Below are 55,405 nucleotides of genomic sequence, written 5' to 3' on the forward strand. Positions count from 1 at the left end.
GCTGAGGCGCTTGGTGGAGGTCACGGCATAGGCCTTGATCTTGCCGCCTTCGATCTGCGAGCTGGTGTTGGTGGTCTGGTCGCACATGATGTCGACCTGACCGCCGATCAGGTCCGTCATGGCCGGGCCGGTGCCCTTGTACGGCACGGTGGTCATGTCGATCTTGATGGTGCTCTGGAACAGCAGGCCGCACAGATGGGAGGCCGAGCCCAGGCCCGCATTGGCCAGGTTGACCTTCTCCTTGTTGGCGGCGATCCACTTGGCCAGCTCGCCGTAGTTCGCGGCGGCCATGGTGGGCTTGGCCACCAGGGTCATGGGCACCTCGTTGATCAGGCCCAGGTATTCGAAGTCGTCCAGGGTCTTGTACTGCAGGTTGCGGTAGAGGGCCGGCGAGGTCGCCATGCCGATGTGGTGCAGCAGCACGGTGTAGCCGTCCGGCGCGGCCTTGGCCACCTTGGTGGCGCCGAGGGTGCCGCCGGCGCCGCCGACGTTCTCGATCACCAGCGTGGCATTGAGCGTCTTGCGCAGGGACTCCGCGAGGTCGCGGGCCACCTTGTCGGTGGGGCCACCGGCCGAGAAGGGCACGACGATGGTGATGGGCTTCTCGGGGTACTCAGCCCGGGCGGCCAGGGGCAGCGCCATCAGGCTGGCAAGGGTGATCATGCCGAGGGCAGTCGGACGGGTTCGCATGGCTGTCTCCTTTGTTGTGGCCAGGGGCAGCGACATGCTAGTTGAGCCGCTGCTGATCCGCACATCGGAAACTACGAATGTGGGCACCTAGTGCACACAAGCGACGGCCGGATGCCCGCCGCGGGTCCCTCAGTCGAACTTGCGCCGGTCCTCGATCACCCGGCCGTCATTGGGCAGGCTGCCGGGCGGCACAAACTGCACTTCGCCGCGCAGCTTGGTGACGTCGCGCAGGGCCGAGACCAGCAGATCCGCCAGGCCTTCCGGCACGCTGGCCAGCTCCACTTCCAGGCGCATGCGGTCCTGGGCCAGCTCACCCTCCACCACCAGGCGGCCGCGGCCCAGCATGGGGAAGCGCTTGAGCACCTCGCTCACCTGACCGGCGTGCACGAACATGCCACGCACCTTGGCGCTCTGGTCCGCTCGGCCCATCCAGCCCTTGATGCGGGCATTGGTGCGGCCCGTGGGGCAGGCGCCGGGCATCAGGGCGGAGAGATCGCCCGTGCCGAAGCGGATCAGCGGATAGTCCGGGTTCAGCGTGGTCACCACCACCTCGCCCACCTCGCCCTCGGCCACCGGATCCCCGGTGCCCGGGCGCACGATCTCGACGATCACGCCCTCGTCCAGCACCAGGCCTTCGCGGGCCGGGGTCTCGTAGGCGATCAGGCCCAGATCGGCCGTGGCATAGCACTGGTAGCCGGCGATGCCGCGCTCCAGCAGCCAGTCACGCAAGGCCGAGGGGAAGGCCTCGCCGCTGAGCAGGGCCTTGCGCAGGGACAGGGTCTGGCCGGCCTCGGCAGCCTTCTCCACGAGGATCTTGAGGAAGCTGGGCGTGCCGATGTAGCCGGTGGGCCGCAGCTCGGCCATGGCCTGCAGCTGCAGCTCGGTGTTACCCACGCCGCCCGGGAAGACCGTGCAGCCCAGCGCGTGCGCGCCGCCTTCCATCATGGAGCCGGCCGGGGTCAGGTGGTAGCTGAAGCAGTTGTGCAGCAGCTCCCCGCCGCGCAGGCCGGCGGCATGCAGGGCGCGGGCCATGCGCCAGTAGTCGGGCCTCGCTCCCTCAGGCTCGTAGATCGTGCCGGGCGACTGGAACACCCGCCGCGCCGCGCCCCAGCCGATGGCCGAGAAGCCCCCGAAGGCATCGCCGCCCCCGGCGCGCACCGACTGCTGGCGCGCCAGCAGCTCGGACTTGCGCGTGACCGGCAGCCGGGCCAGGGCCGCACGGGAATCGATGCGGGCGGCGTCAACGCCGGCCAGCAGTTCCGCAAAGGCCCTCGTGTTCGCCTGCGCCTGCGCCACCTGCCGCGGCAGGGCCGCCATCAGCGCCGCCTCGCGCAGCTGCGGGTCGCGGGCCTCCAGGGCATCGTAGAACTCACTCATCGGCATCACTCCAGCCAGAGAGGTTTTTCTTCACCAGGGCCAGGAAGTCGCGCAGCTGCGCGCTGTCCTTGACCGTCTTCTCGATCCATTCGGGCGTGCGCGCCGGCCGCTTCACGATCGCCACCTTCAGCGTCGAGCCGTCCACCGCCGCCCGGGCGATGGCCGTGCCGCGCCGCTCGAAGCGCCCTTCCCGCTCCGTCAGCCCCAGCTCACGCAGGTCCCGCCGCAGCTTCTGCAGCGCCTCGTCCGGCTTGAAGGCCGGCAGAGCAAAACCCCAGTTCCCATCGCTCATGGCCTCTCACCTCATGAATTGGCTCGCCGCGTCGTCATACACAAAGAGCGCCCGGCCCAGCCGGCGCTCGCCCCACGCGACGCCCGAGGATCCGGCTTTGCCGGTCCTTCGGGCGTGCCCCCTTGAGGGGGCCGGCGAAGCCGGTAGGGGGTGGTTCACGAATCCCCAGTCGTTGTCGCTACTCATTGCATGCCCCGATTGATCGAGTGACGCCCGAGGATCCGGCTTCGCCGGTCCTTCGGGAGTGCCCCCTTGAGGGGGCGGCCGAAGGCCGTAGGGGGTGGGTCATGCCAACCAGCGCTTGCGCCGCTTGTAGCTCTTGACGTCCTTGAAGCTCTTGCGGTCCCCGCCGCCCATGCCCAGGTAGAACTCCTTGACGTCCTCGTTCTCGCGCAGGTCCTTCGCCTCGCCGTCCATCACCACACGCCCGTTCTCCAGGATGTAGCCGTAGTCGGCGTAGCGCAGGGCCATGTTGGTGTTCTGCTCGGCCAGCAGGAAGGTGGTGCCCTCCTTGCTGTTGAGGTCCTTCACGATCTCGAAGACCTCTTCGACGATCTGCGGCGCCAGGCCCATGGAGGGCTCGTCCAGCAGCACCATCTTCGGATTGGCCATCAGCGCGCGGCCGATGGCGCACATCTGCTGCTCGCCGCCCGAGGTGTAGGCCGCCTGGCTGGTGCGGCGGGTCTTGAGGCGGGGGAAGTAGTTGTAGACCTTCTCCAGCGTCTGCTGCACCGCGGCCTTGCCGTCGCGGCGCGTGTAGGCGCCGGTCATCAGGTTCTCCTCGATGCTCAGGTGGGCGAAGCAGTGCCGCCCCTCCATCACCTGCACCACGCCGCGGTTGACCATGTCGGCGGTGGAGAGCTTCTCGATGCGTTCGCCGCGCAGCTCGATCGAGCCCTTGGTCACCTCGCCCCGCTCACCCTCCAGCAGGTTGGAGACGGCGCGCAGCGTGGTCGTCTTGCCCGCGCCATTGCCGCCCAGGAGGGCCACAATGCCGCCCTCCTTCACCTGCAGCGACACGCCCTTCAGCACGAGGATCACATGGTTGTAGATCACCTCGATGCCGTTGACGTTCAGAAGCACATTGCTCATAGCTGGCCTTTCACTCGGCACGATTCACTCGAGACAGCACCGCCCGCGATGCTGTGTCCAGCCCCCGCAGGAAGTTCCCCGCCCCGCGGGGGCGGGGACAGGGGTGGGGTCACTGTGCCCCGCCCTCCTGGAGGGCGGGGATGGGGTGGGAGCTCACAGGAACTCCGGCCCCGCCGGAAGGCAGCCAGTCCGATCAGGACTGGCAGTCTTCCGGCGTCCTGCGCTGCATCTTCTTCTCGGCCGCGTACTTGTCCGCCGTGCTCTTCACCAGCGGCTTGATGATCTGCTCATCCGCCTGGTACCAGTCGCCGACGAAGTTCCACTTCTTGCCATCCCAGGTATGCACGCGGGCCCAGTTGGCGCCCATGTGGTCGGCGCAGGAAGTCGAGACCGGACGCATCACGCCGGCCAGGCCCAGGGCGTCGAGCTTCTTCTGGTCCAGGGCCAGGTTCTCCAGACCCCAGCGGACCTGCTCGCCCGTCATGACCTTGCCCTTGCCGAAGCGCTCCTGCGCGCGGCGCACGCCTTCCACGCCCATGGCCGCGGACAGCAGGCCGCGCATGTACAGCACCTGGCCGACTTCTTCCTTCGGGCCCGTGCCCTGGCCCTTGCCGTGCAGCTCCTTGAGGATGTCCTGCGCGACCTTGGACTGCGGCTCGGCACCATGCTGCATGGTCACGGCGCTGTAGCCCTTGGCGCCCTCGCCCACGTCCTTGACGTCAGGCTCGGCACCGGCCCACCAGACGCCGTACATCTTCTCGCGCGGATAGCCGGTGGCCTGCGCCTCCTTCAGCGCGGTGGAGTTCATCACGCCCCAGCCCCACAGGAAGACGAAGTCCGGCCGGCTCTGGCGCACCTGCAGCCAGGTGGCCTTCTGCTCCACGCCCGGCGCCGTCACCGGCAGCAGCTGCAGCTCGAAGCCGTGCAGCTTGGCGCGCTCCTGCAGCAGCGGGATCGGCTCCTTGCCATAGGGGCTGTCGTGGTAGACCAGGGCGATCTTCTTGCCCTTGATCTTGTCCCAGCCGCCTTCCTTCTTGACCACGTGCTGCAGCAGCACGTCGGCGGCCACCCAGTAGGTGCCCAGCAGCGGGAAGTTCCACTTGAAGACGCCGCCGTCCTGGCTCTCGCTGCGGCCGTAGCCGGCGGTGATCAGGGGGATCTTGTCCACGGGCGCCTTCTCGGTCAGCGCGAAGGTGGCGCCGGTCGAGAGCGGCTGGAACAGCGTCGCGCCCTTGCCCTTGAGACGCTCATAGCACTCCACCGAACGGTCGGTGGCATAGCCCGTCTCGCACTCCTCGAAGGTGATCTTGACGCCGTTGATGCCGCCCTTGGCATTGATCAGCTTCAGGTAGTCCACATAGCCATTGGCCCAGGGCGTGCCGTTGGGCGCGTAGGCGCCGGTGCGGTACACCAGCACGGGGAAGAACTGTTCCTTGGCATCAGCGGCAGCCACCGAGGTGGACAGCCCGGCCAGACATGCCGACACGACGGTGGCGGCGATTGCAAGCGACTTCAGTTTCAACATGGTGCCTGTCTCCTTGGCGTTTGCACTCGTGGTGCTGTTTTGAAACGGTGTGATCAATGGGGGAAGGGCCAGAGGCGCAGCTTCTCTTTCGCGGTGGCCCACAGGCGCGCGATGCCGTGCGGCTCGACGATCAGGAAGAAGACGATCAGCGCGCCGAAGATCATGAACTCCAGGTGCGCCGCCGTCTCGGTGCCCAACGGGATGCCCAGCCAGTGCGGGATCTGGTTCAGCAGGATGGGCAGCACGATGATGAAGGCCGCGCCGAAGAAGGCGCCGGAGATCGAGCCCAGGCCGCCGATGATCACCATGAACAGGAGCTGGAAGCTGCGGTCGATGGAGAAGGCGGCCGGCTCCCAGGATCCCAGGTGCACGAAGCCCCACAGCGCGCCGGCCACGCCCACGATGAAGCTGGACACCGCGAAGGCGCTGAGCTTGGCGTAGACCGGGCGGATGCCGATCACGCTGGCGGCCACGTCCATGTCGCGCATGGCCATCCATTCGCGGCCCACGGCCGAGCGCACCAGGTTCTTGGTCAGCAGCGCGAACAGCGCCAGCACGCTGAGGCAGAAGAGGTACTTCTGCACCGGCGTCTCGATGGGCAGGCCGAAGACCTGCAGGTCAGAGACCGAGACATTGCCCGAGGTGGAGTCATGCGTGAACCACTTGATGCGCAGGAAGGCCCAGTCGCAGAAGAACTGCGCCGCCAGCGTCGCCACGGCCAGGTAGAGACCGCGGATGCGCAGCGAGGGGATGCCGAAGAACACGCCGACCAGCGTGGCGCAGAAGCCGCCGCCCAGCAGCGAGAGGATCAGGGGCAGGCCCTCCAGCCGCACATGGAAGTTGTAGGCCGCATAGGCGCCCACGGCCATGAAGGCGCCTGTGCCCAGCGAGATCTGCCCGCAGTAGCCCACCAGCACGTTCAGGCCCAGGGCGGCGAGGGAGAGGATCAGGAAGGGGATCAGGATGGCGCGGAACAGGTATTCCGAGGCCAGCAGCGGCACACCGACGAAGGCCAGGGCCAGCAGCAGCACGATGAAGATGGCGTCCTGGCGGATGGGAAAGATCTGGCTGTCGGCGCTGTAGCTCGTCTTGAACTGGCCGTTCTCGCGGTAGAGCATGGGTGTCTCCTGCTTTCTTGTTCTGGTCGCTCAGACGCGGTCGATGATCTTCTCGCCGAAGAGGCCCTGCGGACGCACCAGCAGGAAGACGAGGGCCAGCACATAGGCAAACCAGATCTCGATGCCGCCGCCCAGCATGGGGCCGAGGTAGACCTCCGAGACCTTCTCGCCCACGCCGATCAGAAGCCCGCCGATGATGGCGCCCGGCACCGAGGTCAGGCCGCCCAGGATCACCACCGGTAGCGCCTTCAGCGCCACCAGCGAGAGCGAGAACTGCACGCCCAGCTTGGAGCCCCAGATGATGCCGGCCACCAGCGCGACAAAGCCCGCCACGCTCCACACGATGATCCAGATGCGCGACAGCGGGATGCCGATGGACTGCGCCGCCTGGTGGTCATCCGCCACCGCACGCAGCGCGCGGCCCGTGGCCGTCTTCTGGAAGAACAGGGCCAGCAGCGCGACGAGGCCCGCCGCGATCAGCGCGGCCACCAGGTCTTCCTGATTGACCAGCACGCCGCCCTCGAAGGTTTTCTCGAAGAGGAAGAGCGGGTCCTTGGGCAGGCCGATGTCGATCTTGTAGATGTCCGAGCCGAACAGGGTCTGGCCCAGGCCCTCGAGAAAGTAGGTGATGCCCAGCGTGGCCATCAAGAGCGTGATGCCTTCCTGGTTCACGAGCTTGCCCAGCACGAAGCGCTCGATGGCCCAGGCCACCGCCACCATCACCGCGCAGGCCGCGGCAAAGGCCAGCACATTGGCCAGCACGGGGTTGTCGAAGCCCAGCCACTTCGGGATCCATTCCGAGAAGCGGGCCATGGCCAGGGCCGCGAACAGCACCATGGCACCTTGCGCGAAGTTGAAGACCCCCGAGGCCTTGAAGATCAGCACGAAGCCCAGGGCGATCAGGGAGTACAGCATGCCCGTCATCAGGCCGCCGAACACGGTTTCAAGGAGGAATCCCATCGCTGTGGTCCTTCAGTGCGAGGTGCCCAGATAGGCACGGATCACGTCTTCGTTGGCGCGGACTTCATCGGGAATGCCATCCCCGATCTTCTTGCCGTAGTCCAGCACCACCACGCGGTCGGAGATGTCCATCACCACGCCCATGTCGTGCTCGATCAGTACGATGGTCGTGCCGAACTCGTCGTTCACGTCCAGGATGAAGCGGCACATGTCCTGCTTCTCCTCCACGTTCATGCCGGCCATGGGCTCGTCCAGCAGCAGCACCTGCGGCTCCATGGCCAGGGCGCGGCCCAGGTCCACGCGCTTTTGCAGGCCGTAGGGCAGGCGGCCCACCGGCGTCTTGCGGAAGGGCTGGATCTCGAGGAAGTCGATGATGCGCTCGACCTTCTCGCGCTGCGCCACCTCCTCCGCCTCCGCCTTGCTGAAGCCGAAGGGATTGCGGAAGGCCTGCTGGAAGAGGTTGCTCTTCATGTGGAGGGTGCGGCCGGCCATGATGTTGTCCAGCACGCTCATGCCCTTGAAGAGCGCGAGGTTCTGGAAGGTGCGGGCGATGCCCATCTCCGCCACCTGGCGCGAGTTCATGTGCTTGAAGGTCTGGCCCTTGAAGCTGATCTGCCCCTGCGTGGGGTGGTAGACCCCGTTGATGCAGTTGAGCATGGAACTCTTGCCCGCGCCGTTGGGGCCGATGATGGAACGGATCTCGTGCTCGCGGACGTTGAAGCTGATGTCGGTCAGGGCCTTCACCCCGCCGAAGGCCAGGGAGATGTTCTTGACCTCCAGGATCACGTCGCCGATCTTCTTGCTGCTGCTCGTGCTCATGCCTTGTGCTTTCGTGACTGGGCGTGATCAGGCCGCGCGGCCCACGGCCGGGAAGGTCCGGGTGTCGGCAATCTTCAGGTCCGCCGAGACCTTGCCGCTGCGGCCGTCCTCGAACTTCACCGCCGTCTCGATGAACTGGCTCGTGCGGCCCTCGTAGAGCGCGTCGATCAGCACGCCGTACTTCTCGGCGATGGCGCCGCGGCGGACCTTGCGGGTGCGCGTCAGTTCGCCGTCGTCGGCGTCCAGCTCCTTGTGCAGGATCAGGAAGCGGGTGATCTGGCTGCCGGCCAGCAGCGCGTCCTGCGCGAGGTCGGCATTGACCTGCTCCACGCAGCCCTTGATCAGCTCGTAGACCTCGGGCTTGGCCGCCAGGTCGGTGTAGCCGGCATAGGGCAGGTTGCGGCGCTCGGCCCAGTTGCCCACGGCCTCGAAGTCGATGTTGATGAAGGCGCAGACGCGGTCGCGGCGGTCGCCGAAGGCCACGGCCTCCTTGATGTGCGAGAAGAACTTGAGCTTGTTCTCCACGTACTTGGGCGCAAACATCGCGCCGTCGTTGGCGCCGCCCACGATGCGGCCGACGTCCTTGGCGCGGTCGATGATCTTCAGGTGCCCCTGGGCATCGATGAAGCCGGCATCGCCCGTGTGGTACCAGCCCTCGGGCGTCAGCACCTCGGCGGTGGCAGCCTCGTTCTTGTAGTAGCCCTTGAGCAGGCCGGGCGACTTCACGAGGATCTCGCCCGACTCGGCCAGCTTGATCTCCACGCCGTCGATGGGCACGCCCACCGTGTCGGCCCGCGCCTCGTGGTCGGGCTGCAGGCACACGAAGACGGCGGTCTCGGTGGAGCCGTAGAGCTGCTTGAGGTTGATGCCGATGGAGCGGTAGAAGCTGAAGAGGTCAGGCCCGATGGCCTCGCCCGCCGTGTAGGCCACCCGCACGCGCGAGAAGCCCAGCGTGTTGCGCAGCGGGCCGTAGATCAGCACGTCGCCCAGGGCGTACTTGAGGCGGTCCAGCAGGCCCACGGGCTTGCCGTCCATCAGCGTGGGGCCCACGCGCCGCGCCAGCTTCATGGCCTGATGGAAGAGCCCGCGCTTGAGCGCCGAGGCGTCCTCCATGCGGATCATCACCGTGGTCAGCAGGCCCTCGAAGACCCGCGGCGGCGCGAAGTAGTAGGTGGGGCCGATCTCCTTGAGGTCGATGGACACCGTGCTGGCGGACTCCGGGCAGTTCACCACATAGCCGCAGGCCAGCCACTGCGCGTAGCTGAAGATGTTCTGGCCGATCCAGGCGGGCGGCAGGTAGGCCAGCACTTCCTCGTGCGGGCCGAGCTTGTCGAAACGGGCGCCGGCCTGGGCGCGGTCGATCAGCGTGGCGTGGGTGTGGACCACCCCCTTGGGATTGCCCGTGGTGCCGGAGGTGAAGAACATGGCCGCCACGTCCGCGGACTGGCCGGCCTCCACCCACTGGTCGAAGAGCTGCGGATGGGCGCGGGCTTCCGCCTCGCCGGCGGCGATCAGCGCGTCCAGCGGGTTGAGGCCGTGTTCATCGTAGTTGCGCAGGCCGCGCGGGTCGTCGAACCAGATGTGGCGCAGCTGCGGGCACTGCTCGCGGATCTCCAGCAGCTTGTCCACCTGCTCCTGGTCCTCGACGATGGCATAGGCCACCTCGGCATTGTTGAGCGGGTAGACGAACTCGGCGGCCACCGCGTCCTGGTACAGCGGCACGGGGATGGCGCCCAGGCTCTGGGCCGCCAACATGCTGGCATAGAGCCGTGGCCGGTTCTCACCCACCACCACCAGGTGCTGGCCGCGCTCCACGCCCGCCTGGTGCAGGCCGTGGGCCAGGGCCTTCACCATCTCGGCGAGCTGGCGCCAGCTGAAGCTTTGCCAGATGCCGTATTCCTTCTCGCGCAGGGCCGCGTCTTCAGGACGCTGCTGGGCGTGGGCCAGCAAGAGCCGGGGAAAGGTCGTCGCCGCAGAACTGCTCACCTTTGTCTCCTGGTATCCGGGTCGTCGCCTGGATGGCGCTCGCCCGACTTTGTTGGCAGCAATGCTAGACCTTTACTTTGACGTCGTGTTGTCGTTGGAACGACATTTGAGAGAAATCACACCGGGCGTTTTCCCGGGGGCGCAGATCACGGTCGCGTCAGGCTCCTGTCATGCGCAGCGGCGATGAATACGGGACCATGCGCACCAGCCCTCTGCACGACCTGCCCCCGCCGGCCACCCTCCCGCAACACCTGACCCTGCGCCAGCGCGCCCGCGCCGCCAGCGCCAGCGAACTGGCGGCCATTCCCTGGCTGCGGGTGCTGGACGAGGAGCACCGGCAGCTGGCCATCGCCCACCTGCAGATCGGCGAGGCCGAGGTGGGCGAGCGGGTCTGCCGCATCGGCAAGCCGGCCAACTTCTGGTTCGGCGTGGTCGACGGCCTGCTGAAGATGAGCAATGACGACGCCGCCGCGCAGTCCATCACCTTCACCGGCGTGCCGCCCGGCGGCTGGTTCGGCGAGGGCACCCTGCTCAAGCGCGAGGTCTACCGCTACAACATCCAGGCCCTGCGCAAGAGCACCGTGGCCGGCCTGCCCATCGAGACCTTCCACACCCTGCTCGAGACCAGCCTGGCCTTCAACCGCTTCGTGCTGAACCAGCTCAACGAGCGGCTGGGGCAGTTCATCGCGGCCCGCGAGATCGACCGCATCTCCGATCCCGACCTGCGCGTGGCCCGCAACCTCGCCGCCCTCTTCAACCCCCTGCTCTACCCCGGCGTGGGCGGCATGCTGCGCATCACCCAGCAAGAGCTGGCGCGACTGGTGGGCCTCTCGCGCCAGCGGGTCAACGAGGCCTTGAAGCACCTGCAGGAGGCCCAGCTGATCGCGGTGGACTACGGCGGCCTGCGCGTGCTGGACCTCGATGGCCTGAGGCGCTACCGGCCCTGATCTGACACCGGCCAGGGTCCGATGGGTGGAGGCCTGCTTCGGCTTCCAGACCCGCCGCCTAGCTCACCAGGTGAGCACCACACCAGGACGCCACCGACCCTCGCCTGACATCTCCGAAGCTCACCGGATGCACAGGCGACGCATGGCCTCCAGGTGCAAGGCCTTCAAGGGCTCGAAGACCTCCTGGCAGCGCGCATAGGGCTGCACCTCGCCATCGCCCAGGTCATCCCGCCGCGCGCTCATGCAGGCCTTGCGCAGGGGCGCATGCGCCAGGAACTGGCCCTGCTGGTGCATCAGCTCGGCGCCCAGATAGCCCACGCCCTGCATGAAGGTCTTGCGCCGGGCCAGGCCCTCGGCGTCCAGCGGCAGCCCTTCCGCATAGGCCTGCGGGCTGAGGCGGCCCAGGCGCCGCATCACGGTCGGCCCGATGTCGATGTGCGAGCTCACGTGCCCGGTCTCGAAGGGCAGCTCGCGGCCGCCGTCGTAGATCAGCAGGGGCACGCGGCTGGACACGCCCGCCAGCCAGCCCGCGGGGATGCCCTCGTATTCCGCCTGCGTCCGCAGGCCGTGGTCGCCGGTCACCAGCAGCAGCGTCTGTTGCAGGCGCCCGGCCTGCTGCAGCTGCGCGACGATCTCATGCAGCCAGGCCATCTGCAGCCGCCCCAGCGCCTGCGCCCGCTCCGCCAGGCTCACCGGGCCGGCCCGCGCCAGCAGGTCCGGCCAGGGTCCGTGGCCGATCTGCGGCGCGAACACGGCCACGTAGGGCCGGCCCTGGCCGCGCCAGGCTTTCATGTCCTGCAGCAGCTGCTCCAGGGCCTGCTGGTCCAGGATCGCCTTGGCTGGCAGGGAGGCCACGCTGCCCGCAAAGATACGGCGCTGAATGCGCGCCAGCCGCTCCTGCGCCCGCGCCTGGCTGCCGGCATCGTTCGCGGCGATGTAGCGTGTACTCAGGCCCAGGCGTTCGAGCATCAGGCCGTCGCTCTCGAAGCTGTCCGGCGAAGGGGCGTAGTGCCGGGTGGCGTAACCGGCCCTGCGCAGCTCGTCGACCCAGCCCAGGGCCTGGGACTCGCGGCACTTCAGCCACTGCCGGCGCCCCTCGGGATACAAGGCCGACAGCACAGAGAAGGTGGCGTCGCTGGTGTAGGGGTAGCTGGCGTAATGGCGGCGGGCCAGCCAGGCCTGGCGGGACCAGCTGCGCAGCAGCGGGTCCTCGGCCATCAGCGCCTGCAGGTCGAAGAATTCGGCCGGGGCCGTTTCCATGATGAAGAGGATCACGTCGCGCGCCGCGACAGGCGCATTGGCCGCCACGGGGTGTGGTGCGGGGGGTGGCGCGGGGTGTGGCGAACGTGCCGTCGAGTCGGCCTGGGGATGGACTGCAGGCAGGGCTGGCTGAGGGGGCCGCGCGCCCGCTGCCTCGGGTGCTTGCTCCGTGCAGGGGGCATCCACCATGGCACAGAAGGCCTCCTGCAGCTGCGCCTGGCTGTGCCCCCGGTACTGATGCATCTGCGGGTCCGGCAGCATGGCCGAGAGGGCACGCGCCAGGGCCGCTGACGATTGAGGGTAGGCCGTCACCGGCTGCAGAAAGGCCAGCAGCACGGCCATCGACAACCCGATCGCCATGCTGGTGGCCGCCCAGGCCGCCGAGCGCCTGCGCAGGCGGGGCGGCCAGCGCCAGCGTCCGCTGTCCAGCCACAGCAGGAGCAGCATGAGGCCCGCCGTGCTGGCGAGGATCTTCAGCCAGGTGCGCGGGGTCACGTAGTACTGGATGATGTCGGGATCATCCCGGGCCCAGGCGAGGGCCTCGGCAATCATGTCCCAGTTGAGCAGGGTGCTCACGTTGGCGAAGGCCGCCATGTCGGCGTGCAGCAGCATCACATAGGCCAGCAGCAGCGCCGCCAGCACGGGGCGCAGGCCCGGCAGCTGCCGCTGGGCCGCCATGACACCCGCCAGCAGCGGAATCAGCAGCAGGCCCCAGGCGATGTCGGCGCCATAGAGGCCCAGCACCTCCCAGGGGCTGAAGTCCTCGACCTGCCGGTGCAGCACCCGCGCCAGCAGCGTGAGCCCCGTGAGGTGCTGGAGCTGCAGGTGCTTGAACAGCAGCCATCCCAGGCCTGCGAGGAAGAAAGCCCCGGCATAGGCCAGGAAACTACGCCAGCGAAAGCTCGCGGCCAGCTTGGACATCCACATAGAAACACTCGATCACGGCCGCCGGATGGCGCCTCCCGGGCCCAGACGGCCCCGCGGCCATGCGCTTGCCCGACCGTCCTGTTGGGACGGCCGGCTCACGCAGCCCGCGCGAGGGGGCCCTCAGGGCTCCGGCCTGTGACCGTGAGCCGATCGGCCCAGCCCGGCGCGCAGGGTACGTCCATGTGCAGCGCGACGCGAGGGGCAGGCCCGCTTTTGAGCCCTGACATTAACCCCTTGGCACAAAGAAGCAAACGCCCTCACAGCTCGTATTCAAAAAGCCAGAAATTGTCGAGGCGCTGGTAGCGGGTATGGCGGGCCACGCCGGCCACCAGGGCCTGGAGCTCCGCCTGCGTGGGGAAGTTCTTCAGCACGCGATGCACGCTGCCGTCGCGCAGCGGGCGGTGCTGGTAGGTGTTGCCGCGGGCGTCGGTCTCGGCGATGGGAAAGTCCTGGCACTGGCGCTCGTGGTTGTCGATCCAGAGCACGCGGGCGCCGGCATTCAGCCGCCCATGCAGGGAGGCCACAAAGGCCTCGCGCGCCTCCACCGGCACGTGGGAGAACCACAGGCCGGCAAAGGCGGCATCGAACTGCCCCAGGTGCGGGGGCAGCGCGTAGGCGTCAGCCTGTTCGAACTGCACCGCCTGCACGCCCGGGCGCTGGCGCGCGAAGGACAGCGGCTCGGCGGTGTAGTCCGTGGCCACCATGCGCAGCGCTGCAGGGGCCAGGTCTTGCGTCCAGTAGCCCGTGCCACAGGCGATCTCCAGCAGCGAGCGCCCCCCGAGGCGCTCCGGCAGGTGCTGGCGCAGATAGGCGATGTCCGCGGCCCGTTCCGGCTTCAGGTAGACGGCGTCGTAGTAGGGCGCGCGGCCGGCGTAGTAGGCCTGCATCTCGGCCGAGGCGTGACTCATGCTTGCTCTCCTCCCTCAAAGCGGGGCCTCACCGGTCCCGTGCGTTGTGCGTTGTGCGTTGTGCGTTGTGTGTTGTGCGTTGTGCTTCGTTCGCTGACTGCTGACTGCGCACGCGCTGCCTGCCATCTGCAAGCTGCGGTCCAGCTTCAGGCGCCCGCTCATGCTCATGCTCATGCTCGTGGCCAGTCCAAGTCCAAGTCCAAGTCCAAGTCCAGCTCAGCTCAGCTCAGCTCAGCTCAGCTCAGCTCAGCTCAGCTCAGCTCAGCTCAGCGCTGATCATGCGCTGCCAGCTGTCTGACTGCTGCATGCCCGTCCTCGTGCCCGTGCTCGCGCGCTGAAGGCAGCGTGCCCGGTCCCGTATGGCCGTATGGGCGGCCTGTCGCGTATGGCCGTCTGGCCGGCCGGTCGCTTGTCGAAGGGCTTGCTGCCTGCTGCGCGCTCGCGCCGGGTGTCCGCTCGCGCCGCAGGCGCAGGTGAGGCGCCAGGGGCTTGCTGCGGCCTGCCCGTGCGGGGCCTTGCGCACGCCCGGGCGCGGAGGCTAGCGGTCCCGGGGCTTGCAGCAATGTCCGGCGGCGCGCTGTTCCAGGTAGCAGCCCTCGTTCATCTCGTAGATCAGGCTGGCCGCCTGGCCGGGCACGTCCCCCCAGGCGCCGATGAGGCGAAGGCCGGCTCGCTCCAGGGTCCGGCGCGCAGGCTGGTTGGCTGGCCGCACCACGGACAGCACCTCGGCTTCATGCAGCTGCTCAAAAGCCAGGGCCAGGGCGGAGCAGGAGGTCTCGGCCGCATAGCCCTGCCCCCAGGCCTGGGGACGGAAGCGGAAGTGCAGATTCATCGCCTGCTGGCCATCGATGCGCTTGCGCATGATGCCGCCAACGCCCAGGACCTCCTGCGGCCGCTCGCGCCGGCAGACCAGCCAGTAGCCGAAGCCGTGGTGCTGCCAGTGCAGCAGCCAGCGCTCCAGTTCGGCCTCCATGTCGGCCAGCGCGTGCAGGCAGCCGGCCGGGTTGTAGCGATGGGTGGCTGGATCGGCATGGAATTCATGCAGGGCGGGCAGATCGGCCGCCTCGGGGGCACGCAGCCAGAGCCGCTCGGTCAGGCGCTCCGCCGGCCCCAGCGAGGCCAGGGACGCCGGGCCGCCCAATGAAAAATCGCCCCCCGGCTGAGACCGGGTGACAGGCGCGGCTGCGGCAACAGGGGCCGCAGCCCAGGCAGCGGGAACGGCAGGAACGGCAGTGGACACGCAGAAATCCTTGGGCTGAGTCATGGCTTCAGTCCCCCTCCAGCCTTTTTCGGGTTTTCCCTGATTATGCAAGTCTGCCCCTTTCCCGGTGGGCAACCCAGGACTTCAATCCCCCAAATTCTTGGGGGATTGGTCCTGCTCAGTACGCCTTGCGTACAAGCACACCCATCTGGACATCCTGCCGCCAGCTTCTATACTGGTTTTTTATACAGTATTGCTTGCCTCCCCATGTCTGCCGCCCCGCCCTCCCTCGCCCGCGCTGCCCTGCTGGACCATCCGCTGCTGCGGGACGGGCGGCTGTGGCAGGCGGGCAGCCTGGGGCGCTGCCAGAGCCGCACCTTCAGCAGCGGTTTTGCAGCCCTGGATGCCGAGTTGCCTGGCGGTGGCTGGCCCAGCCAGTCCCTGTGCGAAGTCCTGCAGCCGGCCGGCCAGCATGCCGAATGGCGCCTGCTGGCCCCGGCACTGCGCAGGCTTTTTGCGGCCGCCTCCGGCGAAGAATCCCTGGGCTGCCGCTCGACAGGCCACAGCGCCACGCTCGGCAGCTCAAGGGGCAGCCCGGCCACCGGCGGCAGCTCTCCGGCGATGCCCCCCATCCTGCTGATCGCACCGCCCTTCGTGCCCCATGGCCCGGGTCTGCTGGACCTGGGCCTGGAAGCGGCGCAATGGGTGTGGATCAAAGCCACCCCCGAGCCGGAGGACATGGGCACGCAGGGGTGGCCGGAGAAGCGATGGGAGCAGCGGGGGGAGAGGCGGGAGGACCCGCTGGGGAGGTATCCGGGGGCCGATCAAGGAGCGCATCAAGAAGGCCATCGAGGACTGCCTCGGGGCGTGCATCAGGGCACATGGCAAGGGGGACATCAGCCAGAAGCTCAGGCAGCACATCAGCCAGCACATCAGCCGGCACGTCAGGCGCCCCATCTCGCGTCCTATGAGCGCTGGAATGAGGCACTGCATGGGGGACTGCATGCGGAGGTGCATGAGGCGCTGCGTCAGCGGCCTCCCCTGGGGGCACCGCTGGCGGCATTGCAGAGATCCCAGCAAGTACCTCAGCAAATGCCGAAGCAGGGATCGCGGCAGCGCTCTCTGCAGGGGGCGTATCGCGGGTCGCCTGCGGTCAGACATTCGAGGGCTCAGCAGACGCTGCATGAGGCCTTGTGGGTAGCCGAGCAGGCCATCAAGTCCCAGGCGGCCGGTGCGGTGCTGGCCTGGTTGGACGGCGCCCAGCCTGAGCAGATCCGGCGCCTGCAGGCCGCGGCCCTGAACTCGCCCGTGCCCATTTTCCTGATGCGGCCGGACAGCGCCGCGACCCAGTCTTCCGCGGCCCCCCTGCGCCTGCGCCTGAGCCAGCCCGCCGCCTCGCGAGGGCTGGCCCCGGGTCTGCTGGAGGTCCTGCTGATCAAGCGCCGCGGACCGGCCATGATCCAGCCCCTGCAACTGCACAGCCTGCCTCCACGCCTGCAGCAGAGCCTGCCAGCCCGCTTGCGCCAGGGCGTGGCACCGCCGCAGCCGCCCGCCCAGGCCGGCGAGCCGACCCGGACGCAGCAGGCACCAGGCCGCCTCTCACCACTGGCCCGGTCTTCGACGCCAGAGGTGGAAGCATGAGCCCGCCAAGCCACCTCCGGGGGCTCGTGCTTGATACGCCTGCGGCAGAGCGCGTGCCTACCCCTTCCCCGAACAAACGCCAGGGGGACAGGCCTGATGCACGAGGCAGAGGTTTGGCAGCCCATGGGCAGGCTCACGCGCCGGGTGGCTGCCGCGGGCCCCTGCCCGAGGCACAAAGTGCAGAGGGCACGCCTGCCCATGCGCCGCATGCGTGTCAGGAGGTCAGGTCTGAGGCGCCAAGCAATGGCTTGGCAGCCCATGGGCAGGCTCACGCGCCGGGTGGCTGCCGCGGGCCCCTGCCCGAGGCACAAGGTGCAGAGGGCACGCCTGCCCATGCGCCGCATGCGTGTCAGGAGGTCAGGGCTGAGGCACCAAGCAATGGCTTGGCAGCCCATGGGCAGGCTCACGCGCCGGGTGGCTGCCGCGGGCCCCTGCCCGAGGCACAAGGTGCAGAGAGCGCGCCTGCCCATGCGCCGCATGCGTGTCAGGAGGTCAGGGCTGAGGCACCAAGCAATGGCTTGGCAGCCCATGGGCAGGCTCACGCGCAGGTCGACTCGCAGATCCATCTGCAGGTCCATCTGCAGGCCCGCTCGCAGATTCACTTGCAGGGTCACCTGCCGGGCTGCTCCCCGGAGCTTGCACTTGTGTCGCCTGGTGTACAGAGCGAGAAAGACGCCCAGGAATGCCCGCGAGTCAGTCCCGGTGTGATCAGTCCCGGTGTGATCAGCCCCGGGTTGATGCCCCGCCCTCATGCGGCGCCGGCCTCGAGCGCCCCGCATTGGCTGGCCCTGCGCCCCCGGACCGATTCCACGCAGACGGACGCCCCGGGGGCCGGCTCTCCACGGGCTGATGGCGCGCAGGTCGGATCGGGCCAGCCCAGCCCTCAGCAGCAGCTGGCCTGGTGGGCGCTGCAGTTCACCCCCCGGGTCTGCCTGCTGGAGGAGGCAGTGCTGCTGGAGGTGTCCAGCTGCTTGCGCCTGTTCGGCGGCTTGCGAAACCTGCATGAGCGCATCCAGCGCGAGGGTCGAGCCCTGGGTTTGCTGCCTGCCGCTCCACCTCCGACTTCCACCCCTTCCGGCGCTTCCGCCCTTGCTGCCTTGCCCCCCGAGCTCCCAGCCATGGCCTGGGCGCCCAACGCCCTCGCGGCCCTGGCCTTGCTGCGCGGCGGACGGCGCAATGGCCTGACACGCCCGCTGCATCCCTTGCTGGATGCCCTGCCCCTGTCCTGCCTCAGCGCCGTGCAGGTGCAGTCGCCCATGCTGGCGCGGCTGGGATGCCGACGCCTGGGGGATGTCCGGCGCCTGCCACGGGCCGGCCTGGCGCGGCGCTTCGGGGCCGAGCTGCTGCTGGCCCTGGACCGGGCCTATGGCGATCTGCAGCAGGCCCATGACTGGGTCCGGCTGCCCGAACGTTTCGAGGCCCGGCTGGAGCTGCCCTGGCGCCTGGACGACGCCCCCGCCCTGATGCCGCATGCCGAGAGCCTGCTGCGCAGCTGCTGCGCCTGGCTCAGCGGCCATCATGCCGGCCTGAGCAGCCTGCGACTGGGCTGGCAGCATGACGCCATGCGGGCCCGCGACTGCCCACCCGGTGGCGAGCTGCTCCTGCGCAGCGCCGAGCTCACCCGCAGCTTCGAGCACCTGCAAGGCCTTCTGCGCGAGCATCTGGCCCGGCTGACCCTGCCTGCCCCTGTGGCTGAATTGCGGCTCTGGGTGGAGCACATCGAGCCCTTGCGGCCGCCCAATGCCGCCCTGCGCCTGGATGAGCACGCCCGCGCTCCTGCCCGCGAGCCCCTGAGCCTGCTGCTTCAGCGCTGCGCCGTGCGATTGGGACCCAGCCAGGTCTGCCAGAGCCGGCTGCAGGCCGATGCCCGCCCCGAAGCCATGCAGGCCTGGGCTCCCTGGGGCGAAGACCCCACTGCCCCGGCCGCCCCGACGGCCCCGACAGCCCCGAACAAGGCGTCCAGGACAGGCCGGACGCCCTTGCCCGGCAGGAGCGTTGCCGCTGGCAGCGCGGGCATGCTGGGCAGCCCGGCGTCCGCCTGGCCGGGCCCCCAGCCCAGCTGGCTGCTGGATCCTCCCTTGCGCCTCTCGAGCTCGCAGGAGCGCCCCTTCTACCAGGGGGAACTGCAGCTGCTGCTGGGCCCGCAGCGGGTGGAAAGTGGCTGGTGGGGCTGGCCGGGCCAGGCCCTGCTCCCTGAGCGCGGCAGCTCTGCCCCTCAGGTCCAGCGGGACTACTACCTGGCCCGCAATCCCCAGGGGCAGCTGCTGTGGATCTTTCGTACGCGGGAAGGCCTGGCCTCGCGGTCGGCCGGCGCCGGCAAGCCCGCCCAGGAGGATCCGGACGCCACGATGCACTGGTATCTGCAAGGCCTCTTTGCCTGAGGTGCACCTGCCATGCCCTCCATCCCTCATGCGCACGAAGAGGACGGTGCCCACCCTCCGGGCAGCCACAAGTCCCAGCGCCCTCTGCCGCCGGCCCTGCAGCGCATGCTGCAGGGCGCCAACACGCCGGGCACCGCGGGGCGCTCGGGCGAGGCTCGGCCCGGGGCACGCGTGCTGCCAGGCTATGCCGAGCTGCAATGCCTGAGCAACTTCAGCTTTCTGCGCGGCGCCTCGGACCCCGAGGAGCTGGTGCTGCGCGCCCAGCAGCTGGGCTATCGCGCCCTGGCGCTGGCGGACGAATGCTCGCTGGCCGGCGTGGTGAGGGCCCATGTGGCCCTGAAGAAGCTCGTCGGCCAGCTTCGCGAGGAGGCGCCGGAGCTGGACCCCGAGCTGGAGGTGGTGCAGCTGATCATCGGCAGCCAGTTTCGGGTGAGATGGCCGGGGACTGCGCAGGACCCTGCGCAGCAGAGTGGGCAGGCGCGCCCCCAGAGCAGTGCACAGAGCAGCGCACAGACCGATGAACAGCCCGATGAACAGCCGGGCGCGAAGGCAGAGCAGGCGGAGCAGGACGAAGACGCCCGGCCGTCCGCCTCTGCGATCGGAGGACGCTCCCCTGCACCGGGAGAAGACCCGGAACCCGGCTTCCAGCTGGTGCTGCTGGCCCGCCACCGTGAAGGTTATGGGCAGCTCAGCGAGTTCATCACCCGGCTGCGCCGGGCCTCTCCTGTCAAGGGCCGCTACCGCCTGGACTGGCCGCTGCTGCGGGAGACCCTGGCAAGCGGACAGCTTGGCGGCTGTCTGGCCCTGCTGCTGCCGGACCGCCGGCTGGAGGCGCCCGACGAACTGATCGAGCAGGCCCGAGCCCTGCAGGCTGCCTGCGCGCCGGGCCAGCTGTGGCTGGGCCTGTGCCTGCTGCGCGAGCTGTCCGACGAGGCCTGGCTGCAGCTGCTGCGCGAGATGAGCGCGCACCTGGCCCTGCCCCTGGCGGCCTGCGGCGACGTGCATTTCCATGTGCGCTCCCGCAAGCCCCTGCAGGACGTGATGACGGCCACCCGGCTCAACCGCCCACTGCATGCCTGCGGAGGAGCCCTCCATCCGCAGGCGGAACGCCATCTGCGCAGCCGCCTGCGCCTGGGCCAGATCTACCCGGCCGACACCCTGGCGGAGACCCTGCAGATCGCCTCCCTGTGTCATTTTTCGCTGGACGAGCTGCGTTACCAGTACCCCGAAGAAGTGGTGCCGGCCGGCTATACGGCCCAGAGCTGGCTGCGCAAGATGACCTACGACGGCATGCACAGACGCTGGCCCCAGGGCGTGCCGCCCGAGCACCGCCAGACCATCGAGGACGAGCTGACTCTCATCTGCGAGCTGGGCTATGAGCACTACTTCCTCACCGTGGCGGACATCGTCCGCTTTGCCCGCTCCCGCAAGATCCTCTGCCAGGGCCGGGGCTCGGCAGCCAACAGCCTGGTCTGCTACAGCCTGTACATCACCAGCATCGGCCCCGAGCGCGGCAAGCTCCTCTTCGGCCGCTTCATCAGCCGTGAGCGCAACGAGCCGCCGGACATCGACGTCGACTTCGAGCACGAACGCCGCGAGGAAGTCATCCAGTACCTCTATGAGCGCTACGGCCGGGACCGCGCCGCGCTGACCGCTGTGGTGATCCGCTACCGCGCCCGCAGCGCCCTGCGCGATGTGGGCCGTGCCCTGGGCGTTGAGGAGGCCCTGGTCGAGCGCCTGGCCAAGGACCACTCCGGCTGGGCCCAGGAGATCCTGCCCGAAGACAGGCTGCAGGCCCTGCAGCAGGAGATCCTGGAGCGCCAGGGCCGGGACCTCGTGCAGGAGCTGCCCCTTCGTCAGCTGATCGTGCTGGCCCGGCAGCTGATGGGCATGCCCCGCCACCTGAGCCAGCACGTGGGCGGCTTCGTGCTGACGCAGGGCCGGCTCTCGCGTCTGGTGCCCATCGAGAACGCCACCATGCCCGGTCGCAGCGTCATCGAGTGGGACAAGGACGACCTCGATGCCCTCAACCTGCTCAAGGTGGATGTGCTGGCCCTGGGCATGCTCTCGGCCCTGCGCCGCTGTTTCGCGCTGGTCAATGGCCTGCGCGAGGAGTACCGCGACCACCCGCTGGAGCTGGCCCGCATCCCCGAGGGTGACGAGGCCACCTACGACATGATCTGCAGGGCTGACACCGTCGGCACTTTCCAGATCGAGAGCCGGGCCCAGATGTCCATGCTTCCGCGCCTGAGGCCACGCTGCTTCTACGACCTGGTGGTGGAGGTGGCCATCGTGCGACCCGGGCCCATCGAGGGCGGCATGGTCCACCCTTATCTTGAGAACCGTCGCAAGGGCAAGGATGGCATCCGCTATCCGAAGGAGGCCTTGAAGGAAGCCCTGGAGCGCACCTATGGAATCCCCATCTTCCAGGAGCAGGTGATGCAGGTGGCCATGATCGCCGCGGGGTTCACGCCAGGCGAGGCGGATCAGCTGCGGCGCGCCATGGCAGCCTGGAAGCGCCCCGGCGACCTGGCCCAGTTCCATGCGCGCATCCTGAGCGGCATGCGGGCGCGGGGCTATGAGGACGAGTTCGCCGAGGCCATCTTCCGTCAGATCCAGGGGTTTGCGTCCTACGGCTTTCCGGAGTCGCATGCGGCGAGCTTCGCCCTGCTGACCTATGCCAGCTGCTGGTTCAAGAGGCATGAGCCCGCGGTCTTTCTGTGTGCCCTGCTCAACTCGCAGCCTCTGGGTTTCTACACGCCGGCGCAGCTGGTGCAGGATGCGCGGCGCCATGGCATCGAGGTGCGGGCGGCAGATGTGAACCTGAGTGACTGGGACTGCAGCCTGGAAACCACCCCCCGTGCCGGTGAGCGCGAGCGCAGCTGGATGCAGGGCGAGGCGCCCCCGCTCGCGCCGGACCACGCCCGCCCCTTCGAACACACCCGCCCCCAGCCCGCCGTGCGCCTGGGCCTGCGCCTGGTGTACGGGCTCAGTGAGGAGACGGGACGGCGCATCGTGGCCTGCCGGGAAGGGTGGGCGGTGCCGGCGGCCGCCCCTGCCTGGCATGCCCGCAGCCAGGGAGTGGCCGCCCCGGGACCGGGGGCACTCCCTTCGCCGCCAGTGCCGCCAGTGCCGCCAATACCTCAAGCACCCGCACCTTATCGAGATGCGCAAGACCTGGCCCTGCGGGCGCGCCTGGATGCGCGCGAGATGCAGCTGCTGGCCGCGGCCGACGCCCTGCACAGCCTGGCCGGCCACCGCCGTCAGCAGATCTGGGAAGCGAGCGCACAGGGGCGCACACCGGCCCTGCTGCAGGACGCCCCCATCCATGAGCCGCCCCTGCAGCTGAGCCTGGCCCCCGAGGGTGAGGAGCTGCTGTGGGATTACCGCTCCCTGGGCCTCAGCCTGCGCCGCCATCCGCTGGCCCTGCTGCGCGGGCGCCTGCAGGCGCATGGCCTGCGCAGTTCGGCCCAGCTGGCCCAGGTGCCCCATGGCCGGCGGGTCCGTACCGGCGGCCTGGTGACGGTGCGCCAGAAGCCCCAGACCGCAAAGGGCACGCTCTTCGTCAGCCTGGAAGACGAGCACGGCAGCATTCAGGTCATCGTCTGGGCAGATGTCTATGCCCGGCATCGCAGCACCATCCTGGCCGCCCGGCTGCTGGCAGTGCACGGCCGATGGCAGCGCAGCCGCGAAGGCATCTGCAACCTGCTGGCCGAGAGCTTCGAGGACCTCAGCCCCTGGCTGGGGCGCATGGCAGACGAAGCGGGGAGCCGGGATTTCCGATAGCGCCCTGCCCGGTCGGGGCCGACCCGGGGAAGCTGGGGCAGGCCCGGCATCCCCGACGCGCGGGTGAGCGCTGCCGGTGGCAACGACATCAGGGCCTGCACCTGCACCTGCACCTGCACCTGCAGCGGCAGAGGCAGCCTCATCGACATCGACATCGACATCGACACCGACACCGACGTCAACGTCAAAAAAGGTCATGGCACCAGCAGGCGGGGAGGTGATCGCCGAGGGCATCATGGCGATGCCTTGGAATCACCGGCCTCCTGCCCTGTCGTGGCCAGTACATGGGTGTAGACCAGGGTGGTCCGGACATCTCGATGGCCCAGGAGCGCCTGGAGGCTGCGGACATCATGACCGGCCTGCAGCCGGTGCAGGGCGAAGGCATGGCGCAGCGCCTGTGAAGAGCAGGGCGTGGGGATGCCGGCCCGCCGGGCCGCATGGGCGATGGCACGCTGCACAGCGCCTTCCAGCACCGGATGGCGGCGCACCTCGCCACTGCGGGACTCAACCAGCAGCCGGCTGCCGGGGAACACCCACTGCCACCCCAGAGAGCGAGAGGCCGTGGGGTGACTGGCGGCCAGCGCCTGGGGCAGGGGCACCTGGCCATAGCCGGCGGCCAGGTCCTGCTCATGCAGGGCCTGCACCTGGTTGAGCTGGGCCTGCAGGGCCGGCACCAGCGCCTCCGGCATGACCGTGAGGCGGTCCCTGCCTGCCGGGTCCTCGCGCACGAGCAGCTCGCAGCGGCTGAAATCCAGGTCCTGTACGCGCAGCCTGAGGGCCTCCCGCAGACGCAGCCCACTGCCGTACAGCAGGGCAGCAATGAGCCAGAGCTGGCCATGCAGCTCGCCCAGCAGGGCTTGCACCTCGGAGATCGACAGGGCCATGGGCAGGCGCTGCCGGGCCTGATCCCGCACCAGCTCACTGAGCCAGGGGGCCTCAAGCCTGAGCACCTGCCCGTACAGGAAGATCAGCGCCGCCCGGGCCTGGTATTGCGTGGACGGGGCGGCCTTGCGCTCCAAGGCCAGATGCGTCAGGAAGGCCGCCACCGCCCTGGCATCCAGCTCGGCGGGATGGCGCTGGCCATGGAAGAGGATGAAGCGGCGGGCCCAGTCCACATAGGCCCGCTCGGTGCGAAAGGCGTAGTGGCGCAGACGCAGCGTCTCGCGCATCTGGTCCAGCGCCTGCATGGCAGGGCTGGCCTGCTGCCGGGCCAGGTGCAGGGGAAAGCCGCGAGCCCGGGCCGAGGCCTCACGGGGGGACAGACCCTCGACGCACTGGGACTCGGCGGCGACCTTGCAATGGTTAGATTCCATGCGGCGGAATCTAGACAGCATAAGAAGCCGCGGCATCCACCATCCGGTGGGCCCAGCGTCCAACGGAAGCGCCCCCATTCCTGACGATGGCCCGGCCACTTATCAATGCCACAGTCCGTGACCTCAACCAGGCAAGCAAAAAAGGCGCTCCTTTGCAAGACTATTCTTCAGGCATTCAGTGCGTGCCCACCGGTGCGCGGGCGGCCGGCAGCCCGGAGCTACGCCCCTGCATCAACGTGGCCTTCATGGAGCATCTGTTCCGGCAGATCCCCAGCCTCCCGTGCGCGTCTTGCTGGCAGCTGCCGCCAGCACCGACGCCATTCCGCCCCCCCATTGAGGATGCGCTCAGCGCCCCTTCAACCCTCTCTCACGTGAGGCAGGCATTAGACTGCGCCCATCGCCCTGCCCGCCTAGCCGCATCGCCCCGCACCGCACCACACGGTCCCTGCGACGCTGCTGCGCCGGACCGGCACCAAGACCATCACCGGCATGCCCGAGGGCGGCAGGCATGCCTGGGAGGAGAAGACCATGAACCCACCAAACCTGGGCCCCGCAGTACGACAAGGCCTGCAGCACCGGCTGCTCTGCGGCGGACTGCTCCTGGCCTTCCTGCCGGTCCACGTGCTCAGCTTCCACATCGAAGGGTCGGCCCTCCACCTGCTGCCCATCCTGGCTTGTCTGCTGATGTCGGCCCTGGGGTTTCTGGCGCCCCTCATCCTCACCGAAGGCTTCAACAGACCCATGCCCTCGAGCCAGCATCTGGCCTTGTGCTCGGTCGCGGTCCAGCGGGTGCTGATGCTTGCAGCCGCCCTGCTGATGATGGCGCCTTCCCTGAAGAGGGCGCTGGGTGCGGCCTGAGCGGATGATGCGCGCTGGACGACCTGGGCGATCTGAGCGGCCTGGACGATCTGGGCGGCCTGGGCGGCCTGGACGATCTGGGCGGCCTGGACGACATGTCCCACCTGGGCGGCCCGAGCAGTCCATGCGCTCGCGGGCGCTGCCCGGCCTGCCCTGCGCCGAGGCCACGGACCGCACCGGCCCTGACGGTCCGCGTTCCCGGACCGGCGGTGGCCGTCATCGCTGAGTTGCGCATGGCACTGATCGAACACAGCACGCTCATTGCCGCGCCCATCGCGGAGGTCTATCGCATCTCGCAGGACTATGCGGTGCGCTATGAGTGGGACCCCTTCCCTGAACGCATCGAGCTCGTTGCGGCGTCCGCTGGATCAGCTGGGGCGGCTGGGGCGGCTGGCTCGGCTGGATCGGCTGGATCGGCTGAAACAGCCGGGGCGGCTGGACCTGCTGAACCTGCTGAACCTGCTGAACCTGCTGAACCTGCGGACCCTGTTGGATCTACAGGATCTACAGGACCTTCTGGGCCTGCTAGACCTTCTGGACGTGCAGGACCTGCTGAACCTGTTGGATCTGCTGGATCTACAGGACCTGCTGGGGCGGCTGTACCTGCTGGGGCGGCTGTACCTGCTGGGGCGGCTGGCGAGGTCGCCGTCGGCAGCGAGGTCCTGATCCGATCGAAGTTGGGCATGGGCATGCGGGTGGCCTTCGTGCAGCTCCAGCCGCCGACCCGCGCCGCGGTGAAGATGGTCCAGGGGCCGTGGTTCCTGGAGAAGTTCGCCGGCTCCTGGGTCTTCAAGGCGCAGTCGGCGGACATCACGCTGGCACGGTTCCGCTACACCGTCGTCGCGCGGCCCGGGCTGCTGCGCGGCCTGATCGAGCCGCTGGCGGCGCTGTACTTCTCGCGGGTCGTCGAGAAACGGCTTGCGGGCCTCAAGGCCTTCTGCGAACGGCCGGCTTGCCTCCCGACCTCTCATGAACGCGCCTGATCTTCCTGCCCTCCAGCCCCCATGCCAATCACACCCCAGCCCCCCGGCTACCAGACGCCCCTCAGCGCCGAGGGCCTGCAGGCGGCCGTTCCCGCCCGGCGCAGCCTCCTGGCCCTGCTCTTCCTGGTGATCTGGCTTGGCGGCTGGTGCTTTGGCGAGGTGCAGGCCATCGAGCAGCTGCGCCAGCCCTCCGACAAGCCACCCACCGCCGTCCTGCTCCTGTGGCTGGCCGGCTGGACGGTGGGCGCCCTGGGCATCATGCTGGGGCAGTTCCCCGGCCGGGAGCGGCTGACGGTCGATGCCATGGCACTGGCCCATCGCATCGAGATCTTCGGCCTGGGCCTCACGCGGCGCTATGCCGGGGCCGAGATCAAGGCCCCGCGGGCGTCGCCGGCCGGCAGCCTGGCGCAGTACCAGGCCTGGCGGCCCGCGCTCATGGGCCCGACCCGTGACGCATTAGCCTTCCACTGCGGCGCCAGGACCATCCGCCTGGCCCCGGGCTGGACGAGGCCGAGGCCCGTGAACTGGCGGTCCAACTGGCGGTCCAACTGGCGGTCCAACTGGCCGCCCGCCTGCCCCCGGCCGCACGCGCTGGCTGGAGGCCACATCACCTCCGCCTGCGGCCGCGACCGCGAGACAAGACCTGACCCCGAAGGAGCATCGACACCATGGGCATCTGCTGCAGCCTCTACGCCCTATCCCCCGAGCAGCTGGCGCGGCTGCGCGCCGATCCGCCCCTGATCTGGCGGCTTCTGGAGCCCGACGACGCGAGCCCCTACCTTGCAGAAGTAGCGCCCCCGAAGCGGGTCTCCTGGCTGCAGCGGCTCCTGGGCCGGGCCCAGACGCCCGCCGCGCCTGCAGTGGCGGTGCCGGAATTTCCGGGGCATGAGCGGCTGGAGGCCGACCTGGACAAGTCCTGGGACGGCCTGCGGCACTGCATCGGCCGCTGCGCCCCGGACGCGCCGGACCTCTTCGCCGGAGACGGCCCCATCGGCCGCATCGAGGTGGGCTATGGCCCCGCCCTGGCCGTCGACAGCGACACCGTGGCCCGCTATGCCGCCTTGCTGGAGGGTGTCGGCGAGGAGGGTCTGCGGCGGCAGCTCCAGTCCTCGGACTTCAAGGACGTCTACCTCGGCGATCTCTGGCGTCGGCAGGGGGCAGACGTCGAAGACTATCTGCTGGAGAATTTCCGTGAGCTCCTCGGCTTCCTGCGGCAGGCCGCTGCACAAGGTCAGGCCGCCGTGATCTGCTACACCTAGCAGCACCCACCCCAGGCCGGGGAGCGACACCCCCACAGGAGCCTTCATGCCATCCTCCCTCATCCGGCCCATCCCGCTCGCAGCGCTGGCCCTTGCCGCCGCCTGCGCCGCCCTGCCCGCCCGGGCGCAGTCCGTCCATGACATGGCCTGGCTGGCCGGCTGCTGGCGCGGGCATGGCGGCGAGGCCGGCACGGTGGAGCACTGGCTGGCGCCGGCGGGCGGCACCATGCTGGGCATGAGCCGGACGGTCAGGCAGGGCAAGACCGTGGAGTTCGAGTTCATGCAGCTGCGGCAGCTGCCGGACGGCACCCTGGCGCTCATGCCCCAGCCCTCGGGCAGGCCCGCGACGGTCTTCCGGCTGCTGAGCAGCGGCCCTCGGGAGGCCGTCTTCGAGAACCCGACGCACGATTTCCCCCAGCGCATCGCCTACGCACGGCAGGAGGATTCCCGCCTTCTCGCCAGCATCGAGGGCCTGCGCAACGGGGCACCGCGCCGGATCGAGTTCGCCTTCTCGCGGGTGGTCTGCGAGGATGCCGCCAGCCAGCCCTGAGCCCGGTGCAGCGCCCCTCCTCACCGCGACCCTGCTGGCGCCCGCAGCCCAGGCCCTCGCCCCCCGGCGCCCCCTGCGCCTGGCGCTGGCGGCGGTGCTGTGCCTGCCGCTCGGCCTGCTGGCCCTGGCGGGCTGTCTCACGTCCACAGTGCAATGCCCCTCCAGCGGTGCCCTGCTGTACCCGGCCTGCGAGAACGCTGGGGATGGCAACGGCGGCGCACCCCTTGGCATCGCACTGCTGGCCTGCTGGCCTGGATGGTCCCGTGCTGACCGGCAGGGCGCTGTGCCGGCGCTTGCGGGCACCGTTCGCGACGCCACCCGGCAGGAGAACACATGGAGCCCCCATGGAGCCCCCATGGAGCGGCCATTGAACCTGCAGGGCGCAGGCCTGGGGCCCGCAGGCTGCTCCGGCTCGACCCGCCCGGGCACCGGCGCTGCAGGCCAAGCAGGCAGGGCCGAGGACCGGCGCCCTCCGCCCGGCCCTGCACACGGCAGGTGCTTGCGCCCGCGGCCCCGCTTCTGGCATCCTGCGCTGCGGCGAACGTCGGGTTCGCCATCACGCGGGCAAGACCTGGCACCCGCCGCCTGCCCTGCGGCCCATGACCGGTGGCGGTCCAGTGCAGGATTCAGTGCATCGTCAGCGCAGTTTCAGCGCAAGGTCAGCGCAAGTGCCAACACAAGGGAGACGCCATGTCCGGAGGAAACTGGAAGGAGCTGTTCCACGCGGCCTGCAGCGGGGATCTGGCCCTGGTCGGCTATCACACCCGCAACGGGGTGGACCTCAACTACGCCCATCCGGAGTTCCTCGGCACGCCGCTGGTGGCCTGCATCCTGGCCGGGCAGGAGGAGGTGGCGCTGTACCTGCTCGAACAGGGCGCCGACCCTCGGCTGCGTTCCGAGTTTGACGGCGCCACGCCGCTGCAGGCGGCCCGCCGGGCCGGCCTGGCCGGCGTGGAGCAGCGCCTGCTGGCGATGGGCGTGCAGGAAGACCCGCCCGCAGCGCCCGCCCGCCAGGGCTTCGGCCGCTGGCTGCTGCGCCGGGCCGGCCTGGCGGCCTAGGCTGGCACGACCTGTCTGCAAAGGCTGGCGGGGCTGCCGCCGGAACCAGGCACGCAAGACCTGACCCTCCCTGGGCGGGACCGCCGCCCCTTCTCTCCACGAGCTCTCGATCCAGGAGGCCCCCTTGAGACACCTCGCCGTGATGATGCTGTGGGCCGCCGCCACCGGGCTGGCGCATGGCCAGGGGGAACCGGTGGTCGGCCTGCCTTGCGAGGGCTGCGCGTCCGTGTTCGTCGGCATGCCGGCGCAACTGGGCGCCCGGGCCCGCATCGCCCCGGCCGACGAGCCGGGCGCGCCCATGGTCATCACCGGCCGCGTGTTCAACCGCAAGGGCGAGGCGCAGGCGGGCGTGGTGATCTATGCCTACCAGACCGACAGCCGGGGCCGGTACCCCGAGCCGGCCGGAGCCCCGGACTTCGAGACCCGCCGGCAGGGCCGCCTGCGCGCCTGGGTGCAGTCTGATGCCGCGGGGCGCTACACCTTCGACACCATCCGGCCCGGCAGCTACCCGGGAGAAGACGTGCCCGAGCACATTCATCTCCATGTGCTCGAGCGCGGCTGCGCCACCTACTACATCGACGACCTGATGTTCACGGACGATCCCAAGCTCACACCCAGGCAGGCCCGCCGCATGACCCGGGACCGGGGCGGCTCGGGGCTCTCGCGCCCGCTCATGAAGGCGGGCGTCTGGCAGGTGAGCCGGGACATCCACCTCGGCCGCAACATCCCCGGCGACCCGGCCTGCGGCGCCTAGCCCAGCCCCTCTTGCAAGGAGCCCCCATGTTCGACCATGTCAAGTTCGGTGTCAGCGACTACGCGGCCAGCAAGGCCTTCTTCCTTCAGGCCCTCGCGCCGCTGGGCATTGCCGCCGTCGGCGAGGGCGTTCCCAGCTACGGGATCGAACTGTGCCAGGCGGGCAGCGAGGCCTCGCTATGCCTGCACCTGAGCCAGGACAAGCCGGCGCCCCTGCACCTGGCCTTCAGCGCCGCCAGCCGCGAGCAGGTCGACGCCTTCTACCGCGCGGCGCTCGCCGCCGGTGGCCGGGACAACGGCCCGCCCGGCCTGCGCCCGCACTACCACGCGGGCTACTACGCCGCCTTCGTCATCGGCCCGGACGGGCACAACATCGAGGCCGTGTTCCACGAGCGCGGGGCGGCCTGAAGGCCTGGGGCGGGCGCCGCGTGAACAGGCCCTAGGTCCGCGTGATGGACACCCCGCCGTCGACCAGCAGGGCCGTGCCCGTGGTGAAGGAGGAGGCCTCCGAGGCCAGGTACAGCACTGTGCCGGCGATCTCCTGGGGTGTCGCCAGGCGCTTCAGCGCGTGCAGGCTGCCGACCTGCCGGCGCTTGTCCTCGGTGTCCGCGAGCTGCCGGCCCATGGGCGTGTCCGTGCCGCCGGGCAGGAGGGCGTTGACGCGGATGCCCTGCCCGCCGAACTCCGCGGCCAGCGCCTGCGTCAGGCCCAGCAGGCCGGACTTGCTCGCAGCATAGGCCGCCATGCCGGGGAAGCCCACCGTGTAGCCGACGAAGGTCGAGGTGAAGATCACCGAGCCCTTCCCCCGCCTCAGCATCGCGGGGATCTGGTGCTTGGCCGCCAGGAAGGCGCTGCTGAGGTTGATGGCCAGGGTCTCGTCCCAGGCCTCGCGGGTGATCGCGGGGCTCTCGCCCATCGCGCCCAGGGTGCCGGCGTTGTTGAAGGCGATGTCCAGGCCGCCGAAGGCCGACACCGCCTGGTCGACCAGGGCCTGCGCATAGGCCTCGTCCTGCACATCGCCGGCCAGGGCATGGGCCTGCCCGCCGGCCTGGCGGATCTGCTCGGCCACCGCCTCCAGCCGCTCCCGGCTGCGCGCTCCCAGGACCAGGTGCGCGCCCGCCCCGGACAGGGCCAGGGCCGCGGCCCGGCCTATGCCCGAACTCGCACCCGTCACCAGGGCCACCTTGCCTGCCAGACATGCCATCGTTCACTCCTTTGATCTTGATTGAGGCAGGCCATGCTCGCCGCGGGCGTCGCCCGGCGCATTCCGTTTCTTGCGACCGGGGCAGGCAGTCGGGCGGCTATCATCCCCGGCCGGACCTGCGCCCCTCCCCCTGGGCTGACGCAGCCGCCTTGGTCATCGACAGGAGCCCCCGGATGTTGCACAAACGCTCAAGCCCCGCGGACCGGCCGGCCGCTTCCCGCACCGTTCAATGCCCTGCGGCCTGGCTGGGCCTTGCACTGCTGCTGTGCGCCGTGCAGGGCGCCCAGGCCGCAGACCGCCCCGGCTTCGCGCTGAGCTTCCACCCCGTGGGCAGCTCGGCCTTTGACGGGCCGCCGAAGATCGGCGAGCCGGGCTTCATCCCGCCCGTGGCCCTGACCATCGTGGCGCCCCAGGATGCCCGCTGCCTGGCCCGCAAGCCCGTGGGCGAGTACGAGGCCCTGATCGAGGCCGACGGCCGCGTGGCCGGCGTGCACTCGCACCATGAGCCCGTCGAGGGCGATGCCTGCGAGAAGAGCCAGCTCTTCCCCTACATCCGCCAGTGGCGCTTCGCCCCGGCCACCTGGGAGGGCAAGCCCATTCCGGTCTATCTCTGGATCGGCATCGAGGGCTCGGTCGAGTCCGTCCAGCCCAGGCGTCCGGCGCGGCGCTGAGCCCGTCGTGGAAACGACAAGGCCCCGGGCAGCACACTGCCCGGGGCCCCGACGCTCCTCTTCCTCTGCAGGCCTTGCTGGCCTGTCCTGGGATCAGTACTTGTAGCTGGCGTTCACGTAGAAGGTGCGGCCCAGCGGGTTGGCATAGCGCGCATCAAAGCCGATCTGGTTGCCGCCGCCGGAGGTGCGCAGCGAGAAGGGCGGCGCCTGGTCCAGCACATTGCGGATGCCCACGGTCAGCGCGGTGGACTTCAGCAGCTGCATGCGGGTCTGCCAGTCCAGCGTGCCGTAGGACTCCACGTCGCGGATCACCGTGGCGTAGGCGCCCAGGCTGCCGTCGGCATTGACCACGCGCACCTTGCCGTCCGCGGCGGACTGCTCCTTGTCGTGGTAGCCGCTGCGCCAGTTCCAGGTGGCGGTGTGGCTGAACATGCCATGGCTCAGCGTGGCGCTGGCGCGCTGGATCACGCGGAAGGTCACGGTGTTGTAGGCGGAGAAGCGGCCCACCGAGTTCTCCACCGTGCCCGCGCCGTCGTCGATCTCCGACTTGAGCATGTAGGTGCCCGACCAGCTCAGCGCCAGGCGGCCCAGGCCTTCGAGCTTGCGGGCATAGGCCAGCTCCCAGTCCACGCCGCTGAAGCGCGAGCTGCCGAGGTTGTAGCTGGGCAGCAGCACGGCCAGCTTGTCCGAGCCCCGGGCCGGGTCGTAGACGGTGCGGATCAGGCTGTCATAGGCCGTGGGGTTGCCGAAGACCAGGGACTCGGGGAGCGCGACGATCTGGTGCTTCATCTTGACCGCCCAGTAGTCCAGGCCGGCGCTGAGGCCCTTGACGGGCTCGACCTTGAGGCCCAGGGTCATGTTGCGGGACTCCTCCGGCTTCAGGCCGTTGGCGCCCGACAGCGGATTGCCACCGCTGAGCAGGTCGTACTGCGTCGTGCCCTCGCAGTTGACGGCCCGCGGGTCCGGTGCCTTGACCGGGCAAGGATAGGAGCCGCTGGTGTTGGTGCCGCCCGAGATGGCCTGGGTGATCAGGTCCATCTCCGGCACCTTGAAGCCCGTGCCGTAGGAACCGCGGACCAGCACGCTGTCCTGCGGCTGGAACTTGAAGGCCAGCTTGTAGGTCGCCTTGCTGTTGGCATTGCCCTGCTTGGCCGGCGCTGCGAGCTTGCCCTGGTCGTCCAGCACGATGTTGTTCTGCACGGCGCTGTAGTCGTCATAGCGCAGCGCGGCCGTGGTCTCCAGGGTCTTGGTGAGCGGCAGGGCCAGCTCGGCGAAGAGGCCCCAGTTGCGGCGGCTGGCCTCGATGGGCAGGGCACCGGTGCCGCGACCGAAGGCTGTGTCGGTGCCACTGTGCAGGGCATTGGGGCCCATGGCCAGGGCGCTGGGGTCGTAGTCGTACTTCCGGCGCGTCAGGTCGCCGCCGGCGCCCAGCATGGCCGGGCCTGCGGGCATGCGGAACAGCTCGCCGGACAGGCGCGCGCCCACCGTGTCCAGCGCGGTGCGGGTGCTGTCGTTGCGCTCCTTCAGGATGCAAGGGGCGAAGGCGCTGGCATTGCCGCCCACCGGCGCGAAGGGGTTGAACTTGCCGCTGTCCAGCAGCGCGTTGTAGCAGCTCTGGCGCAGGTAGCCGCCGTCGTAGTAGGTGTCGGCGCGGCTGGTGGAATGCACATAGCTGGCGCTGTAGTCGAAGTCGCGGAAGACGCCCTCCACGCCCACGGCCAGGTGGCGTGCGTCGGTCTTGAAGAGGTCCGAGCGGCCGCCGGCGTCGCTGAAGCGGTTGTTGGTCGTGGCCTTGCTGACGTTGGCGGGGTCGATGCCCAGCTTGGCCAGATGGGGCTGGACGTTGGCGGCGTACAGCGGATCGCTGAGGCTCAGCCCGATGGCCTGGGCCACCGGCGCATGGCGCTCCTTCAGCTCGAACTTGGAGGCCACGGCCTCGAAGAAGGCGCTGGTGTTCTCGTTGATCTTGACCGTGCCCGACGCGAACAGGCTGTCGCGCTTGGTGGAGGGCTGCAGCTGCACGGTGGCGGCGTAGTCGAACTGGCAGGCCTGGTCCAGGCCCACGGTGGCCAGCACGGTGTTGGGGCCGCACTTGCCGTTCTTGAGGTAGTCCGGCGAGAAGGTCAGCGCGCTGATGGCGCTGCCGCCCGGGCCGGTGATCGGGTTCTTCAGGCCCAGGGTCACCGAGGACGGCGCCGTGTTGCGGGCGGACTCGTACAGCGTGTAGGTCTTGCCCTCATGCGTGAAGGGCACCACGCCGGACCTGGCGAAGTCGCGGTCGGCCGCATTGAGCTCGTTCTGGCGCTCGTGGGCAAAGGCCAGCAGCACGTTGTAGCCGTCGACCGGATAGTCGCCAAAGCCCTTGCTGAGGTTGACGCTGCTGGAGCGGCCGCCGTGCTTCTGCGGCACCGAGACGGAAGCCTCCAGCACCAGGTTGGTCTGGTTCTTCTTCAGGATGAAGTTGACGACACCGGCCACGGCGTCCGAGCCGTACAGGGCCGAGGCGCCGTCCGTCAGCACTTCCACCCGCTCGATGGCGGCCAGGGGGATGCTGGAGAGGTTGACCGCGGAACCGGCGTTGTAGGCGGCCAGGCGGCGGCCATTGAGCAGCACCAGGGTGTAGGCGGCGCCGATGTTGTGCAGCGAGGCGTTCTGCACGCCGCCGGGGCCGTCCCCGTTGACGGAGGCGGACGACGTCTGGAAGCCCTGCATGGCGGGCAGGGCCTGGATCAGGTCCTCCACATTGCGGGCGCCCGAGCGCTCGATGTCGGCACGGGTGAGCGTCTGTACCGGTAGCGCACCCTCGTTGGCAATGCGCTTGATCGAAGAGCCCGTGACCTCCACGCGCTCCAGCGTTTCCTGGGCGAGCACCCCTCCGGTGGCGGCCACCCCCAGCGAGAGGAGGACGGCCTTCGTGATCAGATTTTTTTTCAAGATTGCACCTGTGTTGCACCCTGTGGTGCAGCGGTTGTTGGGCGGCGGAACGAGGGGTCCCGGCCTTGGAGCCCTGCGTGTCCCGGTGGTTCCGCCGACCTTGGCTTGGGCTTGGCTGCACAGGGACGATCTTGTATATCGTTTGTGCTTTCGTAATATATTTAATGTCGACTAACAAGATGGATAGGTGTTTTCAGCAGGACAAGCCGGGAGGCTCCGTGCTAATCGCCCGCGCGCGGTGGGCTCGGGCAGGTCGGTGGCACACTGGCCGCACTTGCAGGGAGGAACGATGAACGGCATGTGGATCGAGCTTGGGGCGGCAGTCCTGGGCCTGCTGGCGCTTCACGCGCTGTGGCAGCAATGGCAGCTGCGCGGGCTGCGCCGCCAGGGCCTCTATCCCGCCCGAGGCCAGGCGAAGCCGGCGGACGTGCAGCGCCTCGTCCAGGCCGGAGAGCGGCTGCTGGCCATGCGCTGCCATCGCGAGCTGTACGGCAGCAGCCTGCGCGAGGCCCGCGACGCGGTGCAGGCCTTGAGCGAGAACCTCGCGGCGCCCGGCATCCTGGAGACCGCCCCGCTGCAGCTGCGCCCCGGCAGCTCGGCCGAGTTCGAGAAGGCCTTCGCCCAGGCCCAGGCGCTGATCGCCGCCATGCCCGGCTACCGCGGCCACGAGCTGCAACGCTGCCTGGAGCGACCCGACCACTACCTGCTGCTCGTGCGCTGGGACAGCGTGGCCCACCACGAGCAGGGCTTCCGCCAGTCGCCCGAGTACCAGCAGTGGCGCGCCCTGCTGCACCATTTCTACGAGCCCTTCCCCACCGTGCTGCACTACGAGGCCGTGCCGGCCTGCACGGCGCCCCTACCCACCTGAAGCGGTGGTCCCCCCCTCCGAACAGCCCTCATGCCCCGATACATCGCCCTCCTGCGCGGCGTCAGCCCGCAGAACGCCAGGATGCCCGTGCTCAAGGCCTGCCTGGAAGACGCCGGCTACACCGAGGTCCGCACCCTGCTGTCCAGCGGCAATGTGGTCTTCGACGCTCGTGCCACGCCCCTGCCCACGCTGGAGAAGCGCCTGGAGAAGGTCATCGAGGCCGGCATGGGCCGGCACTTCCCGGTGATCCTGCGCCGCCAGGACCAGCTGCAGGCCTGGCTGGACGCCGACCCCTTCGCCGGCCACGCCCTGCCGGCGGACGCCAAGCGCATCGTCACCTTCCTGCGCCAGCCGCCCGAGGCGCCGCCGGCCCTGCCTCTGGTGGCGGAAGGCGTGCGCATCCTGGCGCTCAGCGAGACCCAGGTCGTCAGCGCCTACCAGCCCCATGAGGACGGCCCGCTCTTCATGCGGCGCCTGGAGCAGCTCTTCGGCCGCGAGATCACCACCCGCACGCTGGACACGGTGAAGAAGTGCCTCAAGGCATGAAGGCCTGACGCCATGAAGCGCCCCGTGCCATGCCTGCTCCCGGGCCTCCTGCTGGCCGGCGCCGCCTGCGCGCAGCCCACGGAGGGCGGAGCCCTGCGCAACTGGTTCGACGATCCCTTCCTCGCTCTCAGCCGGGACCAGGCCGGCTGCCCCGAGCCCGCCGGCCCGCGTGTCAGCGAGGCCGAACGGCGCACCCAGGCCCACCGCCGGGCGGAGAAGGGCACGACCTGCTGGCTGGCCGGCGAGCCGGACTGTGCGCAGTCCAGCGCCTACCGCTATGACGCGGGCATTGCCGACGCCATCCGGGCAGACGCCACGCTCGGCGCAACGCTGGCGGGCAGCAGTGTCTGGATCACGGTGCAGGGCCGGGTCGTCTATGCCGAGGGCTGCGTGCGGGATGCGGCCCAGGCCGAGGCCCTGGAGCGCCGGCTGCGCGCCCTGCCCCATGTGCAGCAGGTGATCCCCCTGCTGCGCCTGCAGGCCGGCCAGCCACCGCCCTATCGCGTCTTCCCCGGCCGCTGAGGTCCGGCAGGCGCGCGGGGCTTCAAGCCCCTTCTTGCAGCGAAGCGCGGCGGGGTCCACACTGGCCCTCGTCCGTCCCCAAGGAGCAGCTCATGGCCCTTACGCATGTCATCGCCGGCCAGCCCGTGCCCATCCAGCCCCTGGGCCCCCGCCTGCAGGGCGCCAAGACCAGCGCGCTGTTCAAGTCCCAGGATCTGGAGCTGATCCACCTGGTGCTGCTGCAGGGCAAGTCCCTGCCGCCGCACAAGGTGGCCGGTGAGATCACCATCCATTGCCTGGAAGGCCGGCTGGAGGTCAGCGTGGACGGCCACAGCCAGGTGCTGGCGCCCGGCCAGCTGCTCTTCCTGCAGCGCAATGCCCTGCATGGCGTCACCGCGCTGGAGGATGCCTCCGGCCTGGTGACCATCGCACTGCGCAGCGGCAGCTGAAGCCCGCCGCTCCCTGACTTGCGGCGCCCGCGCCGCCGCCCGGGCACAATGCGTGGGCTGGCCGCCCGCCTCCTGTGGCGGCCCCCGGATGCCCTCGCCATGCAAGACCCAGACCCCCATGACCAGCGCCTCACCGAGCTGGAAATCAAGGCCGCCTACACCGAGGACATGCTCGACGAGCTGAACCGCGTCATCGTGCGCCAGCAGCAGCAGATCGACGTCCTGCTGCGCGAGCTGCTGCAGCTGCGCGACCGCATGCCCGACAGCGCCGGCGGCTCTGCCCGCAACCTGCGCGACGAACTCCCTCCCCACTACTGAAGCCCCTCCATGAGCGCACCCACGCCGCAGGCCCTGCTGATCATCGACGTGCAGCAGGCCCTCTTCGACCCGCCGCCCTTCGAGGCGTCGGCCGTGATCGAGCGCATCAATGCCCTGGCCGAACGTTTCCGCGCCCAGGGACTGCCCGTCTTCCTGATCCAGCACCAGAGCGCGCAGGGCGTGCTGCAGGCTGGCTCGCCGGGCTGGGCCTTCGCCGAGGGGCTGCAGACGCGGCCCAGCGACACGGTCATCGCAAAGACCACGCCCGACTCCTATCTGCGCACCCCGCTGGAGTCGGCCCTGCGCGAGACGGGGGTGGGCCATGTCGCCGTCTGCGGCTATGCCAGCGAGTTCTGCGTGGACACCACCGTGCGGCGCTCGGCGGCCCTGGGCTTCGAGGTCACCCTGGTGGCTGACGCCCACACCACCCACGACAAGCCCCATGCCGGCGGCGCGCAGATCCGGGCCCACGAGAACGCCACCCTGCCCAGCATCAGCAGCTTCGGTCCGCGCATCCGGGCCCTGCCGGCGGCCGAGCTGGCGCTGTAACGCCTGTAACGCGAGGCCCTGGCCCATGAAGCCCGGACGGCCCGCCCACCCGGCCCACAATGCCGCCGTGAGCCCCGACACCCGCCCCCCCGCTTCTGATGCCAGCGCCCCGCCGCTGCTCATCGCCCTCGACAGCCAGCAGCTCACGCTGGACCCCGGCGCCGCCTCGCCCCGGCGCCTGCGCAACCGCCTGCTGCCCCGCCTGCTCGCCGCCCTGCTGCTGGCCCATGCCGAGGGGCAGGCCCGCGAGGCCCGGCCCTGCAGCCGCAAGGCCCTGCAGCAGCGCCTGGGCGACCGCGCCGAGCTGCACCGCACCCAGCTGTGGCGCGCCCTGCAGGCCCTGGACGACAGCCCCCTGCGCGGCCTGATCCGCCATGGCGCCCGCTCCGCCGGCCCCTTCTGGCTGGACGAGACCCTGCTGGCCCGCTGCAGCTGGCAGTACCGTGGCGAGCTGATGGACCGGGCGGCCTGGCTCGCCCTGCTGAACCCGCCACCCGCCGATGCCCCGGCGCCGAGCCCGACCCTGACCCGCCAGGCCCTGCCTCTGGCCTATGTGCAGGCCCTCTCCCGCGCCGACCTGGCCCTGGAGCGCGGCGAGCTCTACCCCGCCCGCCTGGCCCTGGCCCAGGCCACGGACCATGCCCCCGCGGGCGACCTGCCCGCCCAGCTCTCCCTGAGCCTGCGCCGCGCCCGCATCGCCCGCCGCCTGGGCGACTGGGCCACGCTGCAGCAGGAGCTGCGCACCCTGCGCCAAGGCCTGGAGCAGCCCGGCCTGCCCCTGGGCCAGGCCCGGCAGATCGGCTGGCGCCTGGTGGTGCTGGAGGCCTGGCATTGCCATGGCAGCCTGGGCGAGAGCGCCGTGGCCCTGCAGAAGCTCGCCCGGCTCGATGAGCAAGACCTGGCCCTCGATGCCGGCCTGCTGGTCGACTACCTCAATCTGCGCGGCATGGCCGGCCGCGAGCTGGCCCTGCAGGCGGCATCGCCCGAGCAGGCACTCGCAGCGCTGGAGGACCTCGCCGCGGCCCTGCGCCAGGCCAGCCTGGCCGGCCTGCCGGATGCGCTGCAGGTCAGCGCCGCCAACCTGGCCAATGCCCTGTGCCTGCTGCAGGGCGCCGGGCTGCTACCGCCGCAGCGCGGGGCCGAGGCCTGGGGCTGGCTGCTGCTCAGCGAGAGCGTCTGCGAGCGCTGGGGCCTGGCCCGGCATTCGCTGCTCAACACCATCTTCCTGCTGCGCATCGCCGAGCAGCAGGGCTGGAGCTTTGCCCAGGCCCAGCAGCGCGCCGAGGCCGAGGGCCTGCCCCTGGCCGGCGACAGCTTCCGCAGCCTGGCCGCCGAGCGCTGGGAGGCCTGCCGGCGCCTGCACTCCCAGCTGCCGGCCGAGCAGCGCTGCGCCTTCCTGCTGCTGTGGGCCCGCCATGCCTGGCGCGAGGGCGACGCCCTGTGCGCCGCCGAGCTGGTGCAGCAGGCCCGCCATCACGGCCGCAAGCTGCGGGCGGAGTCCCAGCGCGAGCGCTACGAGGGCGAGGCGCGCCAGCTGCTGGCCGCCCTGGGCCTGCCCGCGCAACAAGCGTAACGTCGCATTGGCACTGACACGTGTCACCCGCGCCGACACACTGCGGTCTTCCATCCAACAGGAGATTCCATGACCTTGACCGCAGCCCACCAGCCCCTTCTTGCGCTCGCCACCTTGAGCCTTGCCCTGCTCGCCGGCAGCAGCCGGGCCGACAGCGCCGCCGAGGCCTTCCGCATCGCGCCGGAGCTCGACCAGGGCTTCCAGGCCCTGGGTACGCGCGGCGTCATCGCCCTCTATGACGAGCAGGCCCGGCGCTGGACCGTGTCCGACGCCCGGCGGGCCTACCAGAGCTTCCGCCCGGCCTCCACCTTCAAGATTCCCGGCACGCTGATCGCGCTGGAGGCCGGCGTCGCGCGCGACGAGACCCAGGTCTTCAAGTGGGACGGCCAGAAGCGCTGGAACGAGGACTGGAACCAGGACCAGACCCTGCAGACCGCTTTCCGCTTCTCTGCGGTGTGGGTCTATCAGCACATCGCCCGACAGGTCGGCGCCGAGGGCATGCAGTCCCGGCTCTGGGCCTGGCGCTACGGCAACGCCGTGGCCGGTCCCCGGCACGACAGCTTCTGGCTGGACGGCGATGTGCGCATCACGGCCGTCGAGCAAGTCGACTTCCTGCGCCGCTTCGCCGAGCACCGCCTGCCCATCAGCGATCGCACCGAGACCCTGGCGCGGCGGGTCTTTCTGCGCGATGAGACGCCCGCCTGGCGCCTTTTCGCCAAGACCGGCTGGGATGGCACCGGCCCGGTCGAGCTGGGCTGGTTCGTGGGCTGGACCGAACGCAAGACCGGCTCCGGCCGCTGCTTCTTCGCCCTCAACATGGACATGCAGGTCGACGCGAAAGCCCTGCCCAAGGGCGCAAAAAAGCCCACGCAGCACGAGCTGATCCGCCAGCTGGGCCCGCATCGCGAGCGTCTGGCGCGCGAAGCCCTGCAGGCGCAGGGCTGCCTGGACTGACCGTCAGCTGAGACTTAGGCCCTCGCCTGCGCTGCGTCCAGATCGCCCCCGGCCTGCAGCCAGGCGATGGTGTCGCCGATCAAGTGGCCGGCGATGCTGAAGCGCGGCGGCAGGCCCGGCAGGGCGTCGAGCTCGAACCAGTCGGCATGCTCGATCTCGCCGGGCTGCTCGCGGATCTCGCCGCCCGCCCACTCGCAGCGGAAGGCCAGCATCAGGCTGTGCGGGAAGGGCCAGCTCTGGCTGGCGTAGTAGTGCAGCCCGCGGACCCGCACGCCCACCTCCTCCGCCACCTCGCGGTGCAGGCAGGACTCCAGCGATTCACCCGCCTCCACGAAGCCGGCCAGCGCGCTGTAGAAGCCCGGCTTGAAGTTCGGCGAGCGGGCCAGCAGCAGTTGCGGCCGCCCCTGATGCCGGCGCCACACCAGGGCCATCATGGCCGGGCTGATGCGGGGATAGGACACATGCCCGCAGGACGGGCAGCGCCGCGCGCGTTCCTGCGCCTGGCGCTCGGTGGGCGTGCCGCAGACGCCGCAGAAGCGGTGCGCGCGGTCCCACTCCATCACCTGGGCGGCGCGGCCGGCGAGCTGCAGCAGGGAGGCGTCCATCTGCATCATCGCGGCCCGCAGGCCCTGGGGCTCCCAGCCCTCGGGCACCGAGCTGGACTGCTGGGTCCAGCAATCCAGGCCGTCCAGCCGGCCGAGGTAGTGGCGCTCCGCCGGTGAGGTGAAGGCATCCGGCTGCGGGGTCAGGCCTTGCCTCTCGGCGTGGATCAGCAGCTGGCCCTCCACGAAGACCAGATGCCAGCCCTGCGCGCTGGGCGTGGCCGGCGCCTCGATGCCGGGGATGAAGCCTGGGGTGTCGTCCATGCGTGTCATGCCCGCACTGTAGAGGCAATCAGGCCGGGCCGCTGCGCCGGCGTGCGCGTGGCGCGCGCGGGGCCGGCAGGGCCGCAAAGCCCTCGACCAGGTGGTCCACCAGGGCCCGCACCCGCTGGGGCAGGAAGCGCTGGCTGGGCATCACCGCATGCAGGGGCAGCTCGTCCCCCAGCCAGCCGGGCAGCACCTGCACCAGCTGCCCATCGATCAGGGCGCGGCGCACGTCCAGCTCGCTCTTGTAGATCAGGCCCTGGCCTTGCAGCGCCCAGCGGTGGGCGATCTCGCCGTCGTCGGTGCTGAGCCGGCCCTGCACGGGCACGCTCACCGGCTCGGCCTCGGGCGTCTCGGCGGGCCGCAGGCGCCAGGCCCGCTCGTGGCGGTTGCGGATGCGGAAGGTGATGCAGTCATGCGCCGCCAGATCCTCCAGCTGGCGCGGCGTGCCGGCGCGCTTCAGGTAGTCCGGGCTGGCCACGACCTGGCGGCGCACCAGGGCCAGGCGCCGCGCGACCAGGCTGGAGTCCGGCAGCTGGCCGTAGCGCAGGGCGACGTCGATCTCGTCCTTGTAGATGTCCTGCAGGGAGTCGCTGACGCTCAGGTGCAGCTCGACGGCCGGGTGCCGGGCCATGAAGTCCTGCAGCATCGGCAGCACCCACTGGCGCGTGAGGTCGCTGGAGGCACTCAGCCGGATGCGCCCGCGCAGCCGCTCACCCGACTTGCCCTTGAGGCTCAGCGGCGCCTCGCTGACCTGGGCCAGGCCCTCGTCCAGCAGTTCCAGGGCGCGCTGGGCGTAGTCCCGCAGCTGCTCGCCCGCGGCGGTGAGGCGCAGGGCGCGGGTGCTGCGCTCCATGAGCCGCACGCCCAGGCGTGCCTCCAGGCGCTTGAGCATGGCGCTGGCAGCGGCGGGGCTCAGCTGCATCTCCCGCGAAGCGGCGCTGAGACTGCCGCGGCGGGCGCATTCCACCAGCAGGCGGAGTTCGGATGTATTTTCAATCTTCATTTGAAAGTGAATGATGCCAGAGCCGCTGGTTTGAAAGTCATCCGGACCGCACAGTCACGGTCATGCCCACCGCCGTGGCGGGCAAAGCCAAACCAGGAGTCCTTCATGAAAGCCGTCGGCTACTACCAGTCCCTGCCCATCAGCGCGCCCGAGTCCCTGATCGACCTCACCCTGCCCGAGCCGCAGCCGGGCCCCAAGGACCTGCTGGTCGAGGTGCGCGCCATCGCCGTCAACCCCGTGGACGTCAAGGTGCGCCAGCGCCGCCCCTCGCCCGACGGCCAGGCCCAGATCCTGGGCTGGGACGGCGTGGGCGTGGTGCGCGCCCTGGGCGCCGAGGTGCAGGGCTTTGCCGTGGGCGATCGCGTCTGGTGGGCCGGCGAGATCAACCGCCCGGGAAGCTACGCCGAGCTGCAGGCCGTGGACCATCGCATCGCCTCCCACGCGCCGGCCCAATGGAGCGACGCCCAGGCCGCCGCCCTGCCCCTCACCGGCATCACCGCCTGGGAGCTGCTCTTCGACCGCCTGCAGGTGCAGCAGACGCCCGAGCGCCCGGTGAGCCTGCTGGTGACGGCCGCGGCCGGCGGCGTGGGCTCCATCCTGCTGCAGCTGGCGCGCAAGCAGCCGCACCTCACGGTGGTCGCCACCTTGGGCGATGCCGGCTCGCGCCCTGGGGAGGTCGCGCGCCTGAAGGCCCTGGGCGCCCACCATGTGATCGACCACCGCCAGCCCCTGGCCCCGCAGCTCGCCGCCCTGCAGGCGCAGGGCCTGCCGCCGGTACGCCACATCGCGAGCCTCTCGCACACGCCCCAGCACTTCGCGGACTTCATCGCGCTCATCGAGCCCCAGGGCCGCCTGGCCATGATCGACGACTTCGAGCCCGGCGCCCTGGACGTCATGCTGCTCAAGGGCAAGGCCCTGTCCCTGCACTGGGAGATGATGTTCGCGCGCCCGCTGCACCAGACCCACGACATCGCCGAGCAGGGCCGCCTGCTGGCCCAGCTCGCCCAATGGGCCGACGCCGGCCAGCTGCAGAGCACGCTCAGCGAGGTGCTGGGGCCCGTGGATGCCAAGCACCTGAAGCTGGCGCATGAGCGCCTGGAGAGTGGGCATACGCAGGGCAAGCTGGTCCTCGAGTACTGACATCCCCCCCCCTACGGCCTTCGGCCGCCCCCCCAGGGGGGCACACCCGTAGGGCCGGCGCAGCCGGACCCTCGGGTGTCGTGCCGGGGCGAGCGCCGGCTGCGCCGGGCGCTCTTGGTGGGGCGGGTCGGGGTTGGGTTCGTGTCATGGGCCGGGCTGCGGGAGGCGCCTCGCATGCATGCCGGCAGGGCCGGCGCAGCCGGACCCTCGGGTGCCGTGCCGGGGCGAGCACCGGCTGCGCCGGGCGCTCTTGGTGGGGCGGGTCGGGGCTTGGTTCGTGGTCATGGGCCGGGCTGCGGAAGGCGCCTCGCATGCATGCATGCCGGCAGGGCCGGCGCAGCCGGACCCTCGGGTGTCGTGCCGGGGCGAGCGCCGGCTGCGCCGGGCGCTCTTGGTGGGGCGGGTCGGGGCTGGGTTCGTGGTCATGGGCCGGGCTGCGGGAGGCGCCTCGCAAACATGCCGGCAGGGCCGGCGCAGCCGGACCCTCGGGTGTCGTGCCGGGGCGAGCGCCGGCTGCGCCGGGCGCTCTTGGCGGGGCGGGTCGGGGTTGGGTTCGTGGTCATGGGCCGGGCTGCGGGAGGCGCCTCGCATGCATGCATGCCGGCAGGACCGGCGCAGCCGGACCCTCGGGTGTCGTGCCGGGGCGAGCGCCGGCTGCGCCGGGCGCTCTTGGTGGGGCGGGTCGGGGTTGGGTTCGTGGTCATGGGCCGGGCTGCGGAAGGCGCCTCGCAAGCATGCCGGCAGGGCCGGCATGACTTCCTGGAGGGTGGGACCGGGCCGCGACACTGCGCGAACAATTCAGGGAGGATCACCATGACATCTCGCTCCTCGCGCGGCGGCGCCAGTTTGCGCCCATCCGGCTGGCGGCGCCTGGCACTGCCGCTCGCCCTCGGGTTTGCCGCCATGGGAGCGGCCCGTGCCGCGCCGGCGGCCGATCCGGAAGCCTGGCAGCTGCAGATGCACGGCGAGCTGCTCGCGCGCGAGCAGGCGGCGCATCCGGGTGACGCCTCCGTGCCGGTACCGGCGCGGCAGACGCTCTGGCTGGCCCGGGACGGGCATTTCCGGCTGGAGACGGAGAACCGCTTTCCCGGCGAGATCGTGTTTCGCTACCGGGAGGCCGGCGATGCCCAGGGCGCGCAGCGCATCGACCTCCTGGGCTGGCGGGACGGCACCGCCATCCAGGCCGTGGACGCCAAGGCGGCCCGCGAGCATCTGGCCGACCAGCTGCTGTGGCTGCCCGCCGAGCTGCTGCGCCAGTCCACGCCCCTGACGCCGGCGCAGGAGCAACAGGGCACCTGGCAGCAGACCCTGCGCGACCCGGCCGGCCGCGAGCTGCAGCTGCGCTGGTCCGGCGCCCAGGGCCGGCTGATGGAGGTGCGGCAGGGGCCGCTGCGCTACGTCTACCTGAGCAGCCATGACGAGCGCGGCCTGCAGCCCGCCGAGATCGAGATCTTCAACGGCGAGCGGCGCACCCAGCGCTGGCAGCTGCAGCCGCCCGCTGCCGTGGACGCATCCAGCACGCGCCCGCCCCTGCCCGCTGGCTACGAGCCCCAGGCGCCTGCCGGCGCGCTGCGCGCCGAACGCCTGGCGCCGGATGTCTACCGCGTCGAGGGCCTGGCCTCGCGTTACCACAACCACTTCGTCGTCGGCCCCCAGGGCGTGGTGGTCTTCGACACGCCCGTGAGCCGCGAGGAAGGCAGCCGGGTCCGCGCCCTGATCGAGCGCACCGCGCCGGGGCTGCCCATCGCCGCTGTGGTGCTCTCGCACGGGCATCGCGACCATGCCGCGGGCCTGCCCGCCTACCTGGAGGAAGGCACCCGGCTCTTCGTGGGCCAGGGCGGTCGCCAGGCGCTGGCCCGGCAGCACGGCGCCGCGCAGGCCGAGCGCGCCGAGGAGGTCCGGCAGGCCCTGGCGATCGAGCTGGGCGGCCGGGCCCTGCGCCTGCTGCCCGTCACGAGCAGCCATGCCGAGGACATGCTCGTGGCCTGGGACGACGCCAGCCGCTCGGTCTTCCACGGCGACCTGTTCTACGTCCCCGAGCAGGGGCCGGTGCCGCCGGCCTTCGAGGGTGCCGAGGAGCTGCAGCAGGCGCTCAGGCAGGCCGGGCTGGAGCCGCTGCGAGTGCTGGGCGTGCATGGACGGGCGGCGAATGCCGACGATGTGCGGCAGTCGCTGGCCTTGCGCCACCGACAGCCTTGAGGCGAAGAGGCCTGGGCCGGCGGCGCGAGCGCCGTCGTTCGGAAAGCCAGCCGGGCGCCCTTGCGGCACACTCCCACGCATGCCTGCCACCAAGCCTCCACTTCAAGCCCAGGCCGACCCGGTCCTGTTCAAGAACGCCAAGGCCTTCGAGACCTGGCTGAGGAAGCACCACGCCAGCTCGGATGGCCTCTGGCTCAAGATCGCCAAGCGCGGCGCCGAGGCGCCCAGCGTGAGCTACGCCGAGGCCGTGGAGATCGCCCTGTGCTGGGGCTGGATCGACGGGCAGAAGAAGAGCCTTGACGCACAGCACTATCTGCAGCGCTTCACGCCGCGGCGGGCGCGCAGCATCTGGTCCAAGGTCAATGTCGAGAAGGTGGCCGCGCTGATCGAGGCGGGCCGCATGCAGGCGCCGGGCCATGCGCAGATCGAGGCCGCCAAGGCGGATGGGCGCTGGGCCAAGGCCTACGACAGCGCACGCACGGCCACGGTGCCCGAGGACCTGCAGGCCGCGCTGGACGCCAAGCCTCAGGCCCGCGCCTTCTTTGCGACCCTCAACGCCGCCAACCGCTACGCCGTGCTTTGGCGCATCCAGACGGCCGTCAAGCCCGAGACCCGCGCCCGGCGCATCGCCCAGCTGGTGGCGATGCTGGCGCGCGGGGAGGCGGTCCACATCTTCAAGCCACGGGACAAGGGCTGAGCTGCGGGGCGGGGGCCGCCCTTTGCCAACCCGCCCTCACCAGCTCGCCTGGAACGAGTCCCCCTTGAACCGGCTGTCGCGCGTGATGGCGCCCATGTCCACGAACTCGAAGTCCGAGGCCCTGAGGGTCTTGAGCTGCGAGATCGTCGCGTCCTGCCACTGCGCGCTGGGCTCGCCCTGCACGTAGAGGTCGGAGCCGATGTCGGCCACGTAGAGGCCGTAGCGCTGCATGGCCAGGGCCAGCGCCTTGGCCTGGGCGCTCCAGGACGCGGGCGGCGTGAAGCCGGCCTTGAGCCGCAGGACGGCGCCGAAGGGCACGCCGCCGGGGGTGTCGCCGCCGGCATGATGGCGGGCCGGCCAGACATGGCTGCGGGCCATCACGCTGTCGCGCAGGGTGACGCGAAGGGCGTGGCGGATCTCCCCGCCGCTGGCCTCGGCGGCGCGCGCCAGCAGGGGCAGCAGGGGCAGGCCGGCGGCGTCGCCCGAGGTCCAGGTGTCGGGGCGCATGGCATTGCTCTTCAGGTCCCAGGCCGCGGTGGAATAGGCATACCACTGGCCGCCGAGCTCGTAGCTGGCATAGCTCTCCCACAGCCGGCAGCTGCCCTGCTCCACGACGAGCACATGACGGTCCCCGCACTGCCGCGCATCGTTGCAGGCGCCACCTTCGGCCTTGAGCAGGTCGTCGCGCGGATAAGGGAAGCGACGGTTGGCGGCGGGCAGCGTGGTGCAGTCGCGCACCAGGGCGTAGCCGTTCACGGCGGGCGCCGCGCAGTCGCTCTCGTCGGGCGCACTGTCACCGCTGCCGGCGCGCGGGTCGGTCGGGTTGAAGTTCACCGTCGGCCAGCTCGTGGTGGCGGCCGGGCTGCTGCCATCGACCACGTTGTAGGGAATGCCGTAGTAGTCGGACGTCTGCTGCGGGTTCTCGTTGCTGCCCCAGTCGGGATGGAAGGCCCGCGCGGTGCCGATGCTGGCGAGCCACGTGGCGCTGCTGGCGTGAACCGGAAAGCGCTGCGGGTCGTCGATGCGGGTGTTGAAGACGGCGGAAGCGGGGAAGAGGTCGCAGCCGGCGATCTGGGGGGCGGCGCCGGGGGTTGGCGTTGGGGTCGGCGTAGGCGTAGGCGTAGGCGTAGGCGTAGGCGTAGGCGTAGGCGTAGGCGTGGGCGTGGGCAGCGGCGTCGGAGTGGGTGCCGGGACGGGTGTGGGAGTAGGTGCCGGTGTGGGGGTCGGTGCCGGAGAGTCAGCACCTCCGCCGCCGCAGGCCGCCAGGGCCATGGCACTGGCCAGCAGGCCGGCCTGCCCTGCCCGCTTGATCTTGTTGCTTCGCATCTGTCACTCCGTGCGACGCATGGCGCCGCGTTGTCCGGTGGCATTGAAGCAGGGGGGCTGCGGGGGCGCTGCAATTTTTTGTGACAGGGCCCGGCCCGGGCTGGAGGCCCGCTGGACACATCGTCAGGCCCTGGGGGCATGGGCGTGCACCGGGCGCCATCGATCGAGCCAGAATCTCGCATCACCTGACGTTCAACCGCCCCCCTGCGTCGCCGAGGCGACCAGGCCCTGACTGAGGACTGCCCGATGCGCAAGTACCTGATCTCCTTCCCCGCCCCCGCCATGAAGGTCCCCGCCGAGGACCTGGCCGCCGTGGGCGAGGCCGCACGCCAGGTCATCCGCGAAGCCAAGGCGGCGGGCGTGTACGTGTTCGCCGGGGGCATCAACGGGGACGCCGCGCCCGTCATGGTCGACGCGGATGGCACGGTCCGCCCAGGCACCTATCCGCAGACGAAGGACTTCGACGGCGGCTTCTGCGTGCTGGAGCTGCCCTCGCGCGAGGCGGCCCTGCTGTGGTCCGCGAAGATCGCCGCGGCCTGCCGGTGTGCGCAGGAGCTGCGGGAGTTTGGGGACGACCCGGAGAGCTGAGGGAGGAGTGGCAGCTGAGGGCACGCGCCTGCAGGGGTCAGGTCTTGCGGGGGACAAGGGTTCCTCAAACCTTCAGCTTCAGCGGACGCAGGGCTGCTACGCTGCGCCCTCACCTGTTTCCTCCAGAAATGCAGCCGCCATGCGTTCCCTCTTCCTTGCTTCCCTGCTTCTGCTGCCGCCCACCCTGCATGCCACCGAGGTGACGCTGAAGACGCATCCCGAGATGAACGCCTGGTCGTACTACGACAAGCCCCTGCCCAAGCCCTCATGGAACAAGGACGGCTCCCTGTCGGCCTGGGGCCTGGGTCACAGCACAGGTTCCGCCTCGATACAGGAGACCGGCGCGCGCGCCGATCGGAACAAGCAGGCACTGACCCTCTGCTATGCGACCCGTCCAAGGGAGCACGCGCCCGGAGCGCCCGTGCCGGCCATCGCCCTTCCCGTCGTTCTCGAGTTCCGTGTGCGGGGCTTGCCCGCGGGTGACTACGTCGTTCAGGAGGTGGGAGTCTGCAAATGATGGGTTGGATGCGCCCATCGAGGCACCCCCACCCCCGCGCCGCCCGCGGGCTGGCGCTCGCTGCGCTCACGCTTGCCGCGTGCGCGCCCAAGCCCGCCGAGCCGGCAGCAGACCGGCCCTTCACCCGCTGCGCCGCCTTCGAGTTCCGCGTCCCGGACGAGCAGGCGCTCAAGCAGGCGCAGCTGCTGATGTACGAGGCCGCGATCGACCTGGGCCTGCGCTTCGAGGCCGAGACGCCGATGGGCGGCTTCGTGCTGCGGATTGGCGGGCCCGGCCATCCCATGGTGTTCCAGCTGCAATCGCAGGCCGGCCCCTGGACTGACAAGTACTGGCTGGGCGCCGAGCACCTCGCCGGCGGCCCGCCCCAGTTGCACCCGCCGGGTGCGCCCTCGCACTGGGAGCCCTACGTGCCGACGGCCGCCTGCCTCGAGGAGAATGCGCTGAAGTTCGCGGAGCTGCGGCGGCGCTTTGCGGCGAGGTGGGCGGTGAGGGAGGGTGATCCCAAGGGTTTCCTGCCGCTGAAGTCCCGCTCGGCGCATGCGACGCCTTGAGATCACGAACCTGCCCCTTACCGAGTCAGTACAAATGCCACAGCTGAAGCTCCCCGCCGGTACGGATGTCGCCGAAATGGACTTGTTCGACATCGATGCGCTGCCGCGCCGGCGCGCGCCTGATGATGCGGCCGCCAATGCGCTTGCAGCGCAAGGCCGCCTGATTCGATTCCAGACGGGGGCGGACGGCGGCTATCTGCTGCACCTGTTCGTCGACGAGCCAATCCCCGATGGTCTTCGGCGCCATTGCCTGGACGACGACAAGCTGTCTGGCACATTTCGAACCATCAAAGGGAACATCGGATTTGGAGGGCTGGAGTCCGCATTTGCCGGCTTCAAGCCCAATCCAAACATTCGATCGGACGGGAGGATCGATCCGGGCGACTACAGCTACACGGCCTTCCACACCGAATTCCCCGACGAGCTCCTAGAGCAGGCGCTCCGGATCGAGAAAACGCCAGGAGAGCGATGGCTTGCGCGAGCACCCATGCTTGCCCTGCTGACCGCAGTCGTTTCAGGAGTCGTGCTGGCCGTTGCCTGGCGGCAGCCCATGGCTGCGGTATTGGCGTACGTGGCGGGACCTCTGGCATTCAGGCGGCTGACCCGAATCCCTGCGTACCAGGGGCTCGTGGCAAGACGTAAGGAAGCCGAGCTCGGATTTCCCGGCATCGTCGTGGAACTGAGAGCAAGCCACTTGTCCGGGCGACCGGCTTGAAGCAAGGCGTCGGGCGGCGCGACAGACCGCCCCGGGGTCGCACGCCATTTGCCAATGCATCCACCGTGCATCCTTCATGCCGTCCCCTTGCGCATGACTCGCAACCCATCGAACCGAACATCCGGCCCGGCATCCCGCCACCCTTGCTTTGCATAGAACGCTAGCGCCCGCCGATTGGAGGCCGACACCCGCAGCCAGGCCTCCGACAGGCCCACACCCTGGAAGCAGTCCAAGGCGTAGCGCTCCAATTGGCCTCCCAGCCCCAGACCCCGACAGTCAGGCCGCAAGTAGAAGAGGTTCACCTTGCCTGCCGACAGATCCTCAGGATCGCGGATCATCTCGACCTGGCCGACGATCTCCTCCCCGCGTCAGGCGTGGACGCAGCTGCCCGGCAGCGCGTGCATATAGGCCGCCAGGCGCTTGAGATAGTCCTCGCCCGCAGGACCGGCGGTGGCCCAGAAGCGGCGGGCATCGCCATCCCCGCAGACGTAGGAGTCGGCGCGGAACTCGACGCACAGGGCGGCGTGGCGAGCGAGGTCGACGGGGTGGAAGGCGAGTGAAGGCGCGGGCCTCAGAAGTGAATGCCCCGCATCATCTGCTGCAGCGCAATCGCCTCCGGCGACAGCTGCGGCTTGCCGCCCTTCTCGCCCTTGGCGGCGTCGCTGTCGGGGAACATGCGGAAGCTGGTGTTCATCACGATCTGGGCCACGCGCGGCATCAGCGCATGCAGCAGCTCGCCGGTGATGCCCAGGCGGGTGGCGATGCGCACGGGCTTGGCGATGCAGGCCTGGGCGATCATGTCCGCGGCTTCCTCGGGGGCCAGGGTCGGGACGTTGTTGTAGATCTTGGTGGGCGCGATCATGGGCGTGCGCACCAGGGGCATGTTGATGGTGGTGAAGGTGATGCCCAGGTCGGCGTACTCGCTGGAGGCGCAGCGGGTCCAGGCGTCCAGCGCGGCCTTGGAGGCCACATAGGCCGAGAAGCGCGGCGCATTGGTCAGCACGCCAATGCTGGAGATGTTGACCACATGCCCCTTCTTCTTCGCGACCATGCCCGGCAGCAGGCCCATGGTGACGCGCAGGCAGCCGAAGTAGTTCAGCTGCATGGTGCGCTCGTAGTCGTGGAAGCGGTCGTAGCTGGACTCGATGGCGCGGCGGATGGAGCGGCCGGCGTTGTTGATCAGGAAGTCGACGCCGCCGAAGTTCTCGTTGATCCAGGCGATCATGCCGGCGCAGCTCTCCTCGCTGGCGATGTCGGCCGAATAGCTGTGCACCTGCGCGCCCTTGCCGGCGTGCTCGCGGATCTCCTTCACCGCCTCGTCCAGCTTGCCCTCGTCTCGGGCGCAGATGATGGTGATGGCGCCGGCCTCGGCGAACTTCTTGGCCGCGGCCAGGCCGATGCCCGAGGAGCCGCCCGTCACCAGCACGACCTTGCCGCCCGTCGCGCCCTTGAGGCTGCGGTCGATGAAGAGGTCCGGGTCGAGGTGGCGCTCCCAGTAGTCCCACAGGCGCCAGGCGTAGTCGTGCAGATTGGGGCAGGCAATACCTGACCCCTTGAGCGCCTTCTCGGTCTCGCGGCTGTCGAAGCGCGTGGGGTAGTTGATGAAGGTGAACATGTCCTCGGGCAGGCCGAGGTCCTTCATCACGGCATGGCGGATGCGGCGCACCGGCGCCAGCGCCATCAGGCCCTTCTTGACGCTCTTCGGAATGAAGCCCAGCAGGGCGGCATTGACGAAGAGGTTCATCTTGGGGGCGTGCGCGGCCTTGGAGAAGATGTCCAGCACATCGCCCACGCGGTAGCCCACCGGGTCCACGAGGTGGTAGCAGCCGCCGCCGGCCTTCACCTGGTGGCTGATGTGGTCCAGCGCGTTGACCACGTAGTCCACGGGCACGATGTTGACGCGGCCGCCTTCCAGGCCGATGGAGGGCATCCAGGGCGGCAGGATCTGGCGCAGGCGCTGGATGGGCTTGAAGAAGTAGTAGGGGCCGTCGACCTTGTCCATCTCGCCGGTCTGGGAGTCCCCCACGACCATGGCGGGGCGGTAGACGGTCCAGGGCTTCTTGCAGTCCTTGCGCACGAGCTTCTCGCTCTCGTGCTTGGTCATGAAGTAAGGGTGGTCGAGGTTCTCCGCCTCGTCAAACATGTCTTCGCGGAACACGCCTTCGTAGAGGCCGGCCGCGGCGATGGAGGACACATGGTGCACATGCCCGGCGTCGATGGCCGCGGCGAAGTCCAGCATGTTGCGCGTGCCCTCGATGTTGGTGCGGACCTGGCTGTCCTCGTCGGCCTTGAGGTCGTAGACCGCGGCGAGGTGGTAGAGGTGGTCGATCTGGCCCTTGAGGCTCTTGATGTCCTCGTTGCTGACACCCAGCTTGCGCCCGGTGAGGTCCCCGAAGACCGGGATCGCCCGGTTCTTGCTGACGCCCCAGTAGGCCAGCAGCTCGGGCAGCTTGTCGCGGCTCTCCTCGCGCAGCAGGAAGTACACCGTGCTGCCGCGCCGTGCCAGGAGCTTCCTGACCAGCCGCTTGCCGATGAAGCCTGTGGCGCCCGTGACGAAGTACTGCATCGTGTCTCTCCTGTGTTCTTGGTTGGCCTGTGGGAGGCAGAGGGTCGGACGATTCTTGTCCAAACCCCGGGTTTCACCGCTGCGCGCTTTCCCCAGGGCCGACTCTAGAGCATAGAGACCGCACACTAGGATTGGGTGAGCACCGCAGGGTGGCGGGGCCTATAGTGGTTCCATCCCTGCTGGAGGGCCTGCGCTGGCGCGACAATGCCGCGTGGAAAGTTTCAGCGACTCTCGCGTAGTTCCACCTCAAGAAAAGGACTCAACAATGGTCAAGAAGCTGCAGAAAATGGCTGCCAAGAACAAGGCCTCCGCCAACAGCGCTTTCGGTGGTGCACTGCCCGCCGGCCTGCTGGACAACCAGGTGGCCCAGACGATCAAGGATTCCGCGCAGCAGATCTGGGCCGCCGGCCTGGGCGCTTTCTCCAAGGCCCAGGGCGAAGGCGGCAAGGTCTTCGAGACCCTGGTGAAGGAAGGCATGAAGCTGCAGAAGAAGACCCAGTCCGCCGCCGAGGAAAAGCTCGGCGCCGTGGCCAACAAGATGAGCGGCATGGCCGGTGAAGTCGGCGCCAAGGCCGGCCAGCACTGGGACAAGCTGGAGACCATCTTCGAGGAACGCGTGGCCCGCGCCCTGAACCGCCTGGGCGTGCCCAGCAGCAAGGATGTGGAGCAGCTGATCGCCCGCATCGACGCGCTGAGCGCCGCCGTGGGCATCGCCCCGGCCAAGAAGTCGGCCAAGAAGGCAACCGCTGCGAAGCCGGCGGCCAAGGCTGCTGCCAAGCCGGCCGCCAAGCCTGCCGCAAAGAAGGCCGTGAAGGCGGCGGCGAAGCCCGCTGCCAAGCCTGCTGCCAAGCCTGCTGCCAAGCCTGCTGCCAAGAAGGCCGCCGCAAAGCCGGCCGCGAAGCCTGCTGCCAAGAAGGCTGTCTTCAAGTCGGCCGCCAAGCCGGCGGCTCGCAAGGCCGCGGCCAAGCCCGCCGCCCCGGCTCCGGCAGCCCCGGCCGCCGAGGCCGCCCAGGCCTGAGCCTGAATGCAGAGCCCCGCCTGAGCGGGGCCCGCAAGGCGCCTCCAGAGCGCCCGTGACCAGCCGCCTCGCGCCAGTCCCGACCGATCGGGGCGAGGCCCACCGAGGCGGCTTGTCCATTTCTTGAGCGAGACAAACAGGATCCGCCACCGCATGAACGCCCGTTCCCGCCCCCGCCCCTCGACGCGCAGCTCCACCGAGGCTCCTGCCGCTCCCGCGGCGCCCCGGCGGCGGCGGGCTGACCAGCCCAAGGGCGGTCCGCGCATCGGCCTGGCGCTGGCCGGCGGCGGCCCGCTGGGCGCCATCTACGAGATCGGCGCCCTGTGTGCGCTGGAGGAATCCATCGATGGCCTGGACCTGCGCAACTGCGACAGCTACATCGGCGTCAGCGCCGGCGGCTTCATCGCCGCGGGCCTGATCAATGGGCTCTCGCCGCGCGATCTCTCGGAGGCCTTCATCGAGAACAGCGCCCGCTCGCCCGACACCTTCGACCCCTCCGTCCTGCTGCATCCGGCCTGGGACGAATACTGGCGCCGCCTGCGCACCGTGCCCGGCCTGGTCGGCACGGCGCTGTGGCAGACCGTGGTGCAGGGCCGTTCCGTGCTGGGCGCCTTCGAGCGCCTGGGCCGCGCGCTGCCCGCCGGCCTGCTGTCCGGCGAAGCCCTGGCCGAGCAGCTGCACGCGCAGTTCAGCCGGCCCGGCCGCAGCGACGACTTCCGCGAACTGCGCCACCGCCTGGTCCTGGTCGCGACCGACCTGGACAGCGGCGAGGCCGTGCCCTTCGGCCTGCCCGGCTGGGACCACGTGCCCGTCTCCAAGGCCGTGCAGGCCAGCGCCGCCCTGCCCGGCCTCTTCCCGCCGGTGGAGATCGACGGCCGCTACTACGTGGACGGCGCGCTCAAGAAAACGATCCACGCCTCCGTGCTGCTGAAGGAAGGCCTGGACCTGCTGCTGTGCCTGAACCCGCTGGTGCCCTACGAGGGCGAGCCGGGCGTGCAGGAGCACGAGCCGCACCGAAGCGTGCGTCCCAAGGGGCAGCGCATCCCGCGCCTGGTCGATGGCGGCCTGCCCGTGGTGCTGTCCCAGACCCTGCGCTCGCTGATCCATTCGCGCCTGGAGCTGGGCATGAAGGGCTATGCCCGCAGCCACCCCGACACCGACATCCTGCTCTTCGAGCCCAGCAAGCGCGATGCCGAGCTCTTCATGGCCAACACCTTCAGCTATTCGCAGCGGCGCCACCTGGCCGAGCACGCCTACCAGGCCACGCGCCGCCAGCTGCTGGAACGCGCGCAAGACCTGACCCCCAAGCTGGCGCGCCACGGCCTGACCCTGCGCGTCGACCGGCTCTGCGACAGCAAGCGTGAACTAGTACCGGGCGCACTCAAGCCGCCGAGCCGCTGCTCGCTGGCCATGGCTCGCCTGGATCAGACCCTGAGCCTGCTCGAGGCACGGCACGGCGTGCGCGCGCCCTGAGCTGCGCGACGAACGCCGGGCGCCGAAAGTCGAAGCCCGCGTGACGGGCTTCACACCCCGCAAGGCCTGACCCCACAGTCAGAGGGGGGGCGCCGAGGCCCCGCCCAAAGAACAATGGCGTCATCGCACCGCCGGTGCTCCTTCAGCAGTTCAAACCGTGTCCAAGAAGTTCCTCATCGCCCTCGGCCTGAGCGCCGCCTCCCTGCTGGCCCAGGCCACGCCGATCAACCTGATCAGCAATGGCAGCTTCGAGTCCGTCGCGCAGGCCAATGGCAGCTGGAGCACCTACGGCAGCCTGAGCGGCTGGACCGTCGGCCCGCAGAAGGTCGAGATCCGCAACAACGTGGCGGGCTCGGCCTACGCCGGCCTGAACTTCGTGGAGCTGGACACCAACCGCAACAGCTGGATCTCCCAGACCTTCACGACCGTCGTCGGCCAGACCTACCACCTGAGCTTCATGTGGGCCAACCGCCCCGACCAGGTGGGCGCCA

Annotated in this window: 52 protein-coding genes (2 of these 52 only partly in view); 32 read left to right on the plus strand and 20 right to left on the minus strand. The window is 69.9% G+C overall.

Translation table 11 applies throughout. The annotated features are described in order from the left end of the window. From O9Y01_RS02810 to O9Y01_RS02850, 9 genes are all read right to left on the minus strand, one after another. Positions 1–663: the 5' portion of a tripartite tricarboxylate transporter substrate-binding protein gene (locus O9Y01_RS02810; protein WP_269630533.1), read on the minus strand. It extends 297 nt beyond the left edge of the window; the window shows 663 of its 960 coding nt (coding positions 1–663); the start codon lies at positions 661–663; its stop codon lies beyond the left edge, outside the window. Positions 664–819: 156 nt separating this feature from the next. Next, positions 820–2,067: a phenylacetate--CoA ligase family protein gene (locus O9Y01_RS02815; RefSeq protein WP_269629960.1), complete on the minus strand. Its 1,248-nt coding sequence runs from the start codon at positions 2,065–2,067 to the stop codon at positions 820–822. Next, positions 2,060–2,359, minus strand: a complete 300-nt coding sequence (locus O9Y01_RS02820; RefSeq protein ID WP_269629961.1) for a hypothetical protein — start codon at positions 2,357–2,359, stop codon at positions 2,060–2,062. Before O9Y01_RS02820 ends, O9Y01_RS02815 begins: the two co-directional genes overlap by 8 nt. Positions 2,360–2,644: 285 nt before the next feature. Beyond that, positions 2,645–3,451: an ABC transporter ATP-binding protein gene (locus O9Y01_RS02825; protein WP_269629962.1), complete on the minus strand. Its 807-nt coding sequence runs from the start codon at positions 3,449–3,451 to the stop codon at positions 2,645–2,647. Between the two features lie 193 nt (positions 3,452–3,644). Next, positions 3,645–4,973, minus strand: coding sequence for an ABC transporter substrate-binding protein (locus tag O9Y01_RS02830; protein WP_269630534.1), 1,329 nt, complete (start codon positions 4,971–4,973; stop codon positions 3,645–3,647). 56 nt (positions 4,974–5,029) lie between these two features. Further along, the gene (locus O9Y01_RS02835) at positions 5,030–6,094 is read right to left on the minus strand and encodes a branched-chain amino acid ABC transporter permease (RefSeq protein WP_269629963.1); all 1,065 of its coding nucleotides are present in this window, start codon (positions 6,092–6,094) and stop codon (positions 5,030–5,032) included. Between the two features lie 30 nt (positions 6,095–6,124). Further along, on the minus strand, positions 6,125–7,054 hold the full coding sequence (locus tag O9Y01_RS02840; protein WP_269629965.1) for a branched-chain amino acid ABC transporter permease: 930 nt from the start codon (positions 7,052–7,054) through the stop codon (positions 6,125–6,127). A gap of 12 nt (positions 7,055–7,066) precedes the next feature. Beyond that, positions 7,067–7,873: an ABC transporter ATP-binding protein gene (locus O9Y01_RS02845; RefSeq protein ID WP_269629966.1), complete on the minus strand. Its 807-nt coding sequence runs from the start codon at positions 7,871–7,873 to the stop codon at positions 7,067–7,069. A gap of 27 nt (positions 7,874–7,900) precedes the next feature. After that, positions 7,901–9,859 (minus strand): AMP-dependent synthetase/ligase, encoded by a 1,959-nt coding sequence (locus O9Y01_RS02850; RefSeq protein WP_269629967.1) that lies wholly within the window; start codon positions 9,857–9,859, stop codon positions 7,901–7,903. A 197-nt stretch (positions 9,860–10,056) separates the two neighbouring features. Between O9Y01_RS02850 and O9Y01_RS02855 the strand changes: the two genes are divergently transcribed. Continuing rightward, entirely contained in the window at positions 10,057–10,806 is a 750-nt protein-coding gene (locus tag O9Y01_RS02855) for a Crp/Fnr family transcriptional regulator (protein ID WP_269629968.1), read from the plus strand. Between the two features lie 120 nt (positions 10,807–10,926). Here O9Y01_RS02855 and O9Y01_RS02860 read toward each other — a convergent pair whose 3' ends face one another. The 3 genes from O9Y01_RS02860 to O9Y01_RS02870 all read right to left on the minus strand — a co-directional run bounded on the left by O9Y01_RS02860 (position 10,927) and on the right by O9Y01_RS02870 (position 15,042). Next, positions 10,927–12,993 (minus strand): sulfatase-like hydrolase/transferase, encoded by a 2,067-nt coding sequence (locus O9Y01_RS02860; protein ID WP_269629969.1) that lies wholly within the window; start codon positions 12,991–12,993, stop codon positions 10,927–10,929. A gap of 257 nt (positions 12,994–13,250) precedes the next feature. Next, entirely contained in the window at positions 13,251–13,901 is a 651-nt protein-coding gene (locus tag O9Y01_RS02865; RefSeq protein WP_269629970.1) for a class I SAM-dependent methyltransferase, read from the minus strand. Between the two features lie 538 nt (positions 13,902–14,439). Next, positions 14,440–15,042, minus strand: a complete 603-nt coding sequence (locus O9Y01_RS02870) for a GNAT family N-acetyltransferase (RefSeq protein WP_269629971.1) — start codon at positions 15,040–15,042, stop codon at positions 14,440–14,442. A 1,251-nt stretch (positions 15,043–16,293) separates the two neighbouring features. Here O9Y01_RS02870 and O9Y01_RS02880 point away from each other — a divergent pair. The 3 genes from O9Y01_RS02880 to O9Y01_RS02890 all read left to right on the plus strand — a co-directional run bounded on the left by O9Y01_RS02880 (position 16,294) and on the right by O9Y01_RS02890 (position 22,910). After that, positions 16,294–16,743, plus strand: coding sequence for a hypothetical protein (locus O9Y01_RS02880; protein ID WP_269630556.1), 450 nt, complete (start codon positions 16,294–16,296; stop codon positions 16,741–16,743). A 737-nt stretch (positions 16,744–17,480) separates the two neighbouring features. Next, entirely contained in the window at positions 17,481–19,124 is a 1,644-nt protein-coding gene (locus O9Y01_RS02885; RefSeq protein ID WP_269629972.1) for a Y-family DNA polymerase, read from the plus strand. 105 nt (positions 19,125–19,229) lie between these two features. Continuing rightward, positions 19,230–22,910 carry an error-prone DNA polymerase gene (locus O9Y01_RS02890; protein WP_442952712.1) on the plus strand — a complete coding sequence of 1,227 codons (3,681 nt, stop codon included), beginning with the start codon at positions 19,230–19,232 and terminating at the stop codon, positions 22,908–22,910. A 233-nt stretch (positions 22,911–23,143) separates the two neighbouring features. On the opposite strand, the gene O9Y01_RS02895 is transcribed toward O9Y01_RS02890, so the two are convergent. Then, positions 23,144–24,223 carry an integron integrase gene (locus O9Y01_RS02895; protein ID WP_269629974.1) on the minus strand — a complete coding sequence of 360 codons (1,080 nt, stop codon included), beginning with the start codon at positions 24,221–24,223 and terminating at the stop codon, positions 23,144–23,146. Positions 24,224–24,751: 528 nt separating this feature from the next. Between O9Y01_RS02895 and O9Y01_RS02900 the strand changes: the two genes are divergently transcribed. The 9 genes from O9Y01_RS02900 to O9Y01_RS02940 all read left to right on the plus strand — a co-directional run bounded on the left by O9Y01_RS02900 (position 24,752) and on the right by O9Y01_RS02940 (position 30,093). Next, the gene (locus O9Y01_RS02900) at positions 24,752–25,081 is read left to right on the plus strand and encodes a hypothetical protein (RefSeq protein WP_269629975.1); all 330 of its coding nucleotides are present in this window, start codon (positions 24,752–24,754) and stop codon (positions 25,079–25,081) included. A gap of 315 nt (positions 25,082–25,396) precedes the next feature. Continuing rightward, a complete protein-coding gene (locus O9Y01_RS02905; protein WP_269629976.1) occupies positions 25,397–25,747 on the plus strand; it encodes a hypothetical protein in 351 nt (116 codons plus the stop codon). A gap of 17 nt (positions 25,748–25,764) precedes the next feature. Beyond that, entirely contained in the window at positions 25,765–26,064 is a 300-nt protein-coding gene (locus O9Y01_RS02910; RefSeq protein ID WP_269629978.1) for a hypothetical protein, read from the plus strand. Between the two features lie 21 nt (positions 26,065–26,085). Next, positions 26,086–26,805 carry a hypothetical protein gene (locus tag O9Y01_RS02915; protein WP_269629979.1) on the plus strand — a complete coding sequence of 240 codons (720 nt, stop codon included), beginning with the start codon at positions 26,086–26,088 and terminating at the stop codon, positions 26,803–26,805. Further along, the gene (locus tag O9Y01_RS02920; protein ID WP_269629980.1) at positions 26,733–27,323 is read left to right on the plus strand and encodes a DUF1877 family protein; all 591 of its coding nucleotides are present in this window, start codon (positions 26,733–26,735) and stop codon (positions 27,321–27,323) included. Before O9Y01_RS02915 ends, O9Y01_RS02920 begins: the two co-directional genes overlap by 73 nt. A 46-nt stretch (positions 27,324–27,369) precedes the next feature. Next, positions 27,370–27,873, plus strand: a complete 504-nt coding sequence (locus tag O9Y01_RS02925) for a DUF6265 family protein (RefSeq protein ID WP_269629981.1) — start codon at positions 27,370–27,372, stop codon at positions 27,871–27,873. 690 nt (positions 27,874–28,563) lie between these two features. Then, positions 28,564–28,932, plus strand: a complete 369-nt coding sequence (locus tag O9Y01_RS02930; protein WP_269629982.1) for an ankyrin repeat domain-containing protein — start codon at positions 28,564–28,566, stop codon at positions 28,930–28,932. 124 nt (positions 28,933–29,056) lie between these two features. Beyond that, positions 29,057–29,686, plus strand: coding sequence for a dioxygenase family protein (locus tag O9Y01_RS02935; RefSeq protein WP_269629983.1), 630 nt, complete (start codon positions 29,057–29,059; stop codon positions 29,684–29,686). 26 nt (positions 29,687–29,712) lie between these two features. Further along, a complete protein-coding gene (locus tag O9Y01_RS02940; protein ID WP_269629984.1) occupies positions 29,713–30,093 on the plus strand; it encodes a VOC family protein in 381 nt (126 codons plus the stop codon). Positions 30,094–30,124: 31 nt separating this feature from the next. Here O9Y01_RS02940 and O9Y01_RS02945 read toward each other — a convergent pair whose 3' ends face one another. Beyond that, complete coding sequence (locus tag O9Y01_RS02945) at positions 30,125–30,889, minus strand: SDR family oxidoreductase (protein ID WP_269629985.1); 765 nt, start codon at positions 30,887–30,889, stop codon at positions 30,125–30,127. A gap of 173 nt (positions 30,890–31,062) precedes the next feature. On the opposite strand from O9Y01_RS02945, the gene O9Y01_RS02950 reads away from it, so the two are divergent. Then, positions 31,063–31,560 (plus strand): hypothetical protein, encoded by a 498-nt coding sequence (locus O9Y01_RS02950; protein ID WP_269629986.1) that lies wholly within the window; start codon positions 31,063–31,065, stop codon positions 31,558–31,560. Between the two features lie 93 nt (positions 31,561–31,653). Here the strand turns inward: O9Y01_RS02950 and O9Y01_RS02955 are convergent, their stop codons facing one another. Next, positions 31,654–34,494: a TonB-dependent receptor domain-containing protein gene (locus O9Y01_RS02955; RefSeq protein ID WP_269629987.1), complete on the minus strand. Its 2,841-nt coding sequence runs from the start codon at positions 34,492–34,494 to the stop codon at positions 31,654–31,656. Between the two features lie 556 nt (positions 34,495–35,050). Between O9Y01_RS02955 and O9Y01_RS02960 the strand changes: the two genes are divergently transcribed. The 8 genes from O9Y01_RS02960 (at position 35,051) to O9Y01_RS02995 (ending at position 40,252) form a co-directional block, all read left to right on the plus strand. Further along, positions 35,051–35,362, plus strand: a complete 312-nt coding sequence (locus tag O9Y01_RS02960) for an antibiotic biosynthesis monooxygenase family protein (RefSeq protein ID WP_269630535.1) — start codon at positions 35,051–35,053, stop codon at positions 35,360–35,362. Positions 35,363–35,392: 30 nt separating this feature from the next. After that, a complete protein-coding gene (locus tag O9Y01_RS02965) occupies positions 35,393–35,908 on the plus strand; it encodes a DUF1697 domain-containing protein (protein ID WP_269629988.1) in 516 nt (171 codons plus the stop codon). A gap of 24 nt (positions 35,909–35,932) precedes the next feature. Further along, complete coding sequence (locus tag O9Y01_RS02970; protein WP_269629989.1) at positions 35,933–36,430, plus strand: BON domain-containing protein; 498 nt, start codon at positions 35,933–35,935, stop codon at positions 36,428–36,430. Positions 36,431–36,522: 92 nt separating this feature from the next. Next, complete coding sequence (locus tag O9Y01_RS02975; RefSeq protein ID WP_269629990.1) at positions 36,523–36,858, plus strand: cupin domain-containing protein; 336 nt, start codon at positions 36,523–36,525, stop codon at positions 36,856–36,858. Between the two features lie 99 nt (positions 36,859–36,957). Further along, entirely contained in the window at positions 36,958–37,176 is a 219-nt protein-coding gene (locus tag O9Y01_RS02980; protein ID WP_269629991.1) for a SlyX family protein, read from the plus strand. 9 nt (positions 37,177–37,185) lie between these two features. Beyond that, a complete protein-coding gene (locus O9Y01_RS02985) occupies positions 37,186–37,725 on the plus strand; it encodes a cysteine hydrolase family protein (protein ID WP_269629992.1) in 540 nt (179 codons plus the stop codon). A gap of 67 nt (positions 37,726–37,792) precedes the next feature. After that, positions 37,793–39,298 carry a hypothetical protein gene (locus O9Y01_RS02990; protein ID WP_269629993.1) on the plus strand — a complete coding sequence of 502 codons (1,506 nt, stop codon included), beginning with the start codon at positions 37,793–37,795 and terminating at the stop codon, positions 39,296–39,298. A gap of 69 nt (positions 39,299–39,367) precedes the next feature. Beyond that, entirely contained in the window at positions 39,368–40,252 is an 885-nt protein-coding gene (locus tag O9Y01_RS02995) for a penicillin-binding transpeptidase domain-containing protein (RefSeq protein WP_269629994.1), read from the plus strand. 14 nt (positions 40,253–40,266) lie between these two features. Here the strand turns inward: O9Y01_RS02995 and nudC are convergent, their stop codons facing one another. Further along, the gene (nudC, locus tag O9Y01_RS03000) at positions 40,267–41,118 is read right to left on the minus strand and encodes an NAD(+) diphosphatase (protein ID WP_269629995.1); all 852 of its coding nucleotides are present in this window, start codon (positions 41,116–41,118) and stop codon (positions 40,267–40,269) included. Between the two features lie 28 nt (positions 41,119–41,146). After that, positions 41,147–42,124 (minus strand): LysR family transcriptional regulator, encoded by a 978-nt coding sequence (locus O9Y01_RS03005; RefSeq protein ID WP_269629996.1) that lies wholly within the window; start codon positions 42,122–42,124, stop codon positions 41,147–41,149. A gap of 105 nt (positions 42,125–42,229) precedes the next feature. Here O9Y01_RS03005 and O9Y01_RS03010 point away from each other — a divergent pair, with 105 nt between their 5' ends. The 3 genes from O9Y01_RS03010 to O9Y01_RS03020 all read left to right on the plus strand — a co-directional run bounded on the left by O9Y01_RS03010 (position 42,230) and on the right by O9Y01_RS03020 (position 46,160). Next, a complete protein-coding gene (locus O9Y01_RS03010; RefSeq protein ID WP_269629997.1) occupies positions 42,230–43,264 on the plus strand; it encodes a zinc-binding alcohol dehydrogenase family protein in 1,035 nt (344 codons plus the stop codon). A gap of 813 nt (positions 43,265–44,077) precedes the next feature. Next, positions 44,078–45,463, plus strand: coding sequence for an MBL fold metallo-hydrolase (locus O9Y01_RS03015; protein WP_269629998.1), 1,386 nt, complete (start codon positions 44,078–44,080; stop codon positions 45,461–45,463). A 79-nt stretch (positions 45,464–45,542) separates the two neighbouring features. Further along, the gene (locus tag O9Y01_RS03020) at positions 45,543–46,160 is read left to right on the plus strand and encodes a YdeI/OmpD-associated family protein (RefSeq protein ID WP_269629999.1); all 618 of its coding nucleotides are present in this window, start codon (positions 45,543–45,545) and stop codon (positions 46,158–46,160) included. Between the two features lie 36 nt (positions 46,161–46,196). On the opposite strand, the gene O9Y01_RS03025 is transcribed toward O9Y01_RS03020, so the two are convergent. Then, the gene (locus O9Y01_RS03025) at positions 46,197–47,486 is read right to left on the minus strand and encodes a hypothetical protein (RefSeq protein WP_269630000.1); all 1,290 of its coding nucleotides are present in this window, start codon (positions 47,484–47,486) and stop codon (positions 46,197–46,199) included. A gap of 246 nt (positions 47,487–47,732) precedes the next feature. Between O9Y01_RS03025 and O9Y01_RS03030 the strand changes: the two genes are divergently transcribed. The 4 genes from O9Y01_RS03030 to O9Y01_RS03045 all read left to right on the plus strand — a co-directional run bounded on the left by O9Y01_RS03030 (position 47,733) and on the right by O9Y01_RS03045 (position 49,857). Then, positions 47,733–48,074, plus strand: a complete 342-nt coding sequence (locus O9Y01_RS03030) for a YciI family protein (protein WP_269630001.1) — start codon at positions 47,733–47,735, stop codon at positions 48,072–48,074. A 139-nt stretch (positions 48,075–48,213) separates the two neighbouring features. Then, positions 48,214–48,591 (plus strand): hypothetical protein, encoded by a 378-nt coding sequence (locus tag O9Y01_RS03035; protein WP_269630003.1) that lies wholly within the window; start codon positions 48,214–48,216, stop codon positions 48,589–48,591. A gap of 8 nt (positions 48,592–48,599) precedes the next feature. Next, the gene (locus tag O9Y01_RS03040) at positions 48,600–49,142 is read left to right on the plus strand and encodes a hypothetical protein (RefSeq protein WP_269630004.1); all 543 of its coding nucleotides are present in this window, start codon (positions 48,600–48,602) and stop codon (positions 49,140–49,142) included. 34 nt (positions 49,143–49,176) lie between these two features. After that, positions 49,177–49,857, plus strand: a complete 681-nt coding sequence (locus O9Y01_RS03045; protein WP_269630006.1) for a hypothetical protein — start codon at positions 49,177–49,179, stop codon at positions 49,855–49,857. A gap of 74 nt (positions 49,858–49,931) precedes the next feature. Here O9Y01_RS03045 and O9Y01_RS23155 read toward each other — a convergent pair whose 3' ends face one another. Next, complete coding sequence (locus tag O9Y01_RS23155) at positions 49,932–50,213, minus strand: GNAT family N-acetyltransferase (RefSeq protein ID WP_442952713.1); 282 nt, start codon at positions 50,211–50,213, stop codon at positions 49,932–49,934. A 215-nt stretch (positions 50,214–50,428) separates the two neighbouring features. After that, positions 50,429–52,423, minus strand: coding sequence for an SDR family oxidoreductase (locus O9Y01_RS03050; protein WP_269630007.1), 1,995 nt, complete (start codon positions 52,421–52,423; stop codon positions 50,429–50,431). A gap of 286 nt (positions 52,424–52,709) precedes the next feature. On the opposite strand from O9Y01_RS03050, the gene O9Y01_RS03055 reads away from it, so the two are divergent. The 3 genes from O9Y01_RS03055 to O9Y01_RS03065 all read left to right on the plus strand — a co-directional run. Next, positions 52,710–53,441 carry a phasin family protein gene (locus O9Y01_RS03055; protein ID WP_332108742.1) on the plus strand — a complete coding sequence of 244 codons (732 nt, stop codon included), beginning with the start codon at positions 52,710–52,712 and terminating at the stop codon, positions 53,439–53,441. 153 nt (positions 53,442–53,594) lie between these two features. Next, positions 53,595–54,914: a patatin-like phospholipase family protein gene (locus O9Y01_RS03060; RefSeq protein ID WP_269630009.1), complete on the plus strand. Its 1,320-nt coding sequence runs from the start codon at positions 53,595–53,597 to the stop codon at positions 54,912–54,914. Between the two features lie 157 nt (positions 54,915–55,071). Next, positions 55,072–55,405, plus strand: partial view of a DUF642 domain-containing protein gene (locus O9Y01_RS03065; protein WP_269630010.1) — the 5' portion only. 290 nt of this gene lie beyond the right edge of the window; only the first 334 of its 624 coding nucleotides appear in the window; the start codon lies at positions 55,072–55,074; the stop codon falls past the right edge of the window.

Origin of the sequence: Pelomonas sp. BJYL3, from assembly GCF_027257975.1 — a bacterium.
Taxonomy (GTDB): domain Bacteria; phylum Pseudomonadota; class Gammaproteobacteria; order Burkholderiales; family Burkholderiaceae_C; genus Roseateles_B; species Roseateles_B flavus.

Excerpts from the sequence above, each read along its gene's own strand:
- O9Y01_RS02815 (WP_269629960.1), bottom strand. The coding sequence starts at position 2,067 with ATGAGTGAGTTCTACGATGCCCTGGAGGCCCGCGACCCGCAGCTGCGC.
- O9Y01_RS02820 (WP_269629961.1), bottom strand. The coding sequence starts at position 2,359 with ATGAGCGATGGGAACTGGGGTTTTGCTCTGCCGGCCTTCAAGCCGGAC.
- O9Y01_RS02825 (WP_269629962.1), bottom strand. The coding sequence starts at position 3,451 with ATGAGCAATGTGCTTCTGAACGTCAACGGCATCGAGGTGATCTACAAC.
- O9Y01_RS02835 (WP_269629963.1), bottom strand. The coding sequence starts at position 6,094 with ATGCTCTACCGCGAGAACGGCCAGTTCAAGACGAGCTACAGCGCCGAC.
- O9Y01_RS02840 (WP_269629965.1), bottom strand. The coding sequence starts at position 7,054 with ATGGGATTCCTCCTTGAAACCGTGTTCGGCGGCCTGATGACGGGCATG.
- O9Y01_RS02845 (WP_269629966.1), bottom strand. The coding sequence starts at position 7,873 with ATGAGCACGAGCAGCAGCAAGAAGATCGGCGACGTGATCCTGGAGGTC.
- O9Y01_RS02855 (WP_269629968.1), top strand. The coding sequence starts at position 10,057 with ATGCGCACCAGCCCTCTGCACGACCTGCCCCCGCCGGCCACCCTCCCG.
- O9Y01_RS02860 (WP_269629969.1), bottom strand. The coding sequence starts at position 12,993 with ATGTGGATGTCCAAGCTGGCCGCGAGCTTTCGCTGGCGTAGTTTCCTG.
- O9Y01_RS02865 (WP_269629970.1), bottom strand. The coding sequence starts at position 13,901 with ATGAGTCACGCCTCGGCCGAGATGCAGGCCTACTACGCCGGCCGCGCG.
- O9Y01_RS02885 (WP_269629972.1), top strand. The coding sequence starts at position 17,481 with ATGCCCCGCCCTCATGCGGCGCCGGCCTCGAGCGCCCCGCATTGGCTG.
- O9Y01_RS02890 (WP_442952712.1), top strand. The coding sequence starts at position 19,230 with ATGCTGCAGGGCGCCAACACGCCGGGCACCGCGGGGCGCTCGGGCGAG.
- O9Y01_RS02895 (WP_269629974.1), bottom strand. The coding sequence starts at position 24,223 with ATGGAATCTAACCATTGCAAGGTCGCCGCCGAGTCCCAGTGCGTCGAG.
- O9Y01_RS02900 (WP_269629975.1), top strand. The coding sequence starts at position 24,752 with ATGAACCCACCAAACCTGGGCCCCGCAGTACGACAAGGCCTGCAGCAC.
- O9Y01_RS02905 (WP_269629976.1), top strand. The coding sequence starts at position 25,397 with ATGAGTGGGACCCCTTCCCTGAACGCATCGAGCTCGTTGCGGCGTCCG.
- O9Y01_RS02910 (WP_269629978.1), top strand. The coding sequence starts at position 25,765 with ATGGGCATGCGGGTGGCCTTCGTGCAGCTCCAGCCGCCGACCCGCGCC.
- O9Y01_RS02915 (WP_269629979.1), top strand. The coding sequence starts at position 26,086 with ATGCCAATCACACCCCAGCCCCCCGGCTACCAGACGCCCCTCAGCGCC.
- O9Y01_RS02920 (WP_269629980.1), top strand. The coding sequence starts at position 26,733 with ATGGGCATCTGCTGCAGCCTCTACGCCCTATCCCCCGAGCAGCTGGCG.
- O9Y01_RS02925 (WP_269629981.1), top strand. The coding sequence starts at position 27,370 with ATGCCATCCTCCCTCATCCGGCCCATCCCGCTCGCAGCGCTGGCCCTT.
- O9Y01_RS02930 (WP_269629982.1), top strand. The coding sequence starts at position 28,564 with ATGTCCGGAGGAAACTGGAAGGAGCTGTTCCACGCGGCCTGCAGCGGG.
- O9Y01_RS02940 (WP_269629984.1), top strand. The coding sequence starts at position 29,713 with ATGTTCGACCATGTCAAGTTCGGTGTCAGCGACTACGCGGCCAGCAAG.
- O9Y01_RS02945 (WP_269629985.1), bottom strand. The coding sequence starts at position 30,889 with ATGGCATGTCTGGCAGGCAAGGTGGCCCTGGTGACGGGTGCGAGTTCG.
- O9Y01_RS02950 (WP_269629986.1), top strand. The coding sequence starts at position 31,063 with ATGTTGCACAAACGCTCAAGCCCCGCGGACCGGCCGGCCGCTTCCCGC.
- O9Y01_RS02965 (WP_269629988.1), top strand. The coding sequence starts at position 35,393 with ATGCCCCGATACATCGCCCTCCTGCGCGGCGTCAGCCCGCAGAACGCC.
- O9Y01_RS02975 (WP_269629990.1), top strand. The coding sequence starts at position 36,523 with ATGGCCCTTACGCATGTCATCGCCGGCCAGCCCGTGCCCATCCAGCCC.
- O9Y01_RS02980 (WP_269629991.1), top strand. The coding sequence starts at position 36,958 with ATGCAAGACCCAGACCCCCATGACCAGCGCCTCACCGAGCTGGAAATC.
- O9Y01_RS02985 (WP_269629992.1), top strand. The coding sequence starts at position 37,186 with ATGAGCGCACCCACGCCGCAGGCCCTGCTGATCATCGACGTGCAGCAG.
- O9Y01_RS02995 (WP_269629994.1), top strand. The coding sequence starts at position 39,368 with ATGACCTTGACCGCAGCCCACCAGCCCCTTCTTGCGCTCGCCACCTTG.
- nudC (WP_269629995.1), bottom strand. The coding sequence starts at position 41,118 with ATGGACGACACCCCAGGCTTCATCCCCGGCATCGAGGCGCCGGCCACG.
- O9Y01_RS03005 (WP_269629996.1), bottom strand. The coding sequence starts at position 42,124 with ATGAAGATTGAAAATACATCCGAACTCCGCCTGCTGGTGGAATGCGCC.
- O9Y01_RS03010 (WP_269629997.1), top strand. The coding sequence starts at position 42,230 with ATGAAAGCCGTCGGCTACTACCAGTCCCTGCCCATCAGCGCGCCCGAG.
- O9Y01_RS03015 (WP_269629998.1), top strand. The coding sequence starts at position 44,078 with ATGACATCTCGCTCCTCGCGCGGCGGCGCCAGTTTGCGCCCATCCGGC.
- O9Y01_RS03020 (WP_269629999.1), top strand. The coding sequence starts at position 45,543 with ATGCCTGCCACCAAGCCTCCACTTCAAGCCCAGGCCGACCCGGTCCTG.
- O9Y01_RS03025 (WP_269630000.1), bottom strand. The coding sequence starts at position 47,486 with ATGCGAAGCAACAAGATCAAGCGGGCAGGGCAGGCCGGCCTGCTGGCC.
- O9Y01_RS03030 (WP_269630001.1), top strand. The coding sequence starts at position 47,733 with ATGCGCAAGTACCTGATCTCCTTCCCCGCCCCCGCCATGAAGGTCCCC.
- O9Y01_RS03035 (WP_269630003.1), top strand. The coding sequence starts at position 48,214 with ATGCGTTCCCTCTTCCTTGCTTCCCTGCTTCTGCTGCCGCCCACCCTG.
- O9Y01_RS03040 (WP_269630004.1), top strand. The coding sequence starts at position 48,600 with ATGCGCCCATCGAGGCACCCCCACCCCCGCGCCGCCCGCGGGCTGGCG.
- O9Y01_RS03045 (WP_269630006.1), top strand. The coding sequence starts at position 49,177 with ATGCCACAGCTGAAGCTCCCCGCCGGTACGGATGTCGCCGAAATGGAC.
- O9Y01_RS03050 (WP_269630007.1), bottom strand. The coding sequence starts at position 52,423 with ATGCAGTACTTCGTCACGGGCGCCACAGGCTTCATCGGCAAGCGGCTG.
- O9Y01_RS03055 (WP_332108742.1), top strand. The coding sequence starts at position 52,710 with ATGGCTGCCAAGAACAAGGCCTCCGCCAACAGCGCTTTCGGTGGTGCA.
- O9Y01_RS03060 (WP_269630009.1), top strand. The coding sequence starts at position 53,595 with ATGAACGCCCGTTCCCGCCCCCGCCCCTCGACGCGCAGCTCCACCGAG.